We start from the raw sequence: 52,512 nt of genomic DNA on the forward strand, positions 1-52,512 counted from the left end.
GCCAGTCATGATAAAAATATTCACGACTCAAAAACCTTAAATGTTGCCATAAGCCATGCTAATAGCAACAGAAACAAACCCATCAAACAAGCGGTATGCGACCGAGGCTATGTTGGTGCAAAGGTAGTGCTCGGTGCAAACATCATTTTGCCTAAAAAAGCCCTTAAGCGAGACAATCGTTATCAACAAGACAAAAAGCGCAAACTGTGTAAAAGACGCGCAGCGATTGAGCCGATTATCGGACATCTTAAATCAGATTTTAGACTCTCTAGAAACCTACTCAAAGGGCAAGTTGGTGATGAGATTAATGTTTTAATGGCTGCCTGTGCTTGGAATTTGAGAAAATGGCTGGTGATAGCCACTATTTTTTTGTTTTGGCAAAAACTGGGCTTATTTTTTGTAAAATACCTAAGGTTTTTTGTGGTGCTGGATAAAAAGCAGTTTTGTTGATTTAGATGGTTGGAAAAATGGGTGGTTTTGGTTTGTTTGGAGTGGTTTTTAAGGGGCGACTAAGTATTTTTTAGATAATTTTTGCTTGCATTAGGGTGTGGGTATTGATAGCACCAACTACCTGATTATTTTCATCAACCACAGGCAGTGAATTCAGATTAAATTCATCCATCATTGCTACCGCTGCTATTGCAGGTTTATCGGCTGAGATGGATTTGTAGTTTTTGGTCATTACTTTGCCGATGGTTAGAGTTTGGATGTTGGAGTGAGTTTCTAGGACGCGGCGTAAGTCACCATCGGTGAAGATGCCTTTTAAGGTATTGTCATCGGTAATGAGTACCATACCTAGGGCTTTTTGGCTCATTACTATTAAGGCATTGAGTAGTTTGGTATCGCTATTTACGATGGGTATATCATTGCCAGTTTTCATAATACTGTTAACAAAAGTTAATAAGCGTCTGCCAAGTGCGCCACTAGGGTGAGAGCGGGCGAAATCATCTGGGCTAAAGCCTTTGTTATTTAGTAAACTGACTGCCAAAGCATCGCCCATGGCTAACGCCACTGTGGTGGATGAAGTTGGTGCTAAATTGTGTGGGCAAGCTTCTTTTTCCACGCCAACATCTAAATGTACATTACTGATCTTTGCAATAGAAGAATCTTTGTTGCCTGTCATGCTGATAATAGTAATACCGAGGCGTTTAATGACTGGGACAAGCGTCATAATTTCATCAGATTCGCCCGAATAAGAAATGCAAATAGCAATATCATTTTGCTCAATCATACCCAAATCACCGTGCCCTGCTTCAGCAGGATGTACTGCAAAAGCGGGTGTACCAGTAGAGGCAAAAGTGGCAGCAATCTTATTACCAATATGTCCTGATTTACCCATACCAATTAAAATAACCTTGCCTGTGCAGTTTTGAATAAGTGTACAAGCATCTACAAAACTTTGGTCAAGTTTCTCGGCTAGCTGAGTAAGGGCTTGTGCTTCGGTAAGAATAACTGACTTGGCAGAATTTAATAAATCATTTGGCATAGAGTAAGTGGGCATATTTAATTGATATAATGGTGAATTTTATCTAAGTTATATTGTAATGAGTAAGGAAAAAACTAAAATTTTATTTGTTTGTATGGGTAATATTTGTCGCTCACCAACTGCCGAAGGTGCTTTTCACTCGCAAATGCAAAAGTACGGCGTGCAAGATTTGTTTGAGATTGATTCAGCAGGAACACACGCCTATCATATTGGCGAGCAACCTGATTCTCGTTCCCAAGTTGCAGCGTATAAATACAATGTGGACTTATCTAGTCAGCGTGCTAGACAAGTGCATGAGTCGGATTTTTATCATTATGATTATATTTTTGCTATGGATGCTAGCAATTTAGTGGATTTACAAGATATTTGCCCATCAGAACATCAACACAAACTCGCTCTAATGCTTGACAACATTCCACAAAATAAGGGTAAAGGTGTGCCTGATCCATATTTTGAAGGGCGTTTTGATGATGTATTTGAGATGCTAAATCGTGCCAGTGGTTTTTTATTGGATAAGTTGGTAAAAAAAACATAAAACTTATTGACTAGAATAATCCAACACAGTATAATCCCGCTCTTTATTGCTCCAAAAAACCGAGAGTGATTAATATTAATGAAAATTATTTAGAGATTTTTGGAGAACAATATTTATGTCAACAGTTAATCAATTAGTGCGTAATCCACGCAAAAAGAAGATAACAAAAAGTGGTGTGCCGGCATTAGACAGCTGCCCACAAAAGCGAGGCGTATGTACTCGTGTCTATACCACAACACCTAAGAAGCCTAACTCGGCGCTAAGAAAAGTTGCCCGTGTTAGATTAACTAACGCTGCCGAAGTAACGACTTATATTGGTGGTGAAGGTCACAACCTACAAGAGCACTCAGTGATTTTGATTCGTGGTGGTCGTGTTAAAGATTTACCTGGTGTTCGTTACCATACCGTTCGTGGTGCATTAGATACTGTTGGTGTTGACGGCAGAATGCAAGGTCGTTCAAAATATGGCACTAAAAAACCAAAGAAATAAACTTATTTAAAACAAGAGAAATAGAACTATGAGAAGAAGATCCGCACCTAAAAGAGAAATCCTACCAGACCCGAAGTTTGGTGATTTAGTATTGGCTAAATTTGTCAACATTTTAATGTTAGATGGCAAAAAATCTGTAGCTGAGAAGATCGTTTATGATGCATTAGACACAATCGAGTCTAAGGGCAATGCCGAGCCAATTGAGACTTTCAAGCAAGCTTTAGATAATATTGGACCAGCAGTTGAGATTAAATCTCGTCGTGTTGGTGGTTCAACCTATCAAGTGCCTGTTGAAGTAAGGTCTGAGCGTAAAATTGCCTTGGCAATGCGTTGGATTATTGAAGCATCACGCAAGCGTGGTGAAAAAGGTATGAAATTAAGATTAGCAGGTGAGGTATTGGACGCAGTTCAAAACCGCGGTACTGCGTTTAAGAAAAAAGAAGATACACATAGAATGGCAGAAGCAAACAAAGCGTTTGCCCACTTCCGCTGGTAAATTTAAGGATTTAAGAAAATGGCAAGAAATCACCCCCTAAGTCGCTATCGTAATGTCGGTGTTATGGCACACATTGATGCTGGCAAGACAACCACCACTGAACGCGTGCTTTTGTACACAGGTCGTACTCACAAAATTGGTGAAGTACATGATGGTGGTGCAACCATGGACTGGATGGAGCAAGAGCAAGAGCGTGGTATTACCATTACTTCTGCAGCAACTACTTGTATGTGGAAAGGTATGGACGAGCAGTTTGAAGAGCACCGTATCAATATTATTGACACCCCAGGACACGTTGACTTTACCATTGAAGTTGAGCGTTCTCTTAAAGTATTAGATGGTGCATTGGCTTTATTTTGTGCAGTTGGCGGTGTAGAGCCTCAGTCTGAGACTGTTTGGCGCCAAGCCAATAAATACAATGTACCGAGAATTGGTTTTGTTAATAAAATGGACAGAGCGGGTGCTGATTTTTTGCGTGTTTGTGAGCAAATTAAAATTCGTCTAGGTGCAAATCCAGTGCCAATGCAAATTGCCATCGGTGCTGAAGAAGACTTTAAAGGTGTGGTTGATTTAATCACCATGAAAGCCATTTATTGGAATGAAGCAGACCAAGGCGCCACTTATGAAACTAAGGATATTCCAGCAGAGTTGCAAGATTTAGCAGATGAGAAGCGTGAATTTATGATTGAGTCTGCAGCCGAAGCCAATGATGAGTTAATGGAAAAATACTTGGAAGAAGGTGAATTGTCAGCTGATGAAATTAAAGAAGGTATTCGCTCTCAATGTATTGGTAATCATATTATTCCAATGTTTTGTGGTTCCGCTTTTAAAAACAAAGGTGTACAAGCAGCATTAGATGCAATCATTATGTACATGCCATCGCCGTTAGATGTGGACGCAATTGAAGGTGTTTTGGATGACAAAGATGAAACCAAAGCACCTAGAAAGGCTGACGATGATGAGCCATTTTCAGCGCTAGCATTTAAGATTGCAACTGACCCATTTGTGGGCACACTGACATTCTTCCGTGTCTATTCTGGCGTGTTAAAGGCAGGTGATTTTGTCTATAATTCGTCCAAGGGCAAGAAAGAGCGTATTGGTCGTATGGTGCAAATGCACTCAAACGAGCGTGACGAAATTAAAGAAGTGCGTGCTGGCGATATTGCGGCAGCGATTGGGCTTAAAGATGTAACCACGGGTGACACACTGTGTGACATGAAAGAGAAAATCGTGCTAGAAAGAATGGAATTCCCTGAGCCAGTTATCGCCTTAGCTGTTGAGCCTAAAACCAAAGTTGATCAGGAAAAAATGGGTATTGCATTAGGTAAACTCGCTGCTGAAGATCCATCATTTCGTGTTTCAAGTGACGAAGAGTCAGGACAAACCATTATTGCAGGTATGGGTGAGCTTCATTTGGATATTATTGTTGACCGTATGCGTCGTGAATTTGATGTTGAATGTAATGTTGGCGCACCACAAGTTGCCTACCGAGAGGCGATTACCACAATGGTTGAACATCAGCATAAATTTGCTAAACAATCGGGTGGTCGTGGTCAATACGGACATGTTTATCTACGCATTGAGCCGCAAGAGCCAGGTGCAGGTTATGAATTTGTTGACGAAATTAAAGGTGGCGTTATTCCTAAGGAATATGTACCTGCGGTTAACAAAGGTATTCAGGAGCAAATGGAAAACGGTGTCCTAGCAGGCTTCCCATTGGTTGATATGAAAGTGACTGTTTATGATGGTTCTTACCATGATGTTGACTCAAATGAAATGGCGTTTAAGATTGCTGCATCTAAGTGTTTGAGCGAAGGCGTTAGAATGGCTAATCCTCAACTACTTGAGCCAATGATGGCGGTTGAAATTGTTACTCCTGAAGAGTATATGGGTGATGTAATGGGCGATTTAAACAGGCGTCGTGGTCTAGTGGGTGCGATGGAAGACCTTCCTAATGGCAAACAGTTAAAAGCAGATGTTCCCTTAGCTGAAATGTTTGGTTATGCAAACGACCTGCGTTCTGCAACTCAAGGTCGTGCAAGCTACTCAATGGAATTCTCAAAGTACACCGCAGCACCGAAAAATGTTGCCGATGATGTCATCGAAAAATTAAACAAATAACACAAAGTATTCAGGAGTAATAATATGTCAAAAGAAAAATTCGAAAGAACCAAACCCCATGTAAATGTAGGCACAATTGGCCATGTTGACCATGGTAAAACAACGCTAACAGCAGCGATAACTAAAGTTATGGCTGAGGCTAACGGTGGTGAGTTCAACGACTATGCAGATATTGATAATGCACCTGAAGAAAGAGAACGCGGTATTACGATTTCAACAGCGCATGTAGAGTACGAGTCAGAGAATCGTCATTACGCTCATGTTGATTGCCCGGGTCATGCTGATTATGTTAAGAATATGATTACAGGTGCTGCGCAGATGGACGGTGCTATTATCGTTATTGCTGCAACGGATGGTCCAATGGCTCAAACGCGTGAGCACATTCTTTTGTCTAAGCAGGTAGGCGTACCTTATATTCTTGTTTACATGAACAAAGCCGATATGGTTGATGATGAAGAGTTAGTAGAATTAGTTGAGATGGAGATTCGTGAATTATTGACTGAGTATGATTTCCCAGGTGATGATACACCAGTTATTTTTGGTTCTGCACTTAAGGCGTTAGAGGGTGACACATCAGAGATTGGTGTACCTTCAATCTTTAAGTTGGTTGAAGCGCTAGATTCGTACATTCCAACCCCTAAACGCGATACAGATAAAACTTTTATTATGCCAATTGAAGATGTGTTCTCAATTTCAGGTCGTGGTACTGTTGTAACGGGTCGTATTGAAGCAGGTGTTGTTAATGTTAATGATGAAATTGAGATTGTTGGTATTAGAGATACGCAAACAACAATCTGTACAGGTGTTGAGATGTTCCGTAAGTTGTTGGATTCTGGTGAGGCTGGCGATAATGTCGGTGTTCTACTTCGCGGCACTAAACGAGAAGATGTGGAGCGTGGTCAAGTATTGGCTAAGCCTGGTTCTATTAAACCACATGCAAAGTTTGAGGCTGAGATTTATGTGTTAAGTAAGGATGAAGGTGGAAGACACACTCCATTCTTTAATAACTACCGTCCACAGTTCTACTTCAGAACAACGGATGTAACCGGTGCTTGTCAGTTGCCAAAAGATGTGGAGATGGTAATGCCAGGCGATAATGTCAAGATGGAAGTAGAGTTGTTGTCGCCAATCGCAATGGAAGATGGTTTGAGATTTGCTATTAGAGAAGGTGGACGCACGGTTGGTGCGGGCGTTGTCTCTAAGGTGACGGATTAAGGGTAATTTAGTTGCAGAAAGACCAAATATTATTGTATAATACTCGGTTTTTCGCTAAAAGACACAAGTCAATTATTAATAGGATTTATTAAAGATGAGTAATCAAAACATTAGAATTAAATTAAAGGCATTTGACCATCGTTTAATCGATAAGTCGGCTATTGAAATTGTAGATACTGCTAAGCGTACTGGTGCAAGTGTTAGAGGTCCAATCCCTTTACCAACAAAGAAAGAGCGTTTTACTGTATTGACTTCTCCGCATGTTAACAAGAAGGCGAGAGATCAGTATGAATTAAGAACATATGTTAGATTGATGGATGTTATTAGCCCAACTGATAAAACAGTTGATGCGTTAATGAAACTAGATTTGGCAGCAGGTGTTGATGTAGCGATTAAGCTTAATTAACAAATATAAGTTATAGGAATAGAATCATGGCAATTGGTTTAGTAGGACAAAAAATAGGAATGACGCGTATCTTGTCTGACGATGGTTCGTCAACTGCGGTAAGTGTTATTAAAGTTGAGTCTAATCGTGTTGTTCAAATAAGAACAATGGAAGTAGATGGTTATAGCGCTATACAAGTAACTACTGGGGCTAAAGTCAACAAGAAAGGCGAAGCAAAATTGCGTCGTGTTTCGTCAGCGACTAAAGGTCATTATGCTAAGGCTTCACAAGACATTGGTTTGGGTCTTTGGGAGTTTAGCGCAGATGCTAACGAGATTGCCGATAGCACAAGTTTTGATCTATCTATTTTTGGTGCAGGTCAATATGTTGATGTTACTGGGCAGTCTAAAGGTAAAGGTTTTCAAGGTGGTGTAAAGCGTCATAACTTTTCGATGCAAGATGCAACACATGGTAACTCAATTTCTCACAGAGCAATTGGTTCTACTGGTCAGTGTCAAGAGCCTGGTCGTGTATTTAAAGGTAAGAAAATGGCTGGTCACATGGGTGACGAGCAAGTGACTGAAGAATGTTTAGAGATTATTAGAGTTGATAGTGATAGAAATTTATTATTAGTTAAAGGTGCAATTCCTGGTTCTAAGAGTGGCTTTGTTAAAGTAAGATTGTCCGCCAAGAAAGACAAAGTGAACGCCGGTATCAGTAAGCAACTTCAAGAGCAAAAAGAAGCAGCGGCAAAAGAAGCAGAGAATGTAGCATCAACTAAAGATAACACTGCAGAAGAAACTAAGGCAAAAGAATAAGGTTTAAGATGAAATTAAAAGTATTAAACATAAGCACAAACAAATCTAGCTCTACTGAAGTTGCAGAGTCTGTTTTTGCAAGAGACTATAACCAATCATTGGTTCACCAAGTGACAACAGCGTATATGGCTACGGGTCGTCAAGGTTCTAAAGCACAAAAAAATCGTAGTGCTGTTAGCGGTGGCGGTAAGAAACCTTGGGCACAGAAAGGTACAGGCCGTGCTCGTGCTGGTACTTCTCGTGGCCCTATTTGGCGTTCAGGTGGCGTGACATTTGCTGCGCAACCAAGAAGCTACGCACAGAAAGTTAATAAGAAAATGTACAAAGGTGCAATTAGTGTTATCTTTTCTGAGTTGGCGCGTACTGAGCGTTTGAAAGTGGTTAAAACTTTTGATGTTAAAGATGCAAAAACAAAGAATATAACTGCATTGCTTAAAGCGTTAGATGTAAAAGATGCTTTATTAATGACAGATGAGTTAGATGAGAATCTATATCTTTCTTCACGCAATTTATACCATGTTGGTGTTTGTGATACACAAAGTATTGACCCAGTTAGTTTGATTGGTTATGAAAATGTTGTCATTACTGAAGCAGCATTAAAGAAAGTGGAAGGTATGCTATGAATCAAGAAAAAATATTAAAAACCTTATTGGCGCCAATTGTTTCTGAGAAGACATCATTGTTGTCAGCACAAAATCAATATGCATTTAAAGTGCGTGTTGATAGCAATAAGAAAGAAATTAAAGCAGCTATCGAATCACTATTTGGTGTTACAGTAGAAAATGTAACAACTTCTGTTGTGAAAGGCAAGAAGAAAGTATTTAAAGGTAAGATTGGTCGTCGTGTCAATTGGAAGAAGGCAATGGTAAAAGTGTCTGAAGGCCAAATGATTGATGTGACTGCATCTTAAAGAGAGAGATTATGGCACAAGTAATTAAAAGAAAACCAACCTCACCCGGCAGAAGATTTGTTGTTAGTGTTGTTGATAAAGACTTACATAATGGCGCACCTTATGCACCATTAACACAAAGTAAGAACAGAATTAGCGGTCGTAATAACCGAGGTAAGATTACAGTTCGTCATAAAGGTGGTGGACACAAGCGTCGTTACCGCGTTATTGATTTTAGACGCAACAAAGATGATATTACTGCAAAAGTTGAGCGTTTAGAATACGATCCAAATCGTAGCGCTAATATTGCTTTGGTTTTGTATGTAGACGGTGAGCGCAAATATATCATTGCACCAAACGGTTTGAAAGTAGGTGATGAGGTTGTTTCAGGTAGTAGTGTTGCTATTAAAGCAGGCAATGTAATGCCATGCGCAAACATCCCGTTAGGTAGTGTTATTCACTGTATTGAGCTTAAACCAGGCAAGGGTGCACAAATGGCGCGTAGTGCAGGCACCTCAGCGCAATTAATTGCAAAAGAAGGTACATATGTCACTTTAAGGTTGCGTTCTGGTGAAGTTCGTAAAGTTTTGGCAGAATGTCGTGCAACAATTGGTGAAGTATCCAAGAAAGAACACAGTTTAAGAAAATTAGGTAAAGCGGGTGCAACACGCTGGAGAGGTGTTAGGCCTACTGTTCGTGGTGTTGTAATGAATCCAGTTGATCACCCACATGGTGGTGGTGAAGGTAAAACTAGTGGTGGTCGTCACCCAGTTTCTCCTTGGGGTACACCAACTAAGGGTTATAAGACACGTAGTAACAAGCGTACTGATAAGCTTATCGTGCGTCGTAGAAATAAATAAGGGTAATTATGGCTAGATCATTAAGAAAGGGTCCATTTGTTGACGAGCATTTAATCAAGAAAGTATTAACAGCTCAAGAAAATAAGGATAGAAAACCAATTAAAACTTGGTCTAGGCGTTCGGTAATTGTGCCTGAAATGATTGGGTTAACAATCGCAGTGCACAATGGCAGAGCACATGTGCCAGTGTCAATTAACGAACAAATGATTGGTCATAAATTAGGTGAGTTTGCAGCAACTAGAACATTTGTTGCACATTCAGGCGACCGTAAAGCATAATACAAGGGTGATTGAGAAAATGAAAGAAGTTAAAGCAGTGCATAAATATGCAAAAACCTCAGCTTTTAAAGCGCGATTGGTAGCGGATCAAATTCGTTTAAAGTCGGTAGAAGAGGCACTCAATATTTTGTCGTTTAGCAATAAGAAAGCGTCAGTCCTTATTAAGAAGGTATTAAATTCAGCGATTTCAAATGCTGAGAACAATGATGGTTTGGATATTGATGAATTAAAAGTGAGTAGTGTTTATATTGATGAAGGCTCAACAATGAAAAGAATTCGTCCTAGAGCAAAAGGTAGAGCGAATCGTATTTTAAAAAGAACAAGCCATATTACAGTTGGCGTAAGTGCAGGATAAGGTATAAATTATGGGTCAAAAAGTAAATCCAAAAGGTATTAGATTAGGCATCGTTAAAGATTGGGATTCTAAGTGGTATGCGAATTCTCAAGATTATTCTAAGTACTTGTTATCTGATATTGAAGTTAGAGATTTTTTATTTGAGAAACTAAAATCTGCTTCTGTTAGTCGTGTCCAAATTGAACGCCTAGCAAACAATGCTAAAATAACTATTCATACCGCTCGTCCTGGCATTGTGATTGGTAAAAAAGGTGCTGATATTGAAGGGTTGAAATCTATTGTTAGTAAAATGATGGGTATGACAGCACATATCAATATTGAAGAAATTAAAAAGCCCGAGCTAGATTCGCGTCTAGTGGCCGAAAATATTGCACAGCAGTTAGAAAAGCGTGTGATGTATCGTCGTGCAGTTAAGCGTGTATTAGGTAATGCAACCCGTTTGGGCGCACAAGGGATTAAGATTATGGTTAGTGGTCGTTTAAATGGTGCGGAAATTGCACGCTCTGAATGGTATCGTGAAGGTCGTGTGCCATTACACACATTCAGAGCAGATATTGATTATGCACATTATGGTGCAAACACACAATATGGTGTGATTGGTATCAAAGTTTGGATTTTCAAAGGTGAAATTCTAGATCATAAGAAAGGCACATTAGATGAGGTTGCTCGTCGTGGTGCTACTAACCAAATCGCTAAGAAATAAAGGATTGACAAATGTTACAACCTAAACGTACAAAATTTAGAAAAATGATGAAAGGTCGCAACCGTGGCTTGGCAATTGGTCATAAGGTGAGCTTTGGTGAAATTGGCCTGCAAGCTGTAGGTAGATGTCGCATGACTGCAAGACAAATTGAAGCTGCTCGTAGAGCGATGACGCGTCATGTAAAGCGTCAGGGTAAGATTTGGATTCGTGTATTTCCAGACAAACCTATTACTAAGAAGCCATTAGAAGTGCGTATGGGTAAAGGTAAAGGTAGTGTTGAATATTGGGTTGCACAAATCAAGCCGGGTCAAATGTTGTTTGAAATGCAAGGTGTTGATGAGACAATTGCAAGAGAAGCATTCCAGCTTGCTGCGGCAAAATTACCAGTAAAGACAAAAGTTATTAAAAGGATGGCAATGTAATGGATGTAAAAGAATTAAGAGGGCAAGACGTCCCTGCACTTAACGACACTTTAATGGGTCTTCTAAAGGAGCACTTTGAGTTGCGTATGCAACATAAAAGTGCACAGTTAGATGATGGTTCAAAGTTGAGAAAAGTTAAAAGATCAATTGCACAAGTTAAAACTATTATTAAAGAGAAACAAGCATGAGCGAGAATAAAGTAGAACGCGTATTAACAGGTAAAGTTGTTAGCAGCAGTCGTGATAAAACTATTACCGTTATGATTGAGCGTAAAGTTCGTCATCCCATTTATAAGAAATATATTAAGCGTAGCACTAAGGTTCATGCGCATGATGAAAAAAATGAATGCAGTGTAGGCGACACAGTAAGAGTAGTAGAGGCGAAGCCGTTTTCTAAGACTAAGTGTTGGGCATTGTTAGAAGTCCTTGAGAAATCAGTGGCTGTTGATCACATAGCATAATTAAAAGAGAATAAGATATGATTCAAATGCAAACAAAACTTCATGTTGCTGATAACAGTGGCGGTGTTAAAGCAATGTGTATTAAAGTGTTAGGTGGCTCTAAGCGTCGCTATGCAAACATTGGCGATGTGATTAAAGTCAGTATTAAAGAAGCTGCACCGCGTGCTAAAGTAAAAAAAGGTGATGTGTATGACGCCGTTGTTGTTCGTACGGCACAAGGTGTTCGTCGTTCAGATGGTTCACGCATTCGTTTTGATAGCAATGCAGTTGTATTATTAAACACAAAACTTGAGCCAGTAGGTACACGCATCTTCGGACCTGTGACTCGTGAATTGCGTAGTGCAAAATTTATGAAAATTGTTTCACTAGCGCCAGAGGTATTGTAATGAATAAGATCAAAGTAAAAGATGAAGTAATTTTGATTGCTGGTAAGGACAAAGGCTCTATAGGTACAGTAACAAAAATCACTGATAATAAAGTTGTAGTTGAGGGCTTAAATCTTGCTAAGAAGCATGTTAAGTCAAACCCAAATGCTGGCGTAACAGGTGGTATTATTGATACAGAAATGCCAGTGGCAGTTTCAAATGTAGCAATCTACAATGCGAAAACAAAAAAAGCAGACAGGGTTGGGTTACGCACTGACAAAGATGGCAATAAAGAAAGATTTTTTAAATCAAACGGCGATTCAATCGTTTGAGACAGTTAAAGGAAAAAAACCGTGGCTAGATTACAAGAACAATATAGAAAAGAAATTTTACCTGCTTTACAAAAAGAGTTAAATCAGAAAAATCCAATGGCAGTGCCTAAGATTGAAAAGATTACTATTAATATGGGTCTGGGTAGTGCATTAGGTGATAAGAAAATTTTGCAAAATGCAGTAGACGAGATGAGCTTAATTGCTGGTCAAAAACCAATAACATGTATAGCGCGTAAATCAGTAGCGAGTTTCAAGTTAAGAGAAGGTAGTGCAATTGGTTGTAAAGTAACACTTCGCAAGGAAAAGATGTATGAATTTTTAGACCGTTTGGTTAATATCGCGATTCCCCGTATTCGTGATTTCCGTGGTTTGAATGAGAAGTCATTTGATGGTCGTGGTAATTACAACATGGGTTTAACTGAGCAAATCGTTTTTCCAGAAATTGATTTTGAAAAAGTAACAAGAGTGCGTGGTATGGATATCGCTATCACCACCACTGCACAAAATGATGATGACGCTAAGAAACTATTGGCAATGTTTAACTTCCCATTTAAAGGACAAGAAAATGGCTAAAAAGTCTATGATAAATAGAGACATCAAGCGCACTAAAGTGGTTGAAAAATACCGCACTAAACGCCTTGAGTTAAAGAAAATTATTAAGAGTGTAAATTCTTCTGATGAAGAGCGCTTTCAAGCAACGATTAAGTTGCAAGCGTTACCGCGTGATGCTTCACCGACAAGACAACGCTCTCGTTGTGGTTTGACGGGTCGTCCGCATGGTTTTTACCGTAAGTTTGGTTTGGCTAGAATCAAATTGAGAGAGCGCACTATGAACGGTGAAGTGCCTGGTTTATCTAAAGCAAGTTGGTAGGAGGTTGTTGATATGAGTATGTCTGATCCAGTTGCTGATATGTTGACTCGCATTCGTAATGCGCACATGGTTGAAAAGAAAGAAGTCAACATCCCAGCGTCAAATTTAAAATCTGCTATTGCAAGTGTGATGCAGCAAGAAGGTTATATTGAATCATTTAGTGTGGTAGGTGAAAAAGCCACTAAAACCTTGACGCTTAAGTTGAAGTATTATGATGACAAACCCGTTATTGATTCATTAAAAAGAATTTCAAAACCAAGTTTGCGTGTGTATGTCAAAAGTACTGAGATGCCAAGTGTCATGAATGGCTTGGGTATCGTTATTGTTTCAACACCTAAAGGTGTAATGACTGGACAAAATGCAGCAACCCAGAATGTGGGTGGTGAAGTTTTGTGTAGCATTTCTTAAAGGAGTTATAAGATGTCTAGAGTTGCAAAAGCACCAATCGAAATTCCAGCTGGCGTTGAAGTTTCAATAAATAGTTCTACAATGGCAGTTAAAGGTAAATTAGGTCAAATGGAAATGGAAATCCATCCATCAGTTGTTATCGCTAATGCAGAAAATGTTTTGACATTTAATGTTGCTAAAACTGATAAAAAAGAGGAGAAGAGAGCATGGGCACAAGCAGGCACTGCAAGAGCGAATACTGCTAACTTGATTAAAGGTGTTGTAGAAGGTTGGGAAAAAAAATTAACCCTTATCGGTGTTGGTTACCGTGCAAAGGCAACGGGTAAAGCCTTAGATTTAACACTAGGTTTTTCTCATCCAGTTCAGTATAACTTGCCAGAAGGCGTTACTGCTGAGACACCTTCACAAACTGAAATTGTTGTGAAAGGTATGGATAAGCAAAAAGTAGGTCAGGTGGCTGCTGAGATTCGTGCCTATCGTCCGCCAGAGCCTTATAAAGGTAAAGGTGTGCGTTACACTGATGAATATGTGGTTCGTAAAGAAGCGAAAAAGAAATAGAGCGAAATAATTAAGGTAATAGTATGAAACTTTCAAAAAAACAAGCTCGTTTAAGAAGAGCAACTAAATTTAGAGCTAAGCACGCAGAGAGAGGTATTGAGCGTTTATGCGTTTATAAGACATCTCAGCATATTTATGCACAAATCATTAGCGCCTGTGGCACTAAGACTTTGGTCAGTGCATCTAGCTTGAAAGAAAAGAATGGCGGTAATGTGGCAGCAGCAACTAAGATTGGCGCTGAGATTGCCAAAGCAGCAAAGAAAGTAAAAGTAACGAAAATTGCTTTTGATCGTTCTGGTTTTAAATACCATGGTCGTGTGAAAGCATTAGCTGAAGCAGCACGAGATGGCGGTTTAAACTTTTAATAAAAAATTATAAAAATAGGCGTAAAAGATGGCAGATTTTAGAAAAAATAATAAAGATGATGACGGTTTCATTGAGAAGTTGGTTAACATTCGTCGTGTTGTAAAAGTAGTTAAAGGTGGCCGTATTTTTGGCTTCTCTGCATTGGTTGTTGTTGGTGACGGCAATGGTAAAGTAGGTTATGGCACGGGTAAAGCGCGTGAAGTGCCTGCCGCTATCCAAAAAGCAATGGATAAGGCAAGAAAAGCCATGAAAAGTGTTCCATTAAAAGACGGCACACTTTATTACTCTATCACTTCAAATGTCGGCGCTGCTAAAGTTTATATGCAGCCTGCATCAGAAGGTACAGGTGTTATTGCTGGTGGCCCAATGCGTAGTGTATTGGAAGCAGTTGGTGTGCATAATATCTTGGCGAAATGTAACGGTACGCGTAATCCTATTAGTGTTGTTCGCGCAACGATTGAAGGTTTAACATCAATGTCATCCCCACAATCAGTGGCCAGCAAGCGCGGTAAAACTGTTGAAGAGATTAGGGGAGAAATATAATGGCTGAAGAGAAAAAAGTGGCAACTAAGAAGCCTACTACTAAAAAAGTAGCAGCAAAGAAAAACACGGTAAGTGTGACATTAGTCAAGAGTTTTTATGGTCGTCTTCCATCACATCGTGCAACGATAACAGGCCTTGGTTTAAAGCGTATTAATCACACAGTAGAATTACTTGATACGCCTGAAGTGAGAGGTATGATTAATAAGGTTTCTTATCTACTTAAAGTAGAGGATTAAGATTATGGATATTATGCAATTAAATACATTGGCACCTGCAGAAGGTGAAAAAAGAACTAGAAAGCGCGTTGGTCGTGGTATTGGCAGTGGTTTTGGCAAAACTTGTGGTCGTGGTCATAAGGGTCAGAAAGCTCGTTCAGGTGGTTTTACTAAAATCGGTTTTGAAGGTGGTCAAATGCCCCTTCAGCGTCGCCTTCCTAAGGTTGGCTTTTCATCGCGTGTTTCGATTATTACCTCTCAAGTGACTTTATCTGAGATTGATAAGTTAGAGGAAAAAGAAATCACGGTTGATGTGTTAAAGAAACACAACTTGGTGACTAAGAATATTAAGCGCGTTAAGGTAATGCTTTCTGGTGAGATTAATAGAGCGGTGACATTAACAGGTATCAAGGCAACTAAAGGCGCAAAAGTAGCCATTGAAGCTGCCAAAGGAACGGTTAACGAGTAACAAGATGAGTCAACCGCCCCTACTTTCCCAAGATTTATCAAAGCGCATTCTCTTTTTATTGGGTGCGTTAATTGTTTTTAGACTGGGTACACATATTACCATTCCGTTTATTTCGCCAACTGCGCTAGCTTCATTAGTGCAAGACCAGCAGGGTACGATTTTGGATATGTTTAATATGTTTTCTGGTGGCGCACTAGAAAGGTTGTCTATTTTTACCTTGGGCATTATGCCTTATATTTCAGCATCAATTATCATACAGTTGATGACATCGGTAGTGCCAAAGTTTGAACAACTTAAGAAAGAAGGAGAGAGCGGTAAGCGTAAGATTACGCAATATACGCGTTTGGGTACTGTCGTTTTGGCGGTGTTTCAATCTTACGGTATTTCAATTGCCTTGCAATCTCAAAGTGCTGGTGATGTGGCATTGGTAACAAGCACTGGCTTCACTTTTAGCTTGGTAACAGTGATAACATTAACGACAGGCACATTATTTTTGATGTGGCTGGGTGAGCAAATTACAGAAAAAGGTATTGGTAATGGTATCTCAATGATTATTTTTGCTGGTATTGTTTCAGGTTTGCCATCGGCAATAGGCTCAACATTGTCGTTGGTCTCTACAGGTGAATTGGCGGTTATTTTTGTTGTTATATTGTTAGCAATGACTTTGTTAGTGACTGCTTTTGTGGTGTTTATGGAGCGTGGACAACGCCGTATTACTGTGAATTACGCCAAGCGTCAGCAAGGCCGTAAAATGGTTGGTGGTCAAAGTTCGTACTTACCACTTAAAATCAATATGGCTGGCGTGATTCCACCAATTTTTGCCTCTTCGATTATTTTATTTCCAGCAACATTGGGTGGCTGGTTTTCGCAATCAGAAGGGATGGGTTGGTTGGCCGATTTAACTGCAGGCATTTCTCCGGGTCAGCCGTTATATGTATTGTTTTATGGGTTGGCGATTGTGTTTTTTACATTTTTCTACACAGCGCTAACTTTTGATCCAAAAGACACTGCAGATAGTCTGCGTAAGTCTGGTGGTTTTATTCCAGGTATTCGTCCGGGTAAGAACTCAGCAGATTATATTGACTCTGTTATGTCGCGTTTAACAGCCTCAGGTGCACTCTACATTGCCGCAGTTTGTTTGTTGCCAGAGTTTTTGATTTTGTATTGGAATGTGCCGTTTTATTTTGGCGGCACTAGTTTATTAATTATCGTTGTTGTGGTGATGGACTTCATTACACAAGCGCAATCACATTTAATGTCTAATCAGTATGAGTCATTAATGAAAAAATCAGGTTTAAATTAGAAGGGTAGTATTATGAAAGTAAGAGCGTCAGTTAAAAAGATTTGTAACAATTGTAAAATTATTAAGCGCCATGGTGTGGTGCGTGTAATTTGTAAAGAACCTAGACACAAGCAAAGACAAGGTTAATTGACATTGACATTGCATAGCTAGCAAAGTATAATTGTTCGTTTTGCAAATTTTAAAGTCGTGAATTCAAATAAGAGAAAAACGAACATTCATGATTGATTTTATAGAAATAAAGGATATATAGATGGCTAGAATAGCGGGAATAAATATTCCAACACATAAACATATTGTTATTGGCTTACAGTCAATTTTTGGTATTGGTGATACACGCGCAAAAGCAATTTGTAGCGAACTTAAATTAGACCCAGCAACAAAAGTATCAGATTTAGCTGAAGACCAGTTGGAATTAATTCGTAGTGCAGTTGCGAAGTTTGAAGTTGAAGGCGACCTTCGTCGTCAAATCGCAATGGATATTAAACGCTTGAGGGATTTAGGTTGTTATCGTGGTATCCGTCATAGAAAATCATTACCACTTCGTGGTCAAAGAACTAAAACAAATGCTAGAACTCGTAAGGGTCCTCGTCGTTTAATTAAATAATCATAGGTAGATATTATGGCTAAAGCACCAACAAAGAAAAAATCAAAAAAAGTCGTTACTGACGGTATTGCGCATATTCATGCAACATTTAACAACACCATCGTTATGATTACAGACCGTCATGGTAATGCAGTTTGCTGGGCAACTTCAGGTGGCTCTGGTTTTAGAGGTTCAAGAAAATCAACGCCATTTGCAGCACAAGTAGCAGCTGGCAATTGCGGTGAAAAAGCATTGGCTTTTGGCATGAAGAACTTAGATGTTCGCGTTAAAGGCCCCGGTCCTGGTAGAGATTCAGCCATTCGTGGTTTAAATGCACAGGGCTTAAAAATTCAATCAATTACAGATGTAACGCCAATCCCTCACAATGGTTGTCGTCCTTCTAAAAAACGCAGAGTATAAGGATAAATTATGGCTAGATATACTGGACCTACTTGTAAATTAGCCCGTCGCGAAGGCACGGACTTGTTTCTAAAAAGTGGCATTAGATCGTTAGATTCTAAATGTAAAGTTACACAATTACCTGGTATGCACGGTGCAACTGCCCGTCAACAAAAAGGTACTGAGTATGGTTTACAATTGCGTGAAAAGCAAAAAGTTAGGCGTATTTATGGTATTTTAGAAAAGCAATTCCGTTCATACTATAAAAAAGCATCTCAAAAGAAAGGTTCAACAGGTGAAAACCTATTGTCTTTATTAGAGTGTCGTCTTGATAATGTTGTTTATCGTATGGGTTTTGGCTCTACGCGCGCTGAAGCGAGACAATTGGTTTCTCACAAGGCTATCTTGGTTAATGGTTTGGCGGTTAATATTCCTTCTTACCAAGTTGGTGCTAATGATGAAATTTCTATTAGAGAAAAAGCAAAAAAACAAAGCCGTATTCAATTAGCAATGGAATTAGCTGAGCAAGGTGACTTGCCAGAATGGGTTGAAGTTGATAGTAAAGCACTAAAAGGTGTATTTAAGAATGTTCCTGCGCGTGATGACTTGTCATCTGATATTGCAGAGCATTTAATTGTTGAATTGTATTCAAAATAAAGGACATATTATGCAAGGAAATGCAAGAGATTTTTTAAAGCCAAAGTTGGTTGAATCAAAAGAAACAGCGAATAACGAGTATAGAGTTATTCTTGAGCCTTTAGAAAAAGGCTTTGGTCATACACTGGGTAATGCGTTAAGAAGAACATTGTTGTCTTCTGTTTCAGGTTCTGCAATCACAGAAGTAGCGATTGACGGTGTGATGCACGAATTTTCAACTATTGAAGGTGTTCAAGAGGATGTATTAGACATCTTGTTAAACCTTAAAGAAGTTTCAGTTGCGCTAAACACTTCTGATTCAGCAGAAGTTGTTATTGATAAGAAAGGTCCTTGTGAAATCACAGTAGCTGATATTGAAGCAAACGCAACAGATGTTTCAGTGTTCAACAAAGACAAAGTGATTGCAACAATAAATGCAGGTGGTCATATGCGACTAACGCTTAAGATCAGCACAGGTATTGGCTATGACGCAGCAGTTGCGCGTGACGATGAAGCCTCAACAATTGGTGGTATGCAACTAGATGCAAGCTTTTCACCAATTAAGCGTGTGAGTTTCACAGTTGACGCAGCGCGTGTTAATCAAAAAGTTAACCTTGATAAATTAAACATTGTAATGGAAACAAATGGTTCGGTTAATGCTGAAGAAGCTATTAAGCGTGCAGCAACAATCTTACAAGACCAATTGTCTTCATTTGTTGAATTAGAATTGGTTGAAGAAGAAGAGACATTGCCAACTTCAGATGATTTTGACCCGCAATTATTAACAGCAGTAGATGAGTTGGAATTAACGGTTCGTAGTGCAAACTGTTTGAAAGCTGAGCAAATCTACTACATTGGTGATTTAATTGAGAAGTCTGAGCAAGATTTATTGAGAACACCTAACTTAGGTCGTAAGTCGTTGAACGAAATTAAAGAAGCATTAACTGAGAAGGGCCTAAATTTAGGCACAGCCATTGAGAACTGGCCACCAGTTGATTTAATGAGTGAATAAGGAAATATCATGAGACATAGAAAGTCAGGTAGACAACTAAACCGTAATTCTTCTCATCGTAAGGCGATGTTTAAGAATATGGCAAATTCATTGTTTGAGCACGAGACAATCAGAACAACTTTGCCAAAAGCAAAAGAGCTTCGTCGTATTGTTGAGCCGTTAATTACCAAAGCTAAAACAGACAGCGTTGCTAATCGTCGTAATGCATTTTCAAAATTACGCGATGATGCTTCAGTGGCTAAATTATTCACCCAGTTAGGTCCATTCTACAAAGATCGCCCTGGTGGTTACATCCGTATTCTTAAAGCTGGTTTTCGTACTGGTGATAAAGCGCCAATGGCGATTGTTCAATTAGTTGATTTCGATGGCACACCTGCTGACGATTCTACAGATTCATAAAGGAAAAAACTATGCCTTCAATTAAAGTAAGAGAGAACGAACCTTTTGATATTGCACTTAGACGCTTTCGTCGTACTTGTGATAGAGCTGGTGTTATTACAGATGTTCGTAAGAAAGAATTTTACGAGAAGCCAACATGGGTTAACAAGCGTATGAAAGCAGCAGCAGTCAAACGCACCCATAAAGAAATGGCCAAGAATCGTATCCATCGCAAGAGAATGTATTAAAGTAATATTATTTGATAATTCATATACAATAATAAAATCTCAGTCTTTACTGAGATTTTTTAATTCAGGAGTAGCTCAACAATGTCAGAACTAAAACAACGCATTACCGAAGATATGAAATCAGCAATGAGAGCCAAAGATAAAGAGAGGCTAAAGGCTATTCGTATGATTTTAGGCGCTATTAAGCAAAGAGAAGTTGATGAGCGTATCGAGCTTGTTGATGAGCAAGTATTAGCCGTCATCCAGAAAATGGTTAAGCAACGCAAAGATTCTATTTCACAATTCAAAGAAGCGGGCCGCACTGACCTTATCGAAATTGAAGAAGCAGAGTTAGTTGTTATCAACAACTATATGCCTGCACAACTTTCAGAAAATGACATAAGTAAAGTTGTTGATAAAGCAATTGCTGATTCTGGCGCGTCTTCTATGCAAGATATGGGCAAGTTAATGGGATTACTCAAGGGCCAGCTTGCAGGTAAGGCTGATATGGGTGTTGTCTCTAGTATCATTCGTTCTAAATTTTCTTAAAAAGAATCTTATATGAAGTTCGTATTAATTTTATTATTTATCAGTAATTTTGTATTTGCACAGGTTGTGCCAAATTATGCTAAAGAAAAACGCTGGGCATCACAAGTAGAAGATGGTTTGATGGATGGTGATGTAGTTTGGCTAAGTGCTAACAAACAACCATTTATGTCGCTTTATACCCCTAGTGAAACTAATACTAAGCGTGCAGCGTTGATTGTCCATGGTTTAGGAGTGCACCCTGATTGGGCGCAAGTCATTCAACCTTTGCGTGTTGCACTTAGTGAAAAAGGCTGGCATACCTTGTCTGTTCAAATGCCAGTATTGGCAAATGATAAAGAAGCAGTTGAATATATCACTTTACTAACTCAAGCTGACAATCGCATTAAATCTGCCATTAATTATTTACAGCAACAAGGGTTAAATGCAGATGCAATTGTATCTCATAGTTTGGGCAGTGTAATGAGTGCGCATTATTTAGACAATCAGCAACACCCAATCAAATATTTTGTTGCTATTGGGATGCCAGATTTAGCAGTTAAATATTTGGGTAAAATTCGCATCCCAATGCTAGATTTATATGGCGTGGATGATATTGAAGTCGTGCTTAAATCTGTTAAAGAGCGAGCGCAAGCCGCTAAAGAAAATAAATATTACACACAAAAAAAAGTGGATGCCGATCATTTTTTTAATGATAAGGATGCCTTGTTGATTGATGAGGTTAGCACCTGGTTGAAATAGCGTTATTATTACTGTTGGGTGCGTTTTCTGGTTTTATTGCTGGACTGTTTGGTGTGGGTGGCGGTTTGATTATCGTGCCAGCATTGTTGTATGTGTTGGCATTTGAGGTTCAAGAAGTGGTGTTAATGCATACAGCGATTGGCACTGCACTGGCAGTGATTGTTTTTACCTCTATATCCAGCGTTTGGGCGCACCATCGCCATGGCGCTATTCATTGGCAATATTTCATAAAACTCACCCCTACTATTTTATTAGGCGCTTTTAGCGGAGCGATTATTGCTCAATATTTGAGTTTTGATTTCTTGCGAATTTTCTTTGCAATCTTTGAAATAATGGTTGCAATGATAATGTGGTTTAGCATTAGCACTTCTGGATATGCAGATAATTTAAACAGATGGGTTTGGCTAATAACAGGCTATATTATCGGATTGGTTTCAGCTATAGTTGGTATTGGTGGTGGTACAATGACCACGCCATTTTTAACTTACAATAAGGTTGATATTAAAAACGCTATTGCCACTTCAGCGGCTGTGGGTATGCCGATTGCGATTGTAGGCAGTGTGGGTTTTATCATAATTGGTACTGGAGTTGAAGGCACTACTAGTGGATTAGGGTTTATCCATATAAAAGCATTGCTCAGTATTGTTATGACTAGTATTTTTTTTGCACCACTTGGTGCTAAGGTTGCACATAATATTAATGGCAAGAGATTAAAAAAAGGCTTTGCCTTATTTTTGCTCTTATTAGGTGTGTTTGTTTTAAGTTTCTAGCGTTATAATTTGGCGATGATTTTGTTAAAAATATCATTAAAACCACCGTTGGACATAACGACAAAATGTCCTTGTTGGATGCGGCCGAGTTCGGCAACAATGTCCTCAACACAGACAAATAAACTATCTTTGCTGAATAAGGCATTAATATCCCAATCTTGATTTTCTGGTTTTAGAATTAATATTTGATTGGCTTCACTTAGAGCGTCAACTAAACTTTGTTGATGCACGCCAGATTTCATTGTGTTAGAGCGCAGTTCTAAAATTGCAACGATGTTTTTATTGCCGACTTTGGCACGCAAACCACTAAGTGTGGTTTGAATAGCGGTTGGGTGATGAGCAAAATCATCATATAGCGTGATATTATCGGTTTGGTATTTGATTTCTAAACGACGCTTCACCCCTTGGAATGTATTCAGTGCCTCGCAAGCAGTTTTAATTGTCACGCCAATATGGTGTGCAGCATAAATAGCACAAAGTCCATTTTGCATATTGTGCTCACCCAACAGATTCCAGTCAACTGTGTTATTTTCAACATCAAAGGTAGTGCCAATATCACTGATTTCCAATTTGGAAGTTGGTAGGGTTTGTTGTTCTGAGTATAGTCCCATTTCAATGACTTGTTCAATCGCTGATACATTTTGTGGATGGACAATGAGTCCATCATTTGGTATGGTGCGAAGCAGATGATGGAATTGTTTTTGAATGTCTTTGAGAGAATCAAAGATATCAGCGTGATCAAACTCAAGATTATTAATCACCAAAGTTTTAGGACGGTAATGCACAAACTTTGAGCGTTTGTCAAAAAAGGCAGTGTCATATTCATCGGCTTCAATCACAAAGAAGTCAGAGTCAGTCAGTCGTGATGACACACCAAAGCCTTCAACCACACCACCGATTAAGAAATTTGGGTTGTAGCCTGTGATTTCTAAAATCCAAGCCAACATACTGGCAGTGGTAGTTTTTCCATGCGTACCACTAATAGCAAGCACCCATTTGTCGCGTAATACATTTTCACTAAGCCACTGCGCCCCTGAAGTGTAGGTGTATTGTTTGTTTAAAATTTCTTCCACACATTCATTGCCACGCGATAAGGCATTGCCAACAATATAGACATCAGCCTTGGGTAAGTCTTTAGCGTGATAGCCCTGTGTGTAACTGACACTTTGTTTATCAAGCTGAGTGCTCATTGGTGGGTAAACACCTTGGTCTTGTCCAGTAACACTGTGTCCAAGTTGTTTGGCAATTAAGGCGAGTGAGCCCATAAAAGTGCCAGCGACACCTAAAATATGAATGTGCATTTACTTAGTGAGGGCTATTGTTCTTTAAATAAGGTCATTCGTGTATTATATGTTTATTTATTTTAGTTTGTAACAACTATGAAAATATACTTGGTTGGTGGTGCTGTGCGAGACCAATTATTGGGCATTGCTGATGAAAAAACCGAAAAAGATTGGGTGGTAGTTGACTCGTCTCCCGATGAAATGTTGGACTTGGGTTATCGCCAAGTGGGGCAATCCTTTCCTGTATTTCTACACCCTGGCACACAAGAGGAATATGCACTTGCTAGAGTTGAGCGAAAAATTAGCAAAGGTTATAAAGGTTTTGAATTTGATACTTCTAAAACTGTCACCCTTGAGCAAGATTTATCTCGTCGAGATTTAACCATTAATGCCATTGCTCAAACAAAAGATGGTGATTTGGTTGACCTATTCAATGGACAAGAAGATTTAGACAATGGTTTACTTAGACATGTATCTGATGCGTTTAGCGAAGACCCTGTGCGTGTGTTGCGTGTTGCTCGTTTTGCCGCACGGTTTAAAAAATTTGGCTTTAAAGTGGCGCATGCAACGCATCAGTTAATGAAACAAATGGTGAGCTCTGGTGAGGTGGATGCGCTCACCCCTGAGCGAGTTTTTAAAGAATTAGAAAAATCCCTATCTTACGAAACGCCATCAGCATTTTTTAAAGTGTTGTTGGCTTGTGGTGCTTATGACAGAGTTTTTGCTACGCTTAAATCTCGTGATAAACAAAGTCACGAAAACCCATTTGAGATTTTAGATAATTTAGCAACTGATGCGATGCATATCAAGTTTGCCATATGGCTAAAAGATGAAAAGACAGAGGCAATCACTGAGTTATGCAATAATATCAAGTGTCCAAAAAAATACGAACAGCTGGCAAAACTGGTGCATAAAACTTATCAGTTTGCCACAAGCTTTGATAACCAATCTAGCAATGAAGTGTTTAACTTTTTTACCAAAACTGATGCGCTTAGGCGACAAGATCGATTTGCAGAATTACTGGCAACTTTTGAGTTATTGGGTATTGATGTTAGTCGTATTATTGAACTCAGAGGCTTGCTAAATATGATTGATATCTCTCAGTTGAATAAAGAGAATATTGGCGCTGAGATTCAAATAGAGAAACAACGCGTTATTGAGTCATTTCTCAACGCGACATAGCGAATCAAATTCGCAATATTGACAAGCGGTTTTATTTGGCAAAACTTGTGTCTTGCCCTGTTGAAAATCTTGACTGGCAGTGTTTAGTATTTCCCCCCAAATGATAACTTGCTCATCCCATTCTTTGCAGGAATTTCTAGCAGATTGCTTGGGTAATGAATCTTTGTTTTTTGATAAGCCTTTAATGCTAACTTTATTGGCGTTTAGTTGAATGAATGCTGCGCCTTGGGCGGCATTACTGATAGCGTAGATAGGCAGTTGTGGCTCTTTGATTGCTTCGCCACACCAGTTACTAATAGAAGGGTTTCCAATTTTATAATCAAAAATAATCTTATTACCCCCTTTTGTCTCATCAAGTCTATCTAGACGGGTGTTGAATTTAAGTCCAGCAATATTAACATTAACACTTTGTTCGGTTGATAATACGGTGAACGGATGCCTTTGTTTTTCGATTTCAATAAACTGATGAATAATTTTCGAGATTCTTATTTTTTCGTTTTCTTTAAAGCCAGTATCATTGTAATATTTGATTGCCGTGTTTATTTTTTCTTTAATTAACACATCTAATTTATCTTTACTGAGCGATAACAGTTTATCTTGCGAGGTAATTTCTTGATAAAAGTATTGTAAGGTGGTGTGAATAATATTGCCTTGCTCCATTCTGTTTAGACCAATATGCGGGTCATTAAATGATTGAATGTTTAATCGGCGTGCAAAGCCACTAAAGGCACATGCCATTTGATTCTTCAAGATACTTACACCGCCACGCACTTGTGCGTGTTTCAATGGATTGGCTTTTGCATCATCCACAGTTTCCAATACTATGTTTTGATAGTCATGTGTGAGTATTGGTGTTTCATGATTAAATGTTAACAGAGGGGACGGTCGCTGTTCGCTACTCAAGTGTACTTTGGCGTAGGAGAAAATAACCTCAGTAGACAGATTAACAAGGTTATTGAGCGTGTCTTGTGCATCTTTAGCAATTAATTCAAAACTTGTTCGTGGAATTTGGTGTGTTACAGCAATATCACTAGGAATAAAACGCGGCACATTGAGCGTGGCAGGTAAAAATTCATCCGTCATCCCCAGTACCCAAGCGGCATCAAAGTACAAGCCTTCTGCTTCTAAACTGCCTAATATTTGAATTGGGGTTTTGGCAGATTGTGCTTGAAAAACAACTTGTGAGAGCCAATCTTTCAAATCCTTAATGGCATGAGCGGCACCAACTTGAGTATTTATTTGTGCCAGTTGATTAAGTCCAGAAGAGGCACTTTGATATTTGTTGAATAATTGATATTCGGTGCTGGATAATGTTCTATCAGTAGCGAAACCCCAAATTTGTAAGTAGGTATTAAAATCTAATAACCACGCATCATGTGTTTGTTGTCTTTTTGTTGATTGTGCTATTGTTGCTTCAAGCAATGTTTTTATCTGCGGTGTGTTATTTAGGTGTTTTTCTAAATGGGAAAATTTAAAATGTGTTTTTGAAAAATCTAAGGTGCGGTTAACTAATAAAGCACGAGCTGATCGTTCTTTTTGTGCGTGGGCAATATAAGGCGAAGTGATAACAGTGTTAAAAGTTTCAGTCTTGATGCGATTACTTTTCAATTGCTGACAGAGTTCCAATAGTGTCAGAATATGGCGAATCAACGGATATTCAGTTAATGGAAAACCCAGGGAAATATTATAAGATTTTTGCCCAGTTTCCATTAGTGTATTGGCAAATACTCGGTCAAAAACAGATTGAATTTGATAATGGTCATTGTTCAATGTTGGACAAATAATGGCAATGTGTTTATTTGGATATTGCGCATTCAAATCCTTTGCCCAATGGGCAGCAGATAAGAGTTCATCTTGGGTAGTTTGAAAAACTTGATGGTTGCTTTGTGTGTTTTTTTGTTCAGATTTAAGCACTTGATAGCCAGTCTTATCAAGTAATAACGATTGCACGGGTGTGAGTGTTTTAAAGCCATAAATATAAGGTTTTGCTAGATTGGTATTATGTGCAATAATTAACGCAGATAAGTCGTTGGTATCCAATAAGTTGTGGGCTGATTTGGTCTTTTGATAATCCTTCAGCCAAGTGGCAAACAGCTTGTAATTTTCAACACCTAATTTTGATAATTGCATGTAATCAATGAGATGGGCATCACAATAATTGTTATTTTTTATGACTTCATCTAGTAAGCGATTATCAACTTTTTGCCCTGATTTTTGTATTGATTGCTTAATTAATGTGCGAGATTCAATATTTGAAATTAAGCGTTTTTTTGTATTGGCTTCAAGCGATTGCCAAGTTTCTTGTAAGTATTGGCACCAAGATAGGATTTTTGGTAGAGCAGAATTGCCTTTTTGCACACCCCAAGTTTTTTTAAACGCTAACACTTGGCGATTGTTTGCCAAGATAACAATATCACCCTTAGTAACTTTTGTTGTATTTGTGTTAAGCCACATTAGAAGTAAAGGATGCAGCAGAATGCGTTAGGTTTACACTTTTCAATGAAATCTTAAAAAGAATATTTTTTATTTCTGAATTATGATACATACCCAAAAAATGTATTAAGTCTTGAGCCTAACGCCTCTAAGCCTTGTTTTTTTAAACTGGAAAATAATTGCACATCAACATAAGGATATTGTTCAACTTCGCGTTTGACTTTAAGCAATGAATTCTTGGCAGCGCCTTTTTTGAGTTTGTCAGATTTGGTTAGGATGATTTGTGTGGGTAAGTTTGCACCAACACACCAATCCAACATCATTTGATCAAACTTTGTTAGTGGACGACGCGCATCCATCACTAACACTGCACCTACTAAGCATTGGCGTTGTGCAAAATATTCACCCATATCTTTTTGCCATTGTTGTTTGATATGCTCAGGTACTTTAGCATAACCATAGCCAGGTAGGTCTACCAAACGATGATTTTCGTCCAATTCAAAAAATACCAAATGCTGCGTTCTGCCGGGTGTACGAGATACTTTTGCTAATTTTTTTTGCAAAGTAATGGTGTTGATAGCGCTTGATTTTCCAGCGTTAGAGCGTCCAGCAAAAACCACTTCATAGCCTTGGTCTTCTGGGCACCCTTTGAGTGATGGACAAGAGAGTAAAAATTTTGCTTGATGATAAATATTGCTCATTTAGTTTAGAAAAGGTATAATTCCGCCTGATGGTGATAAAGTTACCATTATATATTTTAAAAATTTAAGGAGCACAGTATGTTTTCAACAGGAAAAAAAGTTTTAGTAATAGCGGCTACAGTAATATCAATGAGTTCTTTGGTTCAAGCAGATGGCAAGGCAGCTTATGCTGCTGGTGGCTGTGCTGCGTGTCATGGTGCTAATGGTAAATCAGCAATTCCAATTTACCCTCACCTTGCTGGACAACAGGCATCCTATATTGTTAAACAATTGAAAGATTTTCAATCTGGTGCACGCAAAGACCCAACAATGAGTTCAATGGCAGCATTAGCTAAAGGTAAAGAGCAAGAAATTGCTGATTGGTTAGCTAAGCAGTAAAACTGGCATATGCCACTTCAATATAGAATATAAGCATTAAATTCTATATTATGATGAGCCGATATTAGCCCTATTTATTTAGGTATAATATCGGCTTATTTTTTTGCAAAAAAAAGGAAAATCTCATGAACAAATTAGCGCTAATTTTTACCGTTGTATTGGCTTTAATCTCAACATATACTTTTGCTGCAGGCGATGCAACAAAAGGCCAAACTAAAGCAGTAAGTTGTGTGGGTTGTCATGGTGTAGATGGTAATTCATTAGCACCTACTTTTCCAAAGTTGTCCGGACAAAACGAAGGCTACTTGTTAAAACAACTTAAAGACTTTAAATCAGGTGCTCGTATTGATAGCATAATGGCGACTTTAGTTACACCATTAACAGATGCAGATATGGCTGATTTAGCGGCATATTACGCTATTCAAAAAGTTTCTAAAGGTGTGGTTATGCAAGGTGCTAATCTAGCACTTGGTCAAAAAATCTATCGTGGTGGCAAGAAAGCAACAGATGTGACCGCTTGTATTGCGTGTCATGGGCCAGCAGGTAAAGGCATCCCATCAGCAGGTTTCCCAGCATTAGCATCACAGCATTCAATGTATACTGTTAAGCAGCTTAAAGCTTTCCGCCAGCATTCAATCAATGCACAAACGGGTGCAGTTGAGCCTAGTAGAACTAACGATTATGAAGGCATGATGATTAACTTTACTAAGAGTCTGACTAACGCAGAGATTGACGCGGTTTCCGCTTATATTTCTGGTTTGTAAAACTTAAATATTGCCGCAAAAGGCAGTATTTACTGCCTTTTTTATTGTCTATTAAAATGCTATCCTGTCGGGTATAATTTACTCCTTTTTAAGTATAGAATCGGATTTACAAGCAATGAAAACTTCACTAGAAAAATTAGAGGGTCTAAAAAGAGCATTAACAGTTGAGCTATCTATTGATATCTTTAAACAAAAAACAGACCAAGTTCTTAGAGGCATGGCATCTAAAGTAAGCGTTGATGGGTTTAGAAAGGGTAAGGTTCCTTTATCTATTATGCGCAAACAGTTTGGTGGTCAGGCTAGCTCAGATGCAGTCAATGAAATTGTCAATGATACTTTGACCGAAGCCTTGGCAGATGCAAAAGTAACACCTGCTTCACGACCAGCGATTACTAAGATTGATACAGAGAATAAGGATACTTTTTCTTACACGGTGACATTCGAAGTTTTTCCAGAAATTAAAGTCGCTGATTTTTCTAAATTAAAAATTGTACAAACAGAAGTTAAAATTACCAAGGCAGATGAAGAAAAAACTTTGAAAGGTTTGAGCGAGCAGGCAACTGAGTATAAATCAGTTAAACGCAAGTCTAAAGAGGGCGACCAAGTTACCATTGATTTTAAAGGCATGCTTGATGGCGAAGTATTTGAAGGTGGTGTTGCTAGTGATTTCAAAATGGTATTGGGCAAAGGCTCAATGATTGCTGGTTTTGAAGATGGGCTTTTGGATGTTGCCGCTGAAAAGTCAGTAACTTTGAATTTAACTTTCCCAAAAGAATACCATGCGCCTCAACTGGCAGGCAAAGATGTCGTTTTTGAAGTTGAAATAAAAGAAGTAGCCGCCCCTCAATCACCAAAATTAGATGATGAGTTTGCAAAGAGATTCGGTGAAAAAGATATAGATGACTTGAAAAAGAGCATGAAAGCGCAAATGCAAGTTGAACTTGATAATCGTTTGAACAATCAAAATAAAGACGATTTATTTGGTGCATTATTAGAGGCGAATGACTTTGAAGTGCCACAAGAAAGTATTAACAATGAAGCGCAAAGTTTAAAACAAGAAATGGAACAGCGTTTACAACAACAAGGTATGCCTTCTCAAGGCAATATGCCTGCTTCTGCTTTTAATCCTGAAGCGCAGCGTCGTGTTAAGTTAGGTCTATTGGTTGATCAAATTTCTAGTGATAATAAATTCAACGCTAGTAAAGAACAAATTGATACAAAACTTAATGAAATGGCAACAGCTTATAGCGGTGAAGCTCAACAGATGTTAGATTACTATAATGCTGAGCCTTCTAGATTGGCAACAATTGAGTTGATGGTGGTGGAACAAATGGTACAAGATTTGATTTTAGAAAGTGCCAAAGTTACCATTCAGAAAAAGACATTCGAAGAAGTGACACAACAATAATGATAGAAAATCTAAATCAAATACCAATGGTCATTGAGCAATCTGCTCGGGGCGAGCGCGCTTATGATATTTATTCGCGTCTTTTAAAAGAGCGTGTTATTTTTATGGTGGGTCCAGTTGAAGATTATATGGCTAATGTCATTGTTGCACAAATGCTGTTTTTAGAATCTGAAAATCCTGATAAAGACATTCACTTATATATCAATTCCCCAGGTGGTTCAGTTTCTGCAGGTTTGGCAATTTATGATACTATGCAGTTTATTAAGCCTGATATTTCAACATTGTGTATTGGTCAAGCGGCAAGTATGGGTGCTTTGTTATTGACTGCTGGTGCTAAGGATAAGCGTTATGCATTGCCAAATGCCAGATGTATGATTCATCAGCCATTGGGTGGTTTTTCTGGTCAGGCAAGCGATATTGATATTCACGCACAAGAAATTCTTAAAGTTAGGGAAAAACTTAATGCTATTCTTGAATCACACACAGGTCAATCTCTTAAAGCCATTCAAAAAGATACCGATAGAGATAACTTTATGTCGGCTGATGAAGCGGCTAAATATGGTTTGATTGATAAAGTGTTAAAACAGCGTAACAATTAGATTTATTATGGCAGAAAATCCAGAAGTACTCCACTGTTCATTTTGCGGCAAAGCAAAATCTGAAGTCGGCCGCCTTATTGCAGGTCCTGGCGTCTATATCTGCAACGAGTGTATTGAATCGTGCTATGGTTTGCTTGAAGAACAAGCACTAGAAGAAATTGACGATACTTATCAAGATTGGGACTACACACCCAAGCAATTGCGTGATTTTTTAAACGAGTATGTGATTGGTCAGGAGCATGCAAAGAAAGTTTTATCAGTTGCTGTTTACAACCACTACAAGCGTTTGCAGAGTGGCTACATCTCAAATAATGTAGAATTGGATAAATCCAATATTCTAATGATTGGACCAACAGGTTCAGGCAAAACATTATTAGCACAAACATTGGCACGACTTTTGGATGTGCCATTTACCGTGGCAGATGCAACGACTTTGACTGAAGCAGGTTATGTGGGTGATGATGTTGAGAATGTGATTAAGAGTTTGTTGTCAAAATGTGATTTTGATGCGCAGCGTGCTGAGCATGGTATTATTTTTATTGATGAAATTGATAAAATCTCTAGGCGTTCAGATTCCCCTTCAATTACTCGCGATGTTTCTGGCGAAGGTGTGCAACAAGCAATGTTGAAGTTGATTGAAGGCACTATAGCATCAGTGCCACCACAAGGGGGTCGTAAACACCCAAATCAAGAAACCATTGATGTAGATACTTCAAAGATTTTATTTATTTGTGGTGGTGCTTTTGATGGTTTGGATAAAGTTATTGGTAGGCGTGTAGAAAAAGCCACAGGTATTGGTTTTTCTGCAGATGTTAAAGATTTAAGCGAAGAGAAAAATTTAACAGAATTATTCAACCTTATTGAGCCAGAAGACTTGATTGGATATGGTTTAATCCCAGAATTAGTTGGCCGTCTTCCGGTGCAAACAGCACTTAGTGAGTTAGATGAAGATGCGCTTATTCAAATTTTAACCAAGCCAAAAAATTCAGTGGTTAAACAATTTCAAGAAATTTTTGCGATGGAAGGTGTTAAATTAAGTTTTAGAAAACCAGCCTTGTCGGCGATTGCTAAGTTAGCCATTAAGCGTAAAACTGGTGCCAGAGGATTGCGCTCTATTTTGGAAGATATGTTATTAGATACAATGTTTGAACTGCCATCACTCAGCGATATAAAAGAAGTTGTAATTGATAAGGCCGTAGTTGAGAAGAAGAAATCGCCATTGATGGTGTATAAAATAGCCAAGAAACAAAAAACCATTAACAAAAGTAAAAAAGCCTCTTAGTTACCATGAAAGCTCTTGGAATTATTTGACCGTCAAAAAAATGCAGTTGGACAAGGCGAGCGAACACTGTTAGTCTATATAGAACTCCCCACTAATCGACATATCCAAAACGGCTCAGATGAGTTTGATGAATTGGCAAAATCCTCTGGACTGAATGTTGTGCAGAATCTAAAAATCTCTCGCAATAATGTGAATGCCAAATATTTTATTGGTTCGGGTAAAGTAGAAGAAATAGTAGAGCTGGTTAAAGACACGAATTTAGATTTGGTTATTTTTTCCTCAGAGTTGTCACCTTCACAAGAGCGCAATCTTGAGAAACAATTAGAGTGTCAAGTAATGGACCGAACAGGTTTAATTTTGGATATTTTCTCACTTAGGGCGCGCTCATTTGAGGGGAAATTGCAGGTAGAATTGGCACAACTTAGACACCTGTCCACACGATTAGTTAGAGGTTGGACACACCTTGAGCGACAAAAAGGTGGTATTGGTCTTCGAGGTCCAGGTGAAACGCAATTAGAAACGGACAAACGCTTGATTGCCATTCGTATTAAAAATATTAGCAAGCGTTTAGAAAAAGTCCATAAACAACGCGATTTAGGCAGAAAAGCACGCCTTAAAAATGAGTTGCCAATGATTGCTTTGGCGGGCTACACCAATGCTGGTAAATCAACACTGTTTAACACTTTGACGCAGGCAGAAGTATTTGCCGATGATCAATTATTTGCCACGCTTGATGCTACTATTAGGCGGGTGATATTGCCTGCCTCTGGAGAGGCAGTCATTGCCGATACAGTGGGTTTCATTCAAGATCTACCACATGATTTAGTGGCTGCCTTTAAATCAACTTTGGAGGAAACTCGGCGCGCTAATGTGTTACTGCATATTGTTGATGCGGCTGATGAATATAATCTAGAAAAAATTGAACAAGTACAAGATATTATTTTTGATATTGAGGCTAACAAAGTCCCGAGTATTTTGGTAATGAACAAAATTGATTGTTTAACAGATTTCAAACCAAGATTTGATAGGGACAAAGAGGGTAGAATTTTCCGTGTATGGATTTCAGCACAGTCTGGTGATGGTATTGATTTTCTTTATCAAGCATTAGCAGAGCAACTCAGTGGTATGATGACACATGCTAAAATACAACTTGATGTGACCAGTGCCTATATTCGAAGCGAAATTCATAATATTGGATACATCCACAATGAAAAAGTGAATGATTTTGGACAATGGGTACTTGAAATTAATGTCACTCATCACTATCTATCTAAGTTATTAAGTTTAAAAGGTGTAACACTATTATGGGAACAGAAGTCACAGCAGAAGTAATTGATCTTGAGCAGGAATTGGTGCCGTTATTACCTCTACGAGATGTGGTGGTTTTTCCGCATACGGTGATGCCGCTTTTTGTCGGTAGAAAAAGCTCTGTTAATGCAATTACTCAAGCGATGGGTACGAATAAATATATATTCTTAGTTGCACAAAAAGATGAAAAAACTGAGAACCCAAAGAATGAAGACTTGCATAGTGTTGGTACTTTATCGACGATTTTGCAAATGCTTAAATTACCTGATGGCACTATTAAAGTGTTGGTTGAAGGCGTGAAGCGTGCCAAGATTGAAGAATTCTCTAAGGCAGATGATTACACCGAAGTTAAAGTTAGCGAATTTGTACTAGAATCGACTCAAGACACTGAAATTAAAGCAATGATGCGCTTAGCATTAGAAAGCTTTGAATCCTATATCAAGCTTAATAAAAAAATTCCTGAAGAAGTGCTTGGTATGTTGAAAGAAGTGAGTGATGTTGAGCGTTTTAGCGATATTATTATTGCCAACTTATCGCTTAAAACTTCTGAAAAACAAGAACTTTTAAGTGGTATTAATGCACAAACGCGACTGGATAAAATCTTATCAGTGATCCAAGGGGAGATTGATGTTTTAGGCACTGAGAAAAAAATCCAATCACGCGTGCGTAAGCAAATGGAATCCAATCAAAGAGATTATTATTTGAATGAGCAAATGAAATCTATTCAAAAGGAATTGGGTCAGGCAGAAGACGAAGATGAAATTGAAGATTTACAGGCAAGCATTAAAAAAGCAAAAATGCCAAAAGCTGCTAAGGAAAAAGCAGAGTCTGAGCTAAAAAAACTCTCGCGTATGTCATCACAATCTTCCGATGCGTCAATTATCCGTACTTATATTGAAAATTTATGCGATGTACCATGGAAAAAACAAACACATATCAATAAGGATTTAGCGAAAGCACAGCAAATCTTAGATGATGACCATTACGGCTTAAACAAGGTGAAAGAGCGTATTTTAGAGCATCTTGCAGTGCAAACACGCGTTACTCATAATAAGGCTAATATTTTATGCTTAGTAGGCCCCCCAGGTGTAGGCAAAACCTCTCTTGGCGAGTCAATTGCTAAAGCGGTTAATCGTAAGTATGTGCGTATGGCACTTGGCGGTGTCAGAGATGAAGCGGAAATTCGTGGACATAGGCGTACTTATATTGGCGCAATGCCAGGCTCTATTATCCAAAAAATGCAAAAAATTAAGGTTAAAAACCCACTTTTTTTATTAGATGAAATTGAAAAAATGGCATCTGATTATCGGGGTGACCCTTCTTCAGCAATGTTGGAGGTGTTAGACCCTGAGCAAAATCACACCTTTAATGATCATTATTTAGAAGTTGATTACGACCTTTCGCAAGTGATGTTTGTAGCAACAGCCAATTCACTAGACCTGCCACAGCCGTTATTAGACAGAATGGAAATTATTGAATTGGCTGGTTACACCGAAGATGAAAAACTGCAGATTGCTAAGCGTCATTTAATTAAAAAAGCAATGGAAAACAACGGCATTAAGGACAGTGAAATCTCATTCAAGGACTCAGCCATTCTTGACATTATTCGTTACTATACGCGTGAAGCAGGTGTGCGTGGTTTGAGCAGAACTATCAGCACCATTTGTCGTAAAGTGGTCAAAGAAGTAGTATTAAAAAAACGCAAAACCAAAGCTATGATTAGCGATAAAACATTAGAAAAGTATCTTGGTGTACGCAAACATCGCTTTGGCTTAGCAGAAGAAAAAAGTCAAGTTGGTGAAGTGACAGGTTTGGCGTGGACATCAGTAGGCGGTGACTTACTAACGATTGAGGCTGCTGCTTATAAAGGCAAGGGGAAACTTAACTATACGGGTCAACTTGGTGATGTAATGAAGGAATCTATTCAAGCAGCAATGAGTGTTACTCGCACTCGTGCAAAGGCGCTTAAAATTGCTAATGATTTCCAAGAAAAATTAGATATTCACATCCATGTTCCTGATGGTTCTACCCCAAAAGACGGGCCAAGTGCGGGTGCAGCAATGTGCACTGCATTAGTGTCAGTACTAACAGGTCGAAAAGTCAAAGCCGATGTAGCAATGACAGGTGAAATCACCCTTCGGGGAGAAATTACACCAATCGGTGGCTTAAAAGAAAAAATGCTTGCAGCATTGCGTGGCGGTATCAAAACTGTTATTATTCCTAATGATAACGAACGAGAGCTCTCCGAAGTGCCTGAAAAAATCAAAGGCAAACTTAATGTGATTAAAGTTAAGTGGATTGATGAAGTGTTAGATATTGCTTTAGAAAAATAATTTTTTCTTTGTTAAATGATTAAATATTCTTAGAGACTTTTGCATAAATAGGGATGATTGGCAAAAAGTGGGTTTCTGATGATTGTTCCTATTTATGCAAAGGTCTCTCTTAGTTGCATAGTTTATCTATATTCAATCAATCTTTAGCTATTTACTGTAAAAACTTAATTGTGTACCATGCAAGCATTGTCAATACATAGCTATATCTTTCTGTTAAAATCATCACTTCTAATTGTATTGTCAGGAGTTATTTTATGAAGAGTAAGTTAAATTTTGTTATTATTTCAACAGTTCTACTCAATTTATTCGGGTGTGCTGCTCAGGAGACCCATAGGACTATTGTGTCAGAGCGTGTTAATTCTTCTCAACAGAAGTATAACGGTGTTCGTGTAGATATCGCTATTGGCGTTTTTCAAAATCGCTCTGACTATATGCGTGGTTTGTTTTCTTCTAATTCAGACAAATTAGGCAATCAATCAAAAACCATTCTTAAAACACATTTGCAACAAAGTAATTATTTTAATGTAATGGATCGCCAAAATTTAACGGGCAATACACAAGAAGCAAAGCGATTAAACCTTAAGCAAAATATTAAAGGTGCGCGTTATGCTGTAACGGGAAATGTTACCGAGTTTGGTCGTAAAGTAACGGGACAAAAAATGTTGTTTGGCATCTTGGGATCAGCAAAGAAACAAACTGCTTATGCAAAAGTTTCTTTAAATATTGTTGATGTTTTAACTTCTCAAATTGTTTACTCCACACAGGGCGCAGGTGAATACGCATTAAACCACGAGGAAATGCTTGGTTTTGGCAGCACCGCTGGATACGACGCAACATTAAATGGAAAAGTACTTAATTTAGCCATTATGGAGTCGGTTAACAACATGGTTAGCGACATACAGAATGGCACTTGGAAGGTTAACCCGTAATTATGTTTCATAAATATTTAATCGTATTGTCAATTAATGCAGTATTGTTGAGTGGCTGTGTCTCTAACAATAGTTTGTATTATTGGGGTGAATACGAGAGTGTTGTGCGTCAGTCTTATGTTGATCCAGGTTCGATGGATGTGCAGACACAAATTGAAAAATTGAATGTTGATTTGCAGAAAACTGAAGCTAGTGGCAAAAAAATTGCACCAGGTATTTATGCACACTTAGGTGTGCTATATGCCGAACAAGGAAAGCGTGAACAATCTAGGGCTGCATTTTTACAAGAAAAGAGTTTATTTCCAGAATCTAGCATATTAATTGACGGTATGCTTAATCGCGTTAAGGAAAATCAAGGAAACTAATAATGAATAGATTATTTCAAAGAATAAGCTTAGTGGCGATATTTGCTACATTTATCTCTGGTTGTCAAACTGTAGAGCCTTATGACTATACAGCATTCAAGAAAAGTAAGCCCAGGTCAATTGTTATTATTCCTCCAAATAATAATTCTATTGAAGTTAATGCGCCTTATATTTACTTGTCTACATTGACCAGACCGCTAGCAGAAAAAGGTTATTATGTTTTACCTGTTGCGGTAATTGATAGGTTTTTAAAAGAAAATGGTCTTCCAACGCCTGCAGAAATGAACAATATTTCTTTGGATAAGATTGACAAGCATATTGGCGCTGACGCAGTACTATATATTACCATTGAGGAATGGGGTCAGAAGTTCTTAGTGTTTTCTTCTGTGACCGAAATTGCAGCCAGACTTAAGTTGGTTGATGTTAAAACAGGTGTTGTTTTGTGGGAGTCAACCGCTTTTGCTAGTAAGAATTCTGGCGATGGTGGCGGCTCTCTTGCAGGAATGTTAATAAATGCAGTAGTTTCTCAAGTTATGGAATCTTCAATTGACAGATCTCATGAGACAGCAATGCTTGCCAATATTATTGCCATTAATAATAAAGAGCGAGGATTGCTTGATGGACCTTACAAAGTTCCTAAATAGAGCCCTCTAAAAGGGTTTAAAAGTCAATTTCAATATCTAGCTTGCCTTCACCGCCATAGTGCTTTTGTAAGTTAACTGCATTATTGAGTGTAATTTTTTGTATTCTGGCATTATCCGTGTTGACTTGAACGACATATTTTGGATTAGTTGCTCCAACATTTAGTGTTAACAGTATTAAGGTAGTAATGCTTAGTGGTATTTTTTTACCCTCAAGAGTTATATAAAAATATCCTTCAAATAAAAGGTATAAAATTATTCTACACCATTTTTTTGAGTATGGCGTAATAGAAGCCATCAAACTCATAACAGGGTATTTGCTGTTTGCCATGAGTGGTTTCAAGCCCCCAATCAAGCGTGATTTTCTCCTCTATTGCATCATCTGAGTGGTTTTGTAAAAACTGCGCAATTTGCTCTTCATTTTCACTTTTTAGGATGGAGCAAGTGGCATAGAGCAATGTTCCACCTGGCTTAAGCATTGTCCATAAATTATTGAGAATGTCTTTTTGTAAAGTAACCAAGGCGCTAATATCTTTGGGTTTGCGTAGTAATTTGATATCAGGATGACGACGAATAACGCCAGTGGCTGAACAGGGTGCATCAAGTAAAATTTTGTCAAAATGTTGGCCATCCCACCAATCTTGTGTTTGTGCTTTTCCTTGAAAAAGCGTGATATTTTTAATACTAAACCGCTCAATGTTTTCTTGCACGCGTTTAAGTCTATCAGCGTCACTGTCTAATGCAATAATCTTAGATAGGGGTGCTAGCTCACTTAAGTGTGTGGTCTTTCCACCTGGTGCACAGCAGGCATCTAAAATTAAGTCAGTGTTTTTTGGATTTAATAGTGGTGCAGCTAATTGCGCTGAAGCATCTTGTACAAAACATGAGCCTTTATCGAAATTTTGAAGGTGATAAACATTAACGGCTTGATTTAATAGTCGTGCCTGTGGTGCGACTTTAATGTTGGTGGCATCAAGATGTGTGTCAATATTATGCTGTGGATGCAAGCGAAGTGTCATGGGTGCTTGGGTGTTATTTTGGATAAATATTTGCTCAAAATTATCAGGGTAAGTTTGTTTGATTTTTTTTAACAGCCAAGTTGGGTGTGAGTGATGCGTTTGCGTTAAAATTTTATCTTTATCACGCTGGATTTGCCTAAGGATGGCATTGACTAATTTTTTTGCCCAAGGCTTATCAAGCCCATCAGCAATATCAACAGTCTCATAAATACTGGCGTGCTGTGCAATATTAGAATGAAGTATTTGATAAGCACCGAGTAACATTAGACAATGGATGTCTAAGTCTTCTTTTTCAAGTGAATGCTTTAACAACCCAGAAACAATGTCATTGAGTTGATGATAAAAACGAATGGTGCCAAAAACCAAAGACTTTGTTAGTGGACTAACATCTTGCGGATAAGCAAAAGCAGAAAGTGATTTTTTTTCTAAAACAACCCAAATAATCGCCTTTAAAGCGAGTACTCGAGTGCTACTCTCCAAGCGTTTGTTTGATTATTTTCAAGAGTTTAGTGGCAGGTAAGTAACCTGGAATATGCGTGCCATCAGATAGAAAAATAGCGGGTGTACCCTGTACGCCTAGTTGCTGTGATAGTTGCAATTGCTGTGCAACAGGATTAGCGCAGTCGCTTGAGTTAGGTACGATATTCTTGGTTTTGTAGTCATTCATTGCCTTGAGCTTGTCTTTTGCACACCAGATTTTTTCCATTTTTCCTTGTGCTGCCGGGTGTAGCGATGCCAGTGGTGAAGCAAGATATTTTACTGTAATACCCAGTTCATTCATCTTGGGGACCTGTGCGTGGAGTCTTTTACAAAATGGGCAATCAACATCAGTAAATACATGGACACTATATTTTTCATTGTTTGCTGGATAGATAACCTTATCCTTGTCAGCAATGGCATTAATTAAAGATTGTTTGAGTGCATTAACACGAGTGCTAGACTTTAAGGGAGCAAGCGTTTCTAAATTAAGGACATCGCCTTTAATTAAGTATTTTCCGTCAGCTGAAACAAGTATTGAATCAATGGGGTTGTGGAGAATGACTTCATACACGCCGTTAAAGGGTGTTTTCATAATATCTTTGTGTTTAACTTCCCCAAAAAAACGGTTGAGTCCATTTGCGATATCAGCCTTATTGGCAAAAGAAATATTAGTAATTAGGAGTGAAACAACGAATAATAATTTAAACATACAATGGCGGGGTGTGGAAATGATAAAATTATACGCATTTTATAAGAATGGATTGTAATAATAATGAAATTTAAAATTAATAAATTTACCACAGAAGCACAAGTCGTTTTTGATAAGACGCTTAAATTGAACAAGGTGGAATTTGAGGGCGCTAATAAACTAAAAATTGGACTAGGAGAGCAAGCACCTAATGGGAAAATGCTACAAAAGTTGGCAACGACTTTGGCAAATACTGCCAATCAGTTCAATTTAAAAGCGTTGTTTTTACCTGTGCTTATCTCTGTTGAAGCTGATGATTTTGTTTATATTGTCACTCAAGCGATAGCGAATAATGACTATCAAGTGCAAAAAATTGATGCAGAGACGCCTAAGGAAAATGCATTGCAAGGCGTCACCTTTGAGAGTGGTAAGCAAAGTAGTATTGATAAGGCGTTGGCAACTGTCAATGGTATGGCGCTTGCTCGTACATTGGGTGATATGCCTTCTAATATCTGTACACCCACTTATTTAGCACAAACAGCGCAGGAGTTGGCAAAAGAATTTAGGCTTAAATGTGAAGTGCTGGAAGAATCCGATATGTTGGCACTTGGTATGGGTTCGTTGTTGTCGGTTTCCAAGGGTTCAATTGAGCCGCCAAAATTGATTAGCCTAAGTTACCAAGGTAAGGGTAACGCCAAACCGATTGTTTTGGTGGGTAAGGGTGTGACTTTTGATAGTGGTGGTATTTCTCTTAAGCCTGGTGCAGGCATGGATGAAATGAAATACGATATGTGCGGTGCAGCTTCTGTACTTGGGGCGATGCGTGCGGTAGCTGAGATGAAACTTAAAGTTAATTTAACCATTGTGGTGCCAGCGGTTGAGAACATGCCAGCACACAATGCATCAAAACCAGGCGATGTGGTGAAATCAATGTCAGGGCAAACCATTGAAATTCTCAATACCGATGCTGAAGGGCGTTTAATTTTGTGCGATGCACTAACTTACGCGCAAAAATTTGACCCAGCAGTGGTGATTGATGTTGCAACTTTAACAGGGGCGGTAATTATGGCATTAGGCAAGCATCACTCAGGTGTGATGGCGAATGACCAGAGCTTGGCTGATGATTTGATTGAGGCAGGCAAGAGTGCGATAGACACAGCGTGGCAGTTGCCACTTGACGATGAATATGATGAATTACTCCAATCAAATTTTGCCGATATGGGTAATATTGGCGTGTGTGGGGGAGGTAAGGCAGGTAGTGTCATCGCTGCTTGTTTTTTGTCTAGATTTACCAAAGATTATCGTTGGGCACACCTAGATATCGCAGGTACTGCATGGGTAAGTGGCGCCAAAAAAGGTGCAACAGGTAGGCCAGTGCCATTATTAACACAATATATTTTGAATCAAATTTAAGAAGAATTATGTCAAGTTTTGAAAATGTAAGCGTTGTTAAAGCTGCCAATATTTATTTTGATGGCAAGGTGAATAGTCGTACTATTGAGTTTTCCGATGGTAGCAAGAAGACTTTAGGTATTATGATGGTGGGTGATTATGAGTTTGATACCGATGATAATGAATTGGTGGAAATTCAAGCGGGTGAGGTAGATGTGTTATTGCCTAATGAAAGTAAATGGCAAACTTTTACCAAAGGCACTTCATTTGAAGTGCCAAAAAATGCTAGCTTTAAGCTTAAAGTAAAAGAAGTGCTTGATTATTGCTGTTCTTACTATTAACTTTTATCAAGCCAAACACCTAAGCCTTGAGCGCAGATTTCTAAGTCACCTTTAAAAACCTTAATTTGTTGAGTTTCATCTAAGACAACACCATGTTGCTTAGCAATCTCTAATAAGTACTCAAGCAAAGCTTGTTTAATGGCTTTATGGCGATTTACATGGCCCTGCATTTGTTTAGCAATATTAGTAAAGCCATCAATATGCGCTACTAACATATCAGCAGATTTTTGTGTGAATTCGATGCGGTTAAAATGCGTTAAGTAAGCGTATTTTGGTTGCAATTCCATCAGTTGTTTAAGGGTATTTTTCCAGGCATCGGGGTCAAATTGAATTGGTGTCGTTGGCGGGAAAATTAACTCTCCTTGCGTGGTGTCAAGCTCTCTGTAACTTACACCCAAGGTATCACCAGAGAAAATGCCACGGGATTTTTCATCCCAAATACATATGTGGTGTCTAGCATGACCAGGGGTGTCAATGAATTTTAGTGTACGCTCTCCAAGTGTGATGCTATCAAAGTCTTTTGCAATGGTAATTTTATCTTTAGGTACTGGGATTAAATCGCCTAAGCATTGCTTGAAGAACAATTCACCATATACCTTAATCACCCCAGAGCGTAATTTTGATGGGTCAATTAAGTGGTTTGCACCGTATTCATGTACAATGATTTTAGCATTGGGTAGGTACTTGATTAACTCACCTGCACCACCTGCGTGGTCAAGATGAATATGGGTTAGAATAATGTAATCGACATTTTCTCGTTTAATGTTTTTTTCATCAAGTGTTGCAAGTAGCATCGGTACCGACAGATAACAGCCAGTATCCACAAAAGCGGCGCGTTTATTGTCTTCAATCAAATAAGCGGCAACAAAATCATTGCGTATATGCTGTGTGTCAATACAAGTAACGCCAAAATCAAGGTCAAAGTAAATGGGTTTCATAAGTGTGTTATTTTAAGCAATAAAAAACCGCTCAAAAGAGCGGTTTTTAAAATAACCACAGACTTTTTTAGAAGTCGCCTGTTGCACCGGCTTGTTGAATAGCATCAATTGTTGCTTGGACTGCGATTGCTTTTTTGAGTAATTCAGGTGGTAATGGTGCACCACCATAAATCATAAGGTCCATATCTAAGGTGTAAATCCATTTTTTCCCTTGTTTGTCTTCAATCACTGCAAGACGACAAGGCAGATATGCTGAGAATGCATCTGAATGGTCAACCATTGTCATCGCTACTCTAGGTGAGCAGTATTGATAAATCTTTAAATAACGCTGCTTTTCACCCGTTTGTAATTCAACCATTTCTGAAAGTGCTAACATACCCACCGAACGAATACTTCTTTCTATTGCAACAGATTCCATTGCTTCTTCTATATCTTCGTTTGAAAGGTCATCAGCCACTGGAATGCGTACGACAGAGGCCATAGTGATATCACCAGTATCAAGCAGTTTGTTGGTCATTGGCATATAAACTTTTTCCATTGCATCTGGGTGTAGCGTTGGTGAAATCATCTCGCTGATAACTTTGCTGGTTACGCCGTATTGCACTTGTAATGACACCATGTAGTAAGTTGCGATTGCACCGATAACTATCAGTATGTTTTTAATTATATTCATCTTATTTCCTCTCATTAAAAGTTAAAACAATGATGCATTCTAACAGTTTGCTTATATAGTGCAAATGTATCAGTATATGATAATTTTCTTATATAGATGATGCTTGGGACTATACTACATGCAAGCCATTTAGCACAATATTAGTCAAGCTAACCACACCCACTATTTTTCCATTGTCTAACACCGGACAACGAGATAAACCAAGGCGAGTCAATAGCCTAGCACAATAACGAATATCCATATCGGAATGGACAGAAATAACAGGTTTGGTCATGATTTCATAGACATTAACACGCTCAAGCGCTCGGTCTTTAGCAATAACTTTAGAGGCGATATCGGCAATTAATACTACGCCATATTCATCATAATCATGAGATTTATCAACCAAAAGCATTTTGGTTTTTTTGTGTTGCATATCATTGAGTGCATTTTGCACGGTGCATTTTGAATCGACAATATCGACTTGCGTCCACATAATATCTTTTACTAAGGTGGGTGCTGTATTATTTATCATTATATTTTCTCCTCTACTGTGTGTGTTAGTGCTTGAATCTGATGGACCACGCCAAGTGCATCCTCTACATCAATTTGAAAGGCGATGCCCTCTTGAGCATTGCATTCGAAATCTCCCGCTTGCGCAATGGTTTCTAATATGTTTCTAGAAAGGTGTTGCTCCACGAGTAGTAATAGTACATCTCTTGGCGTTTCAATGTTGAGCCCTAGAAATGTTTTGTTGTGTTTCAAACCCTCACCTCGGGCTTGAGAGATGATGGTTGACCCTGTAGCGCCCTTATCTCTAGCTGCTTCAAGGATTAATTCAGTTTTGTTGCTATCAACAAAGGCAATAATCAGTTTAAAGTGCATTATTTTTTTCTCCTATTTAAAAAATCTGTTATTTGTGCATATGCCAGCACACTCATAATCGGGAATAATGAAGCAAAGGCAATCAGTCCAAAGCCATCAATAATTGGGTTTCTCCCCTCAATTGTACTTGCCAAACCCAAACCCAGGGCGGCAACCAAAGGCACAGTAACGGTAGAAGTGGTTACCCCGCCCGTGTCATAGGCCAAAGCAATGATATTTTTTGGCGCAAAATAGGTTTGTATTAACACAATCACATAACCCATAATAATAAAATAGTGAATTGGTAACCCAGCTACAATACGGAAACTGCCCAACGAAATACCCACTGCAACACCGAGTGCCACGGTAATACGAAGTGACCAAACTTTAATAAAACCACCCGATACCTGATTGGCTTTGATGGCAACAGCCAAGAGTGAAGGCTCAGCAATGGTGGTGGCAAATCCAATGGCAAAGGCGAAAATATACACCCAATAGTAACTGCCCCAATTAGTATTAGTGCCAATAAAATCAACACTGGTAAGCTGGTCTGCCATGAGTTTTCCAAGCGGAAAAAGTGCTTTTTCCAGCCCAACAATAAATAAAGTCAGCCCAATCCACACCAAAACAAAGCCAATAATGACCTGCTTTAAATGCGGAATTTTCTGTTTAAGGATAAGAAATTGAAAGCCAAATAATACCAAAGCAATAGGGGCTACATCCCAAAGCATGTCAACAAAGGGTTGAAATAAATCTACCATAGCATGCCAAAAATCATCACAGCAATAATCGGTAATAGTGAGGCAATGGCAATCATACCAAAGCCATCAGTCATTGGATTTCTACCACGAATTGAACTTGCTAAACCAACGCCCAATGCAGTTACCAGTGGCACAGTAATAGTACTAGTGGTAACGCCACCAGAATCATAAGCGATACCAATAATATTGTCAGGTGCAAAAGCGGTGGTAATAATAACCCCTAAATAGCCACCGATAATTAAGTAGGTTAGCGACCACCCCTTGATGATGCGCAATACGCCCAACAGCACTGAGAATCCGACTGATATTGCTACTGTATAGCGAAGCATTTGTGCATAAGGTTGTAATTCTATTTCTTTTATTAAGCCACCGAGTTGTGCTACATTGGCAGCCTCATTGGCAACTGCAATGAGTGCGGGTTCTGCTACTGTGGTGCCAAAGCCGAGTGCAAAGGAAAATACCAGTAACCATATTATTGAGCCTTTTTTTACAAAGGCAAATGCCAAAGCCTCACCAATTGGAAAGAGCCCTAGATTTAAACCATAGACAAATAAAGTTAAACCCAATAGGACAAAGCCTGTGCCAAGAACGATGTCGAAAAGGTTGGGAATGTTTTGTTGCAGCACAACGAGTTGAAAAAAACCAATTACCAATACAATCGGAGCCAAGTCTTTGGCGCTGTCTAATAAGTTGTGACTAAATACTTTGAGTATTTTTTTCATGAAGGTCTCATTATAATGTAAGCTATGAAAGAAGTCGTTTTAATTAATGGAAAGCAACAATCTACACTCAGCGTTTTTAACCGCCTGATTCAATTCGGCGACGGTTTGTTTGAAACCTGCGTGGCTGAAAATACCAGCTTATTATTTTGGTCACAACATTTTGAGCGATTAGAAAAAGGGCGCATACAACTAAAAATCAATCCAGTGAGTGAAAAAGTGTGGCTAGAAGATATTAGTGCGGCACTAAGAGTTGCTAACATGACTAATGCAGTGGTAAAAATTATCCTTTCTCGTGGTGAAAGTAGGAGGGGCTATGGGTTTGAAGAGCACATAGAGCCAACGCGACTTGTTATTGTATCTATGATGCCAGAAGTACCGAGTGAATATACACTGAGTATTTGTCACAGTGGCTATGCCAACAATCAATTATTGTCTAATATCAAGCATTGTAATCGCCTTGAGCAAATATTAGCACGCAGTGATTTGAGTGCTGATGAGTGCATTATGTTAGATGATAATGATTGTGTTATCTCAGTCACGCAAGGTAACATTTTTGCTATAAAGCATAGAGTATTATTAACACCAAATTTAGACAAATGCGGTATTGCAGGTACGCGTCGTGCTATGGTATTGAAAATTGCCGGTGAATTAGGCTTGCAAGTTAGAATAGAGCCATTAATATTACAAGAATTACTGGAATGTGATGAGGTGTTTATTACCAATAGTGTGATTGGCATTAAAACAGTTGCCTCTATTGGTGAAAAATTTTTTACACAACAAATCATAACTCAAAAATTAATACAAATTTTTAAGAAAATTAAATAATGAAAAAACTTCTAATAGCCATTATCGTATTTGGATTGTCACTATTTTATTGGGCAAACAGCATTAAAGTCATTGAGCCGATTGTTTATCATATACCGTCAGGGGTTAGTGTTACCGCTATTGCGAACAATCTTGAAAAGCAGGGCATTATTCGCTCAAGTTTTTTTGTGCGTGTAATGGCTAAAGTTTTTGGTTCTTATTCAAAACTAAAATCTGGTTATTATGATGTAGTGCCAAATATGAGCACGATGGATTTGCTTGATGATTTTGCATCGGCAACAGTAGCAACCCGCAATGTTACTTTGGTTGAAGGTAAAACTGCGCTTGACTATTACCAGCAACTTGAAAGCAATAAGGCGCTCAAGTCCAATGGCTCATTTGTAAGAACGATGCAAATAGCGGGCATTCAACCACCTTATGAAGGGGGTTTCTGGCCAAACACTTATCGCTTTGAAGTGGGTGATAGTGTCGCCAGTATTTTTAGAAAATCTAATCAAATCCTAAGAGGAATATTAGCCATTGAATGGAAAAAACGCGACAAAAACCTGCGTTTTAGTAGCCCAGAGCAAGCGTTAATATTAGCATCATTGATTGAAAAAGAAACCGCACACAATGCTGAAAAATCACACATAGCTGGCGTATTTATGCGTCGTTTGCAACGGGGTATGCGCCTGCAAACTGACCCAACCGTTGTCTACGCTTTGGGTAAATCATATCGTGGCTATTTAACACGAAAAGATTTAAGAGTTAATAGCCCTTATAACACTTATCGAAACCATGGACTACCTCCAACGCCGATTGCCTCAGTTGGCATTACTTCATTGCGTGCAGCGTTGCATCCTACATCAGGCGATAGTTTGTTTTTTGTTGCTAAAAAAGACGGCACTCATGCTTTTGCACGCACTTATGAAAAACATAAAAACAACATTAGAAAGTATCTAAAATAAGATTTTTGTATAACCATCTATTTATATGCAAAAGTCTCAGGGTAATTTTATGCAAGGAAAATTCATCACCATTGACGGCGTAGAAGGCGCAGGAAAAAGCACGCAAAGCGATCTTATTTATCAATATTTGGCAGATAAAGGCATTAATATTAAACGGACTCGTGAACCAGGGGGGACAGAAATGGGGGAAAAGATTCGCACCTTGTTATTGAGTAATTCCACAGGAAAAATGCACGCTGATACTGAATTAATGTTGATGTTTGCCGCCAGAAACGAGCACATTCAAAACAAAATAATACCAGCATTAGCGCAAGGTGACTGGGTGCTTAGCGATAGATTTAGCGATGCTTCTTATGCTTATCAAGGTGGCGGGCGTGGTTTAAATATGGCGCGTATCTCACAGTTAGAAAGTTGGGTGTTGCAGAGCTTTACACCCGATATGACTTTTCTATTAGATGTGCCTGTTGAGATTGGTATGAAGCGTATAGAATCCAGAGGTGAAAAGGACCGTATTGAGCAAGAAAGCCTAGATTTTTTTAATCGTGTGCGTAATGTCTACATTGAGCGCTCTAAACAATATCCTGATCGTATTAAGCTTATTGACGCATCACAAAGTGTTGAAAATACTTTGAGCCAAATTCAAGAAATTTTGAAAATGCTATGACACTTCCTTGGCACCAAAACGCTTTTGCAAAACTTAAACAGATGATTGATCAAAACCATCTGCCACATGCGCTGCTGATCACAGGCATGCCGCGGATAGGAAAATTTGAGTTAATGCAGCAACTCGTTGGCGTATTAATCAATAATGACAAAACCATAGACAAGGATAATGTTCGGCAAGAACTAGACACTTCTGTATTGATTAGGCGTTCTAACTATCTTAATATGATTTATTGTCGCGCGGGTGAAATCAACCCAACAACTAAGAATCGCTCTAAAGATATTCGGGTTGATCAGATTCGCAAGTTTTGTGAAACATTGGGCAAAACTGCCAACGAATTGCAAATTGGTGTTATTTTTTATGCCGATCAAATGAATGTTAATGCTGCCAATAGTTTGTTAAAAACTTTGGAAGAACCTAGGAAAAATACTCTGATTATTTTACTGGCACACAATGCTAAAAGCCTACCTGTAACGATTGTTTCTCGTTGTCAAAGTATTCATATTGGCCCTGCTTATGATCAAGCAACACAAGCATGGATTGAACAACATATTGAACATAATGAAGATTTTGATGTGGCGCATTTGTTAGAAGTCGCACACGGTGTGCCTTTTAAAGTGCTGGATGAGCTCTCAGGCGATAGATTTATTCATTATCAAAAATGGCAAAATCAATTATTAAATATTGCCATCCACCCAATGACAATTAATCAAACAGAGGATTTTGATGGTGTTGAGGTTGAAGTGTTGGGTTGTTTACAGCATTTAGTGATTGAAGGTATTCGGCTTAAATCACTCAAGCGTGAAGGGGGTTTGGTTGAGCTTAATCAAATTATCATGGCGGCAAAAATCGATTTTTTGTTTAAATTATTAAACGATGTTTCACATGCGATTAATCTATCAAAAACCAATGCCAATATTAAATTATTATTGGATAATATACTGATTGTATGGTCACACATCACCCACTTAAAAACCTATCCACAGATTTTGGAGAATAAACAATGACAAACTCAGAACAACTTTTCAACGAAGCACAACAGGTGATTCCAGGCGGGGTAAATTCACCTGTACGAGCCTTTAAAGGGGTGGGCGGCACACCGATATTTTTTACCCGTGGCGAAGGCGCTTATTTATTTGATGTTGATGACAATCAGTATATTGATTATGTCGGATCATGGGGGCCGATGATTTTAGGTCATGCCAACCAAAGTGTCGTAGTGGCAGTGGAACAAGCTTTACACAACGGCTTAGGCTTTGGTGCGCCGACGCAGATTGAAACACAACTGGCAAAAAAAGTATGCCAGTTGGTACCCTCTATTGAGCTCGTGCGTATGGTCAGTTCAGGCACAGAAGCGACGATGAGCGCTATTCGTTTGGCACGAGGATTTACAGGGCGTGATGACATTGTTAAATTTGAAGGTTGTTATCACGGACACTCAGATTCATTATTGGTAAAAGCAGGCTCTGGCGCATTGACACTTGGCGAGCCTAGCTCAGCAGGCGTACCAGCGGATTTTGCCAAGCACACCTTAACGCTTGAATACAATAATTTAGCACAAGTCAAACAAGTGTTTGCTGAAAAAGGCAAAGATATTGCTTGTATTATCGTTGAGCCTGTTGCGGGTAATATGAACTGCATCCTACCCGTTGATGGATTTTTGCAAGGTTTGAGAGAAATCTGTGATGAACACGGTACGGTGTTAATTTTTGATGAAGTGATGACTGGATTTAGAGTCGCATCAGGCGGCGCACAAGAAAAATTTGGCGTCACGCCTGATTTGACCACATTAGGAAAAGTCATTGGCGGTGGATTGCCAGTCGGCGCCTTTGGCGGCAAAAAAGCCATTATGGAGTGTATTGCCCCTTTGGGTGCAGTTTACCAAGCAGGTACACTCTCAGGCAATCCAATGTCAATGGCAGCAGGTCTGGCAATGTTAGAGGCGATTGATGCAGATAAAAACCTATATGCAAATTTAGAACAAAAAGCCCTTAAATTAACCAACGGCATTGTAACAGCAGCACGAAAGCATAATATTTCAATGACTTCTAATGTTGTCGGTGGTATGTTTGGCTTGTTCTTTACAGAGGTCGATACAGTGATAAATTTTGAGCAAACTTGTGCCTGTGATGTTGAGCGTTTCAATCAATTTTTCCACTTAATGTTAGCAGCAGGCGTGTATTTGGCACCCAGTGCGTATGAAGCAGGATTTGTTTCAACAGCACATAATGATGCTGATATTCAAAAAACCATTGATTTGGCAGACAGTGTCTTTGCTAAACTATAATTTTATATTGAAGTATAAAACCCCAACAATTTCAGACAACAATTTAAACTTTCTTATTTCGAACGAGTTAAACTAAACAAAAAAATCGGAGTAAAAAAATGAGTAAAAAACGAACAAAATATACCTCAGCATTCAAGACTAAATTAGTACTTGAATTACTACAAAATGAAAGCGCCATAGTGCAGATTGCCAGCAAGCATAATATTTTGCCTCAGAATCTACAAAATTGGAAGAAGACTTTCCTTGCTAACGCAGAGATTGCCATGGAGCCATCCAAGGCAGTCAAAGAATACAAAGACGAACTTATCAAAGCACAGATGCGAAATGAGCGTTTAACTACACTAGTAGGCAAGGTAACCGTAGAGAAGGAGTGGTTAGCAAAAAAGCTAAAAAGCTTGGGCTCATCTAACCGCAAACAGTTAGTTGATCTCAAGCCTTCCCTATTGCACGCCTCATATTCTTTGTCAGTTAATCATCAATGTCAATTGTTAGGTGTTAACAGAAGTGGGATTTATTACAAGCCAAAAGTAAATAACACCAAGCAATCTATCAAAAACCACATCACCAAGGTGTTTGAAAAAATACCCATCTATGGTGAGAAAAAAGTCCATCAACAATTACTTGAAGACGGCTACAAGGTGAGTTTAAACACCGTAGCACGCTATCGGCAAGAATTAGGTTTAAAGGCAGTATTAGCAGTTAAACAAGTTAATACAACTATACCAATCAAAGCACACAAGAAATACAGTTACAAGCTACGAGGGCTTAATATCAGTCATTCTAACCATGTATGGAGCACCGACATTACCTATGTCAAGATTGCAGGGGGTATGGTCTATATGGCAGCTATTATTGATTGGCATTCAAAAGCTGTTCTATCACACAGGATATCCAATACCATGGATTCTCAATTGGTAATGGGTGTACTTAATGACGCTTTAGAGAAACACCTACACCCACACCCACACCCACACCCACACCCACACCCAGAGATATTTAACACTGATCAAGGTAGTCAATATACCAGTGAGATACACACTAAACGATTAAAAGATTTAGGTATTACAATATCTATGGATGGTAAAGGTAGGGCTACAGATAATATCTGTATTGAGCGTTTCTGGAGGAGCGCAAAATGCGAAAGAATTTATTTAAATGAATATCAATCCATCAGTGATTTAATCACTGATATGGATGATTATATTGAGTTTTACAATCATCAAAGATTCCATGAAACATTGAAATATAAAAAACCAATGGATGTGTATCAAGAAAGTATAAAATTGAATCAGGAAAAGAAGAAGGTCTCTTAAGATGTTCTATATAAGAAATTTTAAAAAGTTGTCAGGGGTTTTGGGGTAATGTAAATTGCACCTAAAATCGCAATAAAAATAGGATAGGTAAACAAAGTCAATCTCTCCAACCCAGCAGAAATAGTTTCAAGACCTTTTAAATCCAATAAAGACGCCAAAAAATAACCGATAAAGCCCAGCCCAACAATACTAAATAGGGTTGTTTGAGCAAGTACCTTAGATTGGTCTTTTTTCCAAAAAATATAACTCAGTATGCCAAGGTAAATAGTCGCCCCTTAAAAACTCACTCCAAACAAACCAAAACCACCCATTTTTCCAACCATCCAAATCAACAAAACTGCTTTTTATCCAGCACCACAAAAAACCTTAGGTATTTTACAAAAAATAAGCCCAGTTTTTGCCAAAACAAAAAAATAGTGGCTATCACCAGCCATTTTCTCAAATTCCAAGCACAGGCAGCCATTAAAACATTAATCTCATCACCAACTTGCCCTTTGAGTAGGTTTCTAGAGAGTCTAAAATCTGATTTAAGATGTCCGATAATCGGCTCAATCGCTGCGCGTCTTTTACACAGTTTGCGCTTTTTGTCTTGTTGATAACGATTGTCTCGCTTAAGGGCTTTTTTAGGCAGGATGATGTTTGCACCGAGCACTACCTTTGCACCAACATAGCCTCGGTCGCATACCGCTTGTTTGATGGGTTTGTTTCTGTTGCTATTAGCATGGCTTATGGCAACATTTAAGGTTTTTGAGTCGTGAATATTTTTATCATGACTGGC

Annotated in this window: 71 protein-coding genes; 57 read left to right on the forward strand and 14 right to left on the reverse strand. The window is 38.6% G+C overall.

The window, feature by feature from the left end:
* Nucleotides 1-450: transposase (locus BHECKSOX2_RS07285; protein ID WP_139682054.1), on the forward strand; the 450-nt coding region annotated here is incomplete at its 5' end.
* Between the two features lie 70 nt (nt 451-520).
* Here the strand turns inward: BHECKSOX2_RS07285 and BHECKSOX2_RS07290 are convergent.
* Nucleotides 521-1,501 (reverse strand): KpsF/GutQ family sugar-phosphate isomerase, encoded by a 981-nt coding sequence (locus BHECKSOX2_RS07290; protein WP_180323651.1) that lies wholly within the window; start codon nt 1,499-1,501, stop codon nt 521-523.
* Nucleotides 1,502-1,544: 43 nt separating this feature from the next.
* Between BHECKSOX2_RS07290 and BHECKSOX2_RS07295 the strand changes: the two genes are divergently transcribed.
* The 37 genes from BHECKSOX2_RS07295 (at nt 1,545) to BHECKSOX2_RS07475 (ending at nt 22,235) form a co-directional block, all read left to right on the forward strand.
* Nucleotides 1,545-2,021: a low molecular weight protein-tyrosine-phosphatase gene (locus tag BHECKSOX2_RS07295; protein WP_090715659.1), complete on the forward strand. Its 477-nt coding sequence runs from the start codon at nt 1,545-1,547 to the stop codon at nt 2,019-2,021.
* 115 nt (nt 2,022-2,136) lie between these two features.
* A complete protein-coding gene (gene rpsL, locus BHECKSOX2_RS07300) occupies nt 2,137-2,511 on the forward strand; it encodes a 30S ribosomal protein S12 (RefSeq protein ID WP_090715656.1) in 375 nt (124 codons plus the stop codon).
* Between the two features lie 28 nt (nt 2,512-2,539).
* Nucleotides 2,540-3,007, forward strand: coding sequence for a 30S ribosomal protein S7 (gene rpsG / locus BHECKSOX2_RS07305; RefSeq protein WP_010646273.1), 468 nt, complete (start codon nt 2,540-2,542; stop codon nt 3,005-3,007).
* Between the two features lie 18 nt (nt 3,008-3,025).
* Nucleotides 3,026-5,128, forward strand: a complete 2,103-nt coding sequence (fusA, locus tag BHECKSOX2_RS07310) for an elongation factor G (protein WP_139682597.1) — start codon at nt 3,026-3,028, stop codon at nt 5,126-5,128.
* 24 nt (nt 5,129-5,152) lie between these two features.
* The gene (gene tuf / locus BHECKSOX2_RS07315; protein WP_139682596.1) at nt 5,153-6,343 is read left to right on the forward strand and encodes an elongation factor Tu; all 1,191 of its coding nucleotides are present in this window, start codon (nt 5,153-5,155) and stop codon (nt 6,341-6,343) included.
* A gap of 94 nt (nt 6,344-6,437) precedes the next feature.
* Nucleotides 6,438-6,749, forward strand: coding sequence for a 30S ribosomal protein S10 (gene rpsJ, locus BHECKSOX2_RS07320; protein ID WP_010646263.1), 312 nt, complete (start codon nt 6,438-6,440; stop codon nt 6,747-6,749).
* A 26-nt stretch (nt 6,750-6,775) separates the two neighbouring features.
* Complete coding sequence (gene rplC, locus BHECKSOX2_RS07325) at nt 6,776-7,546, forward strand: 50S ribosomal protein L3 (protein WP_139683061.1); 771 nt, start codon at nt 6,776-6,778, stop codon at nt 7,544-7,546.
* Nucleotides 7,547-7,554: 8 nt separating this feature from the next.
* Entirely contained in the window at nt 7,555-8,169 is a 615-nt protein-coding gene (gene rplD / locus BHECKSOX2_RS07330; protein ID WP_090716798.1) for a 50S ribosomal protein L4, read from the forward strand.
* Entirely contained in the window at nt 8,166-8,456 is a 291-nt protein-coding gene (rplW, locus tag BHECKSOX2_RS07335) for a 50S ribosomal protein L23 (RefSeq protein ID WP_090716800.1), read from the forward strand. The genes rplD and rplW overlap by 4 nt, the downstream gene beginning before the upstream one ends.
* Before the next feature lie 11 nt (nt 8,457-8,467).
* Nucleotides 8,468-9,295, forward strand: coding sequence for a 50S ribosomal protein L2 (rplB, locus tag BHECKSOX2_RS07340; RefSeq protein WP_139683062.1), 828 nt, complete (start codon nt 8,468-8,470; stop codon nt 9,293-9,295).
* 8 nt (nt 9,296-9,303) lie between these two features.
* Entirely contained in the window at nt 9,304-9,573 is a 270-nt protein-coding gene (rpsS, locus tag BHECKSOX2_RS07345) for a 30S ribosomal protein S19 (RefSeq protein WP_010646258.1), read from the forward strand.
* Nucleotides 9,574-9,592: 19 nt separating this feature from the next.
* Nucleotides 9,593-9,928, forward strand: coding sequence for a 50S ribosomal protein L22 (gene rplV / locus BHECKSOX2_RS07350; protein WP_139683063.1), 336 nt, complete (start codon nt 9,593-9,595; stop codon nt 9,926-9,928).
* Between the two features lie 10 nt (nt 9,929-9,938).
* On the forward strand, nt 9,939-10,631 hold the full coding sequence (gene rpsC / locus BHECKSOX2_RS07355) for a 30S ribosomal protein S3 (protein ID WP_139683064.1): 693 nt from the start codon (nt 9,939-9,941) through the stop codon (nt 10,629-10,631).
* A gap of 11 nt (nt 10,632-10,642) precedes the next feature.
* Nucleotides 10,643-11,053 (forward strand): 50S ribosomal protein L16, encoded by a 411-nt coding sequence (gene rplP / locus BHECKSOX2_RS07360; RefSeq protein WP_139683065.1) that lies wholly within the window; start codon nt 10,643-10,645, stop codon nt 11,051-11,053.
* The gene (gene rpmC, locus BHECKSOX2_RS07365) at nt 11,053-11,241 is read left to right on the forward strand and encodes a 50S ribosomal protein L29 (protein WP_139683066.1); all 189 of its coding nucleotides are present in this window, start codon (nt 11,053-11,055) and stop codon (nt 11,239-11,241) included. The genes rplP and rpmC overlap by 1 nt, the downstream gene beginning before the upstream one ends.
* Nucleotides 11,238-11,513, forward strand: coding sequence for a 30S ribosomal protein S17 (gene rpsQ / locus BHECKSOX2_RS07370; protein WP_139683067.1), 276 nt, complete (start codon nt 11,238-11,240; stop codon nt 11,511-11,513). The genes rpmC and rpsQ overlap by 4 nt, the downstream gene beginning before the upstream one ends.
* Before the next feature lie 17 nt (nt 11,514-11,530).
* Nucleotides 11,531-11,899, forward strand: coding sequence for a 50S ribosomal protein L14 (rplN, locus tag BHECKSOX2_RS07375; protein WP_090716822.1), 369 nt, complete (start codon nt 11,531-11,533; stop codon nt 11,897-11,899).
* Entirely contained in the window at nt 11,899-12,210 is a 312-nt protein-coding gene (rplX, locus tag BHECKSOX2_RS07380) for a 50S ribosomal protein L24 (protein ID WP_139683068.1), read from the forward strand. The genes rplN and rplX overlap by 1 nt, the downstream gene beginning before the upstream one ends.
* A 21-nt stretch (nt 12,211-12,231) precedes the next feature.
* Nucleotides 12,232-12,783, forward strand: a complete 552-nt coding sequence (gene rplE / locus BHECKSOX2_RS07385; protein WP_090716828.1) for a 50S ribosomal protein L5 — start codon at nt 12,232-12,234, stop codon at nt 12,781-12,783.
* Complete coding sequence (gene rpsN, locus BHECKSOX2_RS07390) at nt 12,776-13,081, forward strand: 30S ribosomal protein S14 (protein WP_010646248.1); 306 nt, start codon at nt 12,776-12,778, stop codon at nt 13,079-13,081. The genes rplE and rpsN overlap by 8 nt, the downstream gene beginning before the upstream one ends.
* 12 nt (nt 13,082-13,093) lie before the next feature.
* On the forward strand, nt 13,094-13,489 hold the full coding sequence (gene rpsH, locus BHECKSOX2_RS07395) for a 30S ribosomal protein S8 (protein WP_090716831.1): 396 nt from the start codon (nt 13,094-13,096) through the stop codon (nt 13,487-13,489).
* Between the two features lie 12 nt (nt 13,490-13,501).
* Nucleotides 13,502-14,047 (forward strand): 50S ribosomal protein L6, encoded by a 546-nt coding sequence (gene rplF, locus BHECKSOX2_RS07400; protein WP_139683069.1) that lies wholly within the window; start codon nt 13,502-13,504, stop codon nt 14,045-14,047.
* Between the two features lie 23 nt (nt 14,048-14,070).
* Nucleotides 14,071-14,412 carry a 50S ribosomal protein L18 gene (gene rplR / locus BHECKSOX2_RS07405; RefSeq protein ID WP_139683070.1) on the forward strand — a complete coding sequence of 114 codons (342 nt, stop codon included), beginning with the start codon at nt 14,071-14,073 and terminating at the stop codon, nt 14,410-14,412.
* Between the two features lie 28 nt (nt 14,413-14,440).
* Nucleotides 14,441-14,956 carry a 30S ribosomal protein S5 gene (gene rpsE, locus BHECKSOX2_RS07410; protein ID WP_090716838.1) on the forward strand — a complete coding sequence of 172 codons (516 nt, stop codon included), beginning with the start codon at nt 14,441-14,443 and terminating at the stop codon, nt 14,954-14,956.
* Nucleotides 14,956-15,192 (forward strand): 50S ribosomal protein L30, encoded by a 237-nt coding sequence (gene rpmD, locus BHECKSOX2_RS07415; protein WP_090716840.1) that lies wholly within the window; start codon nt 14,956-14,958, stop codon nt 15,190-15,192. The genes rpsE and rpmD overlap by 1 nt, the downstream gene beginning before the upstream one ends.
* Before the next feature lie 13 nt (nt 15,193-15,205).
* Entirely contained in the window at nt 15,206-15,640 is a 435-nt protein-coding gene (rplO, locus tag BHECKSOX2_RS07420) for a 50S ribosomal protein L15 (protein ID WP_139683120.1), read from the forward strand.
* Between the two features lie 4 nt (nt 15,641-15,644).
* Nucleotides 15,645-16,943: a preprotein translocase subunit SecY gene (secY, locus tag BHECKSOX2_RS07425; protein WP_139683071.1), complete on the forward strand. Its 1,299-nt coding sequence runs from the start codon at nt 15,645-15,647 to the stop codon at nt 16,941-16,943.
* A 12-nt stretch (nt 16,944-16,955) separates the two neighbouring features.
* Nucleotides 16,956-17,069: a 50S ribosomal protein L36 gene (rpmJ, locus tag BHECKSOX2_RS07430; RefSeq protein ID WP_010646235.1), complete on the forward strand. Its 114-nt coding sequence runs from the start codon at nt 16,956-16,958 to the stop codon at nt 17,067-17,069.
* Between the two features lie 124 nt (nt 17,070-17,193).
* Nucleotides 17,194-17,547, forward strand: a complete 354-nt coding sequence (rpsM, locus tag BHECKSOX2_RS07435; RefSeq protein ID WP_139683072.1) for a 30S ribosomal protein S13 — start codon at nt 17,194-17,196, stop codon at nt 17,545-17,547.
* Between the two features lie 15 nt (nt 17,548-17,562).
* Nucleotides 17,563-17,946 carry a 30S ribosomal protein S11 gene (gene rpsK / locus BHECKSOX2_RS07440; RefSeq protein ID WP_090716850.1) on the forward strand — a complete coding sequence of 128 codons (384 nt, stop codon included), beginning with the start codon at nt 17,563-17,565 and terminating at the stop codon, nt 17,944-17,946.
* Between the two features lie 9 nt (nt 17,947-17,955).
* Nucleotides 17,956-18,582 carry a 30S ribosomal protein S4 gene (gene rpsD / locus BHECKSOX2_RS07445; protein WP_090716854.1) on the forward strand — a complete coding sequence of 209 codons (627 nt, stop codon included), beginning with the start codon at nt 17,956-17,958 and terminating at the stop codon, nt 18,580-18,582.
* A gap of 10 nt (nt 18,583-18,592) precedes the next feature.
* Nucleotides 18,593-19,573, forward strand: a complete 981-nt coding sequence (locus tag BHECKSOX2_RS07450; RefSeq protein ID WP_139683073.1) for a DNA-directed RNA polymerase subunit alpha — start codon at nt 18,593-18,595, stop codon at nt 19,571-19,573.
* A gap of 9 nt (nt 19,574-19,582) precedes the next feature.
* A complete protein-coding gene (gene rplQ, locus BHECKSOX2_RS07455) occupies nt 19,583-19,972 on the forward strand; it encodes a 50S ribosomal protein L17 (RefSeq protein ID WP_139683074.1) in 390 nt (129 codons plus the stop codon).
* 11 nt (nt 19,973-19,983) lie between these two features.
* Nucleotides 19,984-20,199, forward strand: coding sequence for a 30S ribosomal protein S21 (gene rpsU, locus BHECKSOX2_RS07460; RefSeq protein WP_010646224.1), 216 nt, complete (start codon nt 19,984-19,986; stop codon nt 20,197-20,199).
* An 81-nt stretch (nt 20,200-20,280) separates the two neighbouring features.
* Complete coding sequence (locus BHECKSOX2_RS07465; protein WP_090716859.1) at nt 20,281-20,727, forward strand: GatB/YqeY domain-containing protein; 447 nt, start codon at nt 20,281-20,283, stop codon at nt 20,725-20,727.
* A 12-nt stretch (nt 20,728-20,739) separates the two neighbouring features.
* On the forward strand, nt 20,740-21,465 hold the full coding sequence (locus tag BHECKSOX2_RS07470; protein WP_139683075.1) for a DUF3530 family protein: 726 nt from the start codon (nt 20,740-20,742) through the stop codon (nt 21,463-21,465).
* A gap of 14 nt (nt 21,466-21,479) precedes the next feature.
* On the forward strand, nt 21,480-22,235 hold the full coding sequence (locus BHECKSOX2_RS07475; protein ID WP_245391353.1) for a sulfite exporter TauE/SafE family protein: 756 nt from the start codon (nt 21,480-21,482) through the stop codon (nt 22,233-22,235).
* 2 nt (nt 22,236-22,237) lie between these two features.
* Here BHECKSOX2_RS07475 and mpl read toward each other — a convergent pair whose 3' ends face one another.
* Complete coding sequence (gene mpl, locus BHECKSOX2_RS07480) at nt 22,238-23,536, reverse strand: UDP-N-acetylmuramate:L-alanyl-gamma-D-glutamyl-meso-diaminopimelate ligase (protein ID WP_139683077.1); 1,299 nt, start codon at nt 23,534-23,536, stop codon at nt 22,238-22,240.
* A gap of 78 nt (nt 23,537-23,614) precedes the next feature.
* Here mpl and BHECKSOX2_RS07485 point away from each other — a divergent pair, with 78 nt between their 5' ends.
* Nucleotides 23,615-24,700, forward strand: a complete 1,086-nt coding sequence (locus tag BHECKSOX2_RS07485) for a tRNA nucleotidyltransferase/poly(A) polymerase-related protein (RefSeq protein WP_139683078.1) — start codon at nt 23,615-23,617, stop codon at nt 24,698-24,700.
* On the opposite strand, the gene BHECKSOX2_RS07490 is transcribed toward BHECKSOX2_RS07485, so the two are convergent.
* A complete protein-coding gene (locus tag BHECKSOX2_RS07490; RefSeq protein WP_139683079.1) occupies nt 24,680-27,154 on the reverse strand; it encodes a PD-(D/E)XK nuclease family protein in 2,475 nt (824 codons plus the stop codon). The genes BHECKSOX2_RS07485 and BHECKSOX2_RS07490 overlap by 21 nt on opposite strands.
* An 80-nt stretch (nt 27,155-27,234) precedes the next feature.
* Nucleotides 27,235-27,834: a ribosome biogenesis GTP-binding protein YihA/YsxC gene (yihA, locus tag BHECKSOX2_RS07495; protein WP_139683080.1), complete on the reverse strand. Its 600-nt coding sequence runs from the start codon at nt 27,832-27,834 to the stop codon at nt 27,235-27,237.
* A 78-nt stretch (nt 27,835-27,912) separates the two neighbouring features.
* Here yihA and BHECKSOX2_RS07500 point away from each other — a divergent pair, with 78 nt between their 5' ends.
* The 10 genes from BHECKSOX2_RS07500 (at nt 27,913) to BHECKSOX2_RS07545 (ending at nt 37,844) form a co-directional block, all read left to right on the forward strand.
* Nucleotides 27,913-28,212, forward strand: coding sequence for a c-type cytochrome (locus BHECKSOX2_RS07500; protein WP_090715118.1), 300 nt, complete (start codon nt 27,913-27,915; stop codon nt 28,210-28,212).
* A 125-nt stretch (nt 28,213-28,337) separates the two neighbouring features.
* Nucleotides 28,338-28,976, forward strand: coding sequence for a c-type cytochrome (locus tag BHECKSOX2_RS07505; protein WP_139683081.1), 639 nt, complete (start codon nt 28,338-28,340; stop codon nt 28,974-28,976).
* Nucleotides 28,977-29,091: 115 nt separating this feature from the next.
* A complete protein-coding gene (gene tig / locus BHECKSOX2_RS07510) occupies nt 29,092-30,384 on the forward strand; it encodes a trigger factor (RefSeq protein WP_139683082.1) in 1,293 nt (430 codons plus the stop codon).
* The gene (gene clpP, locus BHECKSOX2_RS07515; protein ID WP_090715111.1) at nt 30,381-30,983 is read left to right on the forward strand and encodes an ATP-dependent Clp endopeptidase proteolytic subunit ClpP; all 603 of its coding nucleotides are present in this window, start codon (nt 30,381-30,383) and stop codon (nt 30,981-30,983) included. Before tig ends, clpP begins: the two co-directional genes overlap by 4 nt.
* Nucleotides 30,984-30,990: 7 nt before the next feature.
* Entirely contained in the window at nt 30,991-32,265 is a 1,275-nt protein-coding gene (gene clpX, locus BHECKSOX2_RS07520; protein WP_139683083.1) for an ATP-dependent Clp protease ATP-binding subunit ClpX, read from the forward strand.
* 15 nt (nt 32,266-32,280) lie between these two features.
* A complete protein-coding gene (gene hflX / locus BHECKSOX2_RS07525; RefSeq protein WP_090715105.1) occupies nt 32,281-33,597 on the forward strand; it encodes a ribosome rescue GTPase HflX in 1,317 nt (438 codons plus the stop codon).
* Complete coding sequence (lon, locus tag BHECKSOX2_RS07530) at nt 33,570-35,906, forward strand: endopeptidase La (protein WP_139683084.1); 2,337 nt, start codon at nt 33,570-33,572, stop codon at nt 35,904-35,906. The genes hflX and lon overlap by 28 nt, the downstream gene beginning before the upstream one ends.
* Before the next feature lie 254 nt (nt 35,907-36,160).
* Complete coding sequence (locus tag BHECKSOX2_RS07535; RefSeq protein ID WP_139683085.1) at nt 36,161-36,835, forward strand: CsgG/HfaB family protein; 675 nt, start codon at nt 36,161-36,163, stop codon at nt 36,833-36,835.
* 2 nt (nt 36,836-36,837) lie between these two features.
* Nucleotides 36,838-37,200 (forward strand): DUF4810 domain-containing protein, encoded by a 363-nt coding sequence (locus BHECKSOX2_RS07540; RefSeq protein WP_139683086.1) that lies wholly within the window; start codon nt 36,838-36,840, stop codon nt 37,198-37,200.
* A gap of 2 nt (nt 37,201-37,202) precedes the next feature.
* Nucleotides 37,203-37,844 carry a DUF799 domain-containing protein gene (locus BHECKSOX2_RS07545; RefSeq protein ID WP_139683087.1) on the forward strand — a complete coding sequence of 214 codons (642 nt, stop codon included), beginning with the start codon at nt 37,203-37,205 and terminating at the stop codon, nt 37,842-37,844.
* A gap of 16 nt (nt 37,845-37,860) precedes the next feature.
* On the opposite strand, the gene BHECKSOX2_RS07550 is transcribed toward BHECKSOX2_RS07545, so the two are convergent.
* Genes BHECKSOX2_RS07550 through BHECKSOX2_RS07560 form a run of 3 tightly spaced genes read right to left on the reverse strand, consistent with a single transcriptional unit; the run spans nt 37,861 to nt 40,049 of the window.
* Entirely contained in the window at nt 37,861-38,148 is a 288-nt protein-coding gene (locus BHECKSOX2_RS07550; protein ID WP_218973232.1) for a hypothetical protein, read from the reverse strand.
* Nucleotides 38,102-39,340 carry a 16S rRNA (cytosine(967)-C(5))-methyltransferase RsmB gene (gene rsmB / locus BHECKSOX2_RS07555; RefSeq protein ID WP_139683088.1) on the reverse strand — a complete coding sequence of 413 codons (1,239 nt, stop codon included), beginning with the start codon at nt 39,338-39,340 and terminating at the stop codon, nt 38,102-38,104. The genes BHECKSOX2_RS07550 and rsmB overlap by 47 nt, the downstream gene beginning before the upstream one ends.
* The gene (locus BHECKSOX2_RS07560; RefSeq protein WP_090716688.1) at nt 39,330-40,049 is read right to left on the reverse strand and encodes a DsbC family protein; all 720 of its coding nucleotides are present in this window, start codon (nt 40,047-40,049) and stop codon (nt 39,330-39,332) included. Before BHECKSOX2_RS07560 ends, rsmB begins: the two co-directional genes overlap by 11 nt.
* A 63-nt stretch (nt 40,050-40,112) precedes the next feature.
* Between BHECKSOX2_RS07560 and BHECKSOX2_RS07565 the strand changes: the two genes are divergently transcribed.
* Together BHECKSOX2_RS07565 and ppnP are read left to right on the forward strand one after the other, a co-directional pair.
* Nucleotides 40,113-41,441: a leucyl aminopeptidase gene (locus BHECKSOX2_RS07565; protein WP_139683089.1), complete on the forward strand. Its 1,329-nt coding sequence runs from the start codon at nt 40,113-40,115 to the stop codon at nt 41,439-41,441.
* An 8-nt stretch (nt 41,442-41,449) separates the two neighbouring features.
* Complete coding sequence (gene ppnP, locus BHECKSOX2_RS07570) at nt 41,450-41,761, forward strand: pyrimidine/purine nucleoside phosphorylase (protein ID WP_139683090.1); 312 nt, start codon at nt 41,450-41,452, stop codon at nt 41,759-41,761.
* On the opposite strand, the gene BHECKSOX2_RS07575 is transcribed toward ppnP, so the two are convergent.
* From BHECKSOX2_RS07575 to BHECKSOX2_RS07600, 6 genes are all read right to left on the reverse strand, one after another.
* Nucleotides 41,758-42,699 (reverse strand): MBL fold metallo-hydrolase, encoded by a 942-nt coding sequence (locus tag BHECKSOX2_RS07575; protein WP_139683091.1) that lies wholly within the window; start codon nt 42,697-42,699, stop codon nt 41,758-41,760. The two genes, ppnP and BHECKSOX2_RS07575, sit on opposite strands and share 4 nt — an antisense overlap.
* Before the next feature lie 67 nt (nt 42,700-42,766).
* Entirely contained in the window at nt 42,767-43,372 is a 606-nt protein-coding gene (locus BHECKSOX2_RS07580) for a DUF302 domain-containing protein (protein ID WP_139683092.1), read from the reverse strand.
* Nucleotides 43,373-43,481: 109 nt separating this feature from the next.
* Entirely contained in the window at nt 43,482-43,886 is a 405-nt protein-coding gene (locus BHECKSOX2_RS07585) for a CBS domain-containing protein (protein WP_139683093.1), read from the reverse strand.
* Nucleotides 43,886-44,236 carry a P-II family nitrogen regulator gene (locus BHECKSOX2_RS07590; RefSeq protein WP_139683094.1) on the reverse strand — a complete coding sequence of 117 codons (351 nt, stop codon included), beginning with the start codon at nt 44,234-44,236 and terminating at the stop codon, nt 43,886-43,888. Before BHECKSOX2_RS07590 ends, BHECKSOX2_RS07585 begins: the two co-directional genes overlap by 1 nt.
* Nucleotides 44,236-44,976: a DUF1538 domain-containing protein gene (locus BHECKSOX2_RS07595; RefSeq protein ID WP_090716704.1), complete on the reverse strand. Its 741-nt coding sequence runs from the start codon at nt 44,974-44,976 to the stop codon at nt 44,236-44,238. Before BHECKSOX2_RS07595 ends, BHECKSOX2_RS07590 begins: the two co-directional genes overlap by 1 nt.
* Nucleotides 44,970-45,698, reverse strand: coding sequence for a DUF1538 domain-containing protein (locus tag BHECKSOX2_RS07600; RefSeq protein WP_090716707.1), 729 nt, complete (start codon nt 45,696-45,698; stop codon nt 44,970-44,972). The genes BHECKSOX2_RS07595 and BHECKSOX2_RS07600 overlap by 7 nt, the downstream gene beginning before the upstream one ends.
* 24 nt (nt 45,699-45,722) lie before the next feature.
* Here BHECKSOX2_RS07600 and pabC point away from each other — a divergent pair, with 24 nt between their 5' ends.
* From pabC to BHECKSOX2_RS07630, 6 genes are all read left to right on the forward strand, one after another.
* Nucleotides 45,723-46,523, forward strand: coding sequence for an aminodeoxychorismate lyase (gene pabC / locus BHECKSOX2_RS07605; RefSeq protein WP_139683095.1), 801 nt, complete (start codon nt 45,723-45,725; stop codon nt 46,521-46,523).
* Complete coding sequence (gene mltG, locus BHECKSOX2_RS07610; RefSeq protein WP_139683096.1) at nt 46,523-47,470, forward strand: endolytic transglycosylase MltG; 948 nt, start codon at nt 46,523-46,525, stop codon at nt 47,468-47,470. Before pabC ends, mltG begins: the two co-directional genes overlap by 1 nt.
* Before the next feature lie 49 nt (nt 47,471-47,519).
* Entirely contained in the window at nt 47,520-48,134 is a 615-nt protein-coding gene (gene tmk, locus BHECKSOX2_RS07615; protein WP_090716969.1) for a dTMP kinase, read from the forward strand.
* Nucleotides 48,131-49,141, forward strand: coding sequence for a DNA polymerase III subunit delta' (locus BHECKSOX2_RS07620; protein WP_139683097.1), 1,011 nt, complete (start codon nt 48,131-48,133; stop codon nt 49,139-49,141). Before tmk ends, BHECKSOX2_RS07620 begins: the two co-directional genes overlap by 4 nt.
* Nucleotides 49,138-50,421 carry a glutamate-1-semialdehyde 2,1-aminomutase gene (gene hemL, locus BHECKSOX2_RS07625; protein ID WP_139683098.1) on the forward strand — a complete coding sequence of 428 codons (1,284 nt, stop codon included), beginning with the start codon at nt 49,138-49,140 and terminating at the stop codon, nt 50,419-50,421. The genes BHECKSOX2_RS07620 and hemL overlap by 4 nt, the downstream gene beginning before the upstream one ends.
* 98 nt (nt 50,422-50,519) lie before the next feature.
* The gene (locus BHECKSOX2_RS07630) at nt 50,520-51,734 is read left to right on the forward strand and encodes an IS3 family transposase (protein ID WP_139683099.1); all 1,215 of its coding nucleotides are present in this window, start codon (nt 50,520-50,522) and stop codon (nt 51,732-51,734) included.
* Nucleotides 51,735-52,062: 328 nt separating this feature from the next.
* Here BHECKSOX2_RS07630 and BHECKSOX2_RS07640 read toward each other — a convergent pair.
* The coding region (locus BHECKSOX2_RS07640; protein ID WP_139682054.1) for a transposase at nt 52,063-52,512 on the reverse strand (450 nt) is incomplete at its 5' end.

Source organism: thiotrophic endosymbiont of Bathymodiolus puteoserpentis (Logatchev), from assembly GCF_900127505.1.
In the GTDB taxonomy this organism is placed as follows: Bacteria; Pseudomonadota; Gammaproteobacteria; order PS1; family Pseudothioglobaceae; genus Thiodubiliella.

Excerpts from the sequence above, each read along its gene's own strand:
- BHECKSOX2_RS07290 (WP_180323651.1), bottom strand. The coding sequence starts at position 1,501 with ATGCCCACTTACTCTATGCCAAATGATTTATTAAATTCTGCCAAGTCA.
- BHECKSOX2_RS07295 (WP_090715659.1), top strand. The coding sequence starts at position 1,545 with ATGAGTAAGGAAAAAACTAAAATTTTATTTGTTTGTATGGGTAATATT.
- rpsL (WP_090715656.1), top strand. The coding sequence starts at position 2,137 with ATGTCAACAGTTAATCAATTAGTGCGTAATCCACGCAAAAAGAAGATA.
- rpsG (WP_010646273.1), top strand. The coding sequence starts at position 2,540 with ATGAGAAGAAGATCCGCACCTAAAAGAGAAATCCTACCAGACCCGAAG.
- fusA (WP_139682597.1), top strand. The coding sequence starts at position 3,026 with ATGGCAAGAAATCACCCCCTAAGTCGCTATCGTAATGTCGGTGTTATG.
- tuf (WP_139682596.1), top strand. The coding sequence starts at position 5,153 with ATGTCAAAAGAAAAATTCGAAAGAACCAAACCCCATGTAAATGTAGGC.
- rpsJ (WP_010646263.1), top strand. The coding sequence starts at position 6,438 with ATGAGTAATCAAAACATTAGAATTAAATTAAAGGCATTTGACCATCGT.
- rplC (WP_139683061.1), top strand. The coding sequence starts at position 6,776 with ATGGCAATTGGTTTAGTAGGACAAAAAATAGGAATGACGCGTATCTTG.
- rplD (WP_090716798.1), top strand. The coding sequence starts at position 7,555 with ATGAAATTAAAAGTATTAAACATAAGCACAAACAAATCTAGCTCTACT.
- rplW (WP_090716800.1), top strand. The coding sequence starts at position 8,166 with ATGAATCAAGAAAAAATATTAAAAACCTTATTGGCGCCAATTGTTTCT.
- rplB (WP_139683062.1), top strand. The coding sequence starts at position 8,468 with ATGGCACAAGTAATTAAAAGAAAACCAACCTCACCCGGCAGAAGATTT.
- rpsS (WP_010646258.1), top strand. The coding sequence starts at position 9,304 with ATGGCTAGATCATTAAGAAAGGGTCCATTTGTTGACGAGCATTTAATC.
- rplV (WP_139683063.1), top strand. The coding sequence starts at position 9,593 with ATGAAAGAAGTTAAAGCAGTGCATAAATATGCAAAAACCTCAGCTTTT.
- rpsC (WP_139683064.1), top strand. The coding sequence starts at position 9,939 with ATGGGTCAAAAAGTAAATCCAAAAGGTATTAGATTAGGCATCGTTAAA.
- rplP (WP_139683065.1), top strand. The coding sequence starts at position 10,643 with ATGTTACAACCTAAACGTACAAAATTTAGAAAAATGATGAAAGGTCGC.
- rpmC (WP_139683066.1), top strand. The coding sequence starts at position 11,053 with ATGGATGTAAAAGAATTAAGAGGGCAAGACGTCCCTGCACTTAACGAC.
- rpsQ (WP_139683067.1), top strand. The coding sequence starts at position 11,238 with ATGAGCGAGAATAAAGTAGAACGCGTATTAACAGGTAAAGTTGTTAGC.
- rplN (WP_090716822.1), top strand. The coding sequence starts at position 11,531 with ATGATTCAAATGCAAACAAAACTTCATGTTGCTGATAACAGTGGCGGT.
- rplX (WP_139683068.1), top strand. The coding sequence starts at position 11,899 with ATGAATAAGATCAAAGTAAAAGATGAAGTAATTTTGATTGCTGGTAAG.
- rpsN (WP_010646248.1), top strand. The coding sequence starts at position 12,776 with ATGGCTAAAAAGTCTATGATAAATAGAGACATCAAGCGCACTAAAGTG.
- rpsH (WP_090716831.1), top strand. The coding sequence starts at position 13,094 with ATGAGTATGTCTGATCCAGTTGCTGATATGTTGACTCGCATTCGTAAT.
- rplF (WP_139683069.1), top strand. The coding sequence starts at position 13,502 with ATGTCTAGAGTTGCAAAAGCACCAATCGAAATTCCAGCTGGCGTTGAA.
- rplR (WP_139683070.1), top strand. The coding sequence starts at position 14,071 with ATGAAACTTTCAAAAAAACAAGCTCGTTTAAGAAGAGCAACTAAATTT.
- rpsE (WP_090716838.1), top strand. The coding sequence starts at position 14,441 with ATGGCAGATTTTAGAAAAAATAATAAAGATGATGACGGTTTCATTGAG.
- rpmD (WP_090716840.1), top strand. The coding sequence starts at position 14,956 with ATGGCTGAAGAGAAAAAAGTGGCAACTAAGAAGCCTACTACTAAAAAA.
- rplO (WP_139683120.1), top strand. The coding sequence starts at position 15,206 with ATGCAATTAAATACATTGGCACCTGCAGAAGGTGAAAAAAGAACTAGA.
- secY (WP_139683071.1), top strand. The coding sequence starts at position 15,645 with ATGAGTCAACCGCCCCTACTTTCCCAAGATTTATCAAAGCGCATTCTC.
- rpmJ (WP_010646235.1), top strand. The coding sequence starts at position 16,956 with ATGAAAGTAAGAGCGTCAGTTAAAAAGATTTGTAACAATTGTAAAATT.
- rpsM (WP_139683072.1), top strand. The coding sequence starts at position 17,194 with ATGGCTAGAATAGCGGGAATAAATATTCCAACACATAAACATATTGTT.
- rpsK (WP_090716850.1), top strand. The coding sequence starts at position 17,563 with ATGGCTAAAGCACCAACAAAGAAAAAATCAAAAAAAGTCGTTACTGAC.
- rpsD (WP_090716854.1), top strand. The coding sequence starts at position 17,956 with ATGGCTAGATATACTGGACCTACTTGTAAATTAGCCCGTCGCGAAGGC.
- BHECKSOX2_RS07450 (WP_139683073.1), top strand. The coding sequence starts at position 18,593 with ATGCAAGGAAATGCAAGAGATTTTTTAAAGCCAAAGTTGGTTGAATCA.
- rplQ (WP_139683074.1), top strand. The coding sequence starts at position 19,583 with ATGAGACATAGAAAGTCAGGTAGACAACTAAACCGTAATTCTTCTCAT.
- rpsU (WP_010646224.1), top strand. The coding sequence starts at position 19,984 with ATGCCTTCAATTAAAGTAAGAGAGAACGAACCTTTTGATATTGCACTT.
- BHECKSOX2_RS07465 (WP_090716859.1), top strand. The coding sequence starts at position 20,281 with ATGTCAGAACTAAAACAACGCATTACCGAAGATATGAAATCAGCAATG.
- BHECKSOX2_RS07470 (WP_139683075.1), top strand. The coding sequence starts at position 20,740 with ATGAAGTTCGTATTAATTTTATTATTTATCAGTAATTTTGTATTTGCA.
- mpl (WP_139683077.1), bottom strand. The coding sequence starts at position 23,536 with ATGCACATTCATATTTTAGGTGTCGCTGGCACTTTTATGGGCTCACTC.
- BHECKSOX2_RS07485 (WP_139683078.1), top strand. The coding sequence starts at position 23,615 with ATGAAAATATACTTGGTTGGTGGTGCTGTGCGAGACCAATTATTGGGC.
- BHECKSOX2_RS07490 (WP_139683079.1), bottom strand. The coding sequence starts at position 27,154 with ATGTGGCTTAACACAAATACAACAAAAGTTACTAAGGGTGATATTGTT.
- yihA (WP_139683080.1), bottom strand. The coding sequence starts at position 27,834 with ATGAGCAATATTTATCATCAAGCAAAATTTTTACTCTCTTGTCCATCA.
- BHECKSOX2_RS07500 (WP_090715118.1), top strand. The coding sequence starts at position 27,913 with ATGTTTTCAACAGGAAAAAAAGTTTTAGTAATAGCGGCTACAGTAATA.
- BHECKSOX2_RS07505 (WP_139683081.1), top strand. The coding sequence starts at position 28,338 with ATGAACAAATTAGCGCTAATTTTTACCGTTGTATTGGCTTTAATCTCA.
- tig (WP_139683082.1), top strand. The coding sequence starts at position 29,092 with ATGAAAACTTCACTAGAAAAATTAGAGGGTCTAAAAAGAGCATTAACA.
- clpX (WP_139683083.1), top strand. The coding sequence starts at position 30,991 with ATGGCAGAAAATCCAGAAGTACTCCACTGTTCATTTTGCGGCAAAGCA.
- lon (WP_139683084.1), top strand. The coding sequence starts at position 33,570 with ATGGGAACAGAAGTCACAGCAGAAGTAATTGATCTTGAGCAGGAATTG.
- BHECKSOX2_RS07535 (WP_139683085.1), top strand. The coding sequence starts at position 36,161 with ATGAAGAGTAAGTTAAATTTTGTTATTATTTCAACAGTTCTACTCAAT.
- BHECKSOX2_RS07540 (WP_139683086.1), top strand. The coding sequence starts at position 36,838 with ATGTTTCATAAATATTTAATCGTATTGTCAATTAATGCAGTATTGTTG.
- BHECKSOX2_RS07545 (WP_139683087.1), top strand. The coding sequence starts at position 37,203 with ATGAATAGATTATTTCAAAGAATAAGCTTAGTGGCGATATTTGCTACA.
- BHECKSOX2_RS07550 (WP_218973232.1), bottom strand. The coding sequence starts at position 38,148 with ATGAGTTTGATGGCTTCTATTACGCCATACTCAAAAAAATGGTGTAGA.
- BHECKSOX2_RS07560 (WP_090716688.1), bottom strand. The coding sequence starts at position 40,049 with ATGTTTAAATTATTATTCGTTGTTTCACTCCTAATTACTAATATTTCT.
- BHECKSOX2_RS07565 (WP_139683089.1), top strand. The coding sequence starts at position 40,113 with ATGAAATTTAAAATTAATAAATTTACCACAGAAGCACAAGTCGTTTTT.
- ppnP (WP_139683090.1), top strand. The coding sequence starts at position 41,450 with ATGTCAAGTTTTGAAAATGTAAGCGTTGTTAAAGCTGCCAATATTTAT.
- BHECKSOX2_RS07575 (WP_139683091.1), bottom strand. The coding sequence starts at position 42,699 with ATGAAACCCATTTACTTTGACCTTGATTTTGGCGTTACTTGTATTGAC.
- BHECKSOX2_RS07580 (WP_139683092.1), bottom strand. The coding sequence starts at position 43,372 with ATGAATATAATTAAAAACATACTGATAGTTATCGGTGCAATCGCAACT.
- BHECKSOX2_RS07585 (WP_139683093.1), bottom strand. The coding sequence starts at position 43,886 with ATGATAAATAATACAGCACCCACCTTAGTAAAAGATATTATGTGGACG.
- BHECKSOX2_RS07590 (WP_139683094.1), bottom strand. The coding sequence starts at position 44,236 with ATGCACTTTAAACTGATTATTGCCTTTGTTGATAGCAACAAAACTGAA.
- BHECKSOX2_RS07595 (WP_090716704.1), bottom strand. The coding sequence starts at position 44,976 with ATGGTAGATTTATTTCAACCCTTTGTTGACATGCTTTGGGATGTAGCC.
- BHECKSOX2_RS07600 (WP_090716707.1), bottom strand. The coding sequence starts at position 45,698 with ATGAAAAAAATACTCAAAGTATTTAGTCACAACTTATTAGACAGCGCC.
- pabC (WP_139683095.1), top strand. The coding sequence starts at position 45,723 with ATGAAAGAAGTCGTTTTAATTAATGGAAAGCAACAATCTACACTCAGC.
- mltG (WP_139683096.1), top strand. The coding sequence starts at position 46,523 with ATGAAAAAACTTCTAATAGCCATTATCGTATTTGGATTGTCACTATTT.
- tmk (WP_090716969.1), top strand. The coding sequence starts at position 47,520 with ATGCAAGGAAAATTCATCACCATTGACGGCGTAGAAGGCGCAGGAAAA.
- BHECKSOX2_RS07620 (WP_139683097.1), top strand. The coding sequence starts at position 48,131 with ATGACACTTCCTTGGCACCAAAACGCTTTTGCAAAACTTAAACAGATG.
- hemL (WP_139683098.1), top strand. The coding sequence starts at position 49,138 with ATGACAAACTCAGAACAACTTTTCAACGAAGCACAACAGGTGATTCCA.
- BHECKSOX2_RS07630 (WP_139683099.1), top strand. The coding sequence starts at position 50,520 with ATGAGTAAAAAACGAACAAAATATACCTCAGCATTCAAGACTAAATTA.